Here is a 57,671-nt window from a genome sequence, read left to right on the forward strand (position 1 = left end):
CCAAAACCACTTGCGGCTCTCTTTGAGGGCCGCAGTGCGTTCCAGACCAATATCTTTCAACAATTGATCGCTCAACTGAGCCAGTTGCCGCCGCTGTTGAGCGCGGGCAAACCAGAGCTTAATAGTATCAAATAACCCTTTGACCACCGGTTGATGGCTGCTTTCAATGGCGGGTTGTTTGAGTTCTGATGAATTAACAACGGCTGGTGAATGCATGCTGAATCTCCTGAGTTTGCTTATGGCTAGCTGGTAAATTCAGTCTGAGTGATTCACTATCACCATTACAGATTCAGAAAAATAGAATTTAAACCAATACAGACAGGTAACTTCCTATTCTGTATTGGATAAAAAAACATCAATCTGTACTGATTAATATTCAGCTGTTGCTGCACAGGAAAAGTCATGGCCAAGAAACGCTACCAGATTATCGCTGAAGAACTGTTGTTACAGATTGAGCAGGGGCGCTGGCATGCCGGGCAAAAGCTACCTTCATTGCGCAGTTTGGCCGATCAGAAGCAGGTCAGCATCTCAACGGTGCAGCAAGCCTATTGGTTGATGGAAAGACGAGGTTGGGTTGAGGCTAAAAACAAATCTGGTTTTTATGTCAGTAGCGATGCGGTACTAGAAACGCAATTGCCTCGTAAGCCGGGTTGTAAAATTATTCCTTGTGGTTTGTCACAATGGCGAATTTCACTTAATTCAACCAATCATGATCCAGATGAAATCCCTCATTTGTTTGGCAGAGCGACACCAGATTTAACCCTTTCTTCGCTTAATCCACTGAAAAAATCCTTATCGCGACTGGCGCGTTCAGCCAACCCAATTAGTTTGGGATATGGTGCGCTGCAGGGTGTCGATAGTTTGCGGCAACAAATTGCCCGGCGAATGATTGATGGTGGCTGTAAGGTATTGCCACAAGAATTAATTATTACTTCTGGTTGTCAGGAAGCAATTTGCTGTGCATTGCAAGCGGTGACCCAGCCGGGCGATATTGTCGCTTTTGATTCACCCACCTATTACGCAATTATTCAGATGATTGAAGCGATGGGACTGCAAGCGCTCGAAATTCCAGCCGACCCAACCACGGGTATTAGTATTGGTGCATTACAATTGGCGATGGAAAAATGGCCAATAAAAGTCTGTGTTTTAACGCCGAATTTTGGAAATCCGCTCGGTTATTTAATGCCAGATGAAGATAAGAAAAAAATTATCGATTTATTAAATCTGCATGATGTACCGCTGATTGAAGATGATATTTATTCAGATCTAGATTTTCGTCCCGGTAGGCCAAAAGCGATTAAAGCATTTGATACAGAAGACAGAGTGATTTTATGCTCTTCTTTTTCAAAGTCAGTTGTGCCGGGTGTTCGCGTGGGTTGGGTTATTCCAGGGCGATATTTTGAACAGGTTGAACAGCAGAAATATATTGTCAGTTTAAATAGTGCAACTCTGCCGCAGCTGGCGATGGCAGAGTTTTTAGAGGGTGGCCATTACGACCGGCATATTCGCCGGGTAAAACAGCTTTATGCCCACCGGCGAGATTTAGTAAAAGACCTTATTCGTAAATATTTTCCTAAAGGCACTCGAATCAGCTGCCCAAAAGGCGGGCTAATGCTGTGGGTTGAGCTGCCTCAATCTATCGATGCACTTAAGCTTTCGACTGCGGCCCTTAAACAAGGGATTAGTATTGCACCGGGACCGATGTTTAGCGTCAGCGATAAATACAGTCATTATTTTCGATTTTGCTATGGCAGCTTTGATGAAATTAAAGATATTGCAGCAGTTGAAAAGTTAGGTGAATTGGCTTATGGATTGTCGAAATTATAAGATCTTGATCATTCTAAAGGATCTTTCTGATGATTTGTTTGTCAAAAGGTTGAAATCCTCCTTTTCGGTATTTTTCTATGAGCCTCACGTATGTTTTAAATAACTGAAAGTGAATTGAAATGTTTAGTTTTTGATTGAAGTAGCAAGAAAGATTAGCTGTTAAGGCCAGAGATGTTTAATTACTCGAAAAGAGAAGGTTGATATGTAATCTGAGCAAAATCATTGCAAGGTTGGTAGAGTTTGAAGGTATTGTTGAAGTTTTTATCGATCAAATTAACAGCAATCAAGCAAACAAATAGAAAACCTCTAGAGATATTTTTTAATCGCACGATCTTTAAATAGATTTAATTATTAATAATTTTAACATATGGTAGACTGGTAGTCTGGTAGACTATAGATGTTATGATAATAATTAATGTAAGTTTTGCATTTAATAATAAAGAAGGATAAGTAAGAATGTATAAAAAATTATCAACTGTTATTGTTGTCACTGTTATAGCGATGGGACTGACTAGTTGTAAAAAAGAAAATACAACTGAAGAATCGTCAAATACAACAATCCTGTTATCATCTGGGCAGCAAGCATCAGCAGTAATTAGCCAATATACATTGCCAGATAATTTAGATTCAGATGTTTACGAACCTTATTTCCGTCCCTACAGTCACAACGGAATCGTTTATTTTCCAAATGACAATATCAATAGTTTGCTCGCTTTTAATGCTGTACCAGACTCAAACTTACCCGAACCAATTTTTATTGTCAGCCAAATTAATGATGTAAGAATCACGGGAAGTGTTGCAGCTAACAATAGCCAGTTTTTTGTAGAAAATGCAGGCATATCTGTTTTTAACAATCCGATTACTTCAGGTGGTCAACTCACATCAGCGTTTAAATTAGGTGGTGGTGACTTTAGTGAATGTTCAAATCAACTGAGATTTTCTGATGATATTTCAGTTAGTGAAAATCATTTAGTCGTTGCTAATACTAACCGTGTATTGATTTGGAATTTACCTATAATCGCTAATAATCAACCTGCTGACATAGTGCTAGGCCAAAATAGTTTCACCAGTTGTGTTGCCAATGATGATAACCAAGACGGTGTTGCAGATGCTAAGCCAACAGCTAGAACATTAGATAACACAGAAGCTGTCTGGACTGATGGCAAACGATTAATTATTCAAGATAATAATAACAACAGAGTTTTGATATGGAATAGTTTTCCTAATCAGAATTTTCAGCCTGCCGATGTTGTATTGGGACAAGCAAGTTTTACGACCAATACCGAAAATGATACTAATCAAGATGGCCAGCCGGACCAAAATATCGATAATAGAGTGCTGAGTTTTGGCTATTCTCAGTTTAATGCAAACAGTGAGCAAATCTGTGTACCTGATAACAATAATGATAGAGTTTTGATTTGGAATAATTTTCCAAAAAATAATTTTACGCCAGCAGACGTAGTGTTAGAAGCTAGCAACCCCTCGTCTTGTGCTTTTGTTGATGATAGTTTGATTGTTGGTGATTATGGAAATGAGCGTTTTCTTATTTTTAAAGATCAAAAATAACTTTATAAAAAGTCTCTCACTACTAAAATAGTGAGGGGCTTTTAAATACTGAATATTGACTAACTGCAGCCAGTGCTTGGTCAACATGCTCGATATCAATAGATAAACGAACCATATCGGAATTGATGGTGAGCAGTGATTGCGAAGTGACAAGCTAGTGATTTCGCATCACCAACATTGCTTGCTGAATTGGCGGTAGAATCATAAGATACGGCTTTGGTATTACGATGTTGACTATCGATATCTTGAGATGAAGTAAAGCGAACTTCGTGCTATTGCTATAAGTCGAGTTGTCTCAATCTATCAATGCACTTGAGTTTTCAACCGCCGTATTAAATATACTGAGGTCAATGTCTAGTGTCAGCGATAAATACAGTCATTATTTTCGATTTTGCTATGGCAGCTTTGATGAAATTAAAGATATTACAGCAGTTGAAAAGTTAGGCGAGTTGGCCAGTGAAATGTTAACTGTCAGTTAAACGTTGATAAAGAATCATTGGATTAATATTTAACTTAACAATAACTAAAATAATTAAAGCTCTATATGTATCATAATTCATTTGATACAAAAAATTAAGCCTTAAAAAAATAAAGCAATTATAAAAAATAATAGCCATCAGCCTGCTCCATGAAACTGCTTTAGGATGAATATAAGCTACTTCTTTTAAAGAACTCTTTAAATTAAGAGTGACTCCATATCCAGTTAAGTCAATTCCAGGTATTGTAGAGGAAATTATTGGAATGTCTTCATATAAAAGCGTAGGTTTTTTTGAGAAATGTTCACAGAGTTCTTTTGCTTGCTTAAATGAAGTGCAATAGCCTACTAATTTATCGCACGGTGTATGGTTTATGAAAGAAGAAAATCTTTTTTGAATTGAAAACTTGCAATGGAGGCTTTTATTTTCTGAACTGTTCATAAAAACAGATAGATGACATAAAACTTTGCTTATTTCTGTGCGTTTAAAATTTAAATAAACTCTATAAAGAGAATGAATCAATTTTGGTTCGTTAGATATAATATGAATAAATGGTTTGCTTTTCATTTCTTTATCGAATTCTGAATAAGGTCTTAAATTTACTAAGCCACGTGATTTATGTTTTATTTTAAGGCTATGTGATGTAAACATCCCTCTGAAAGATAAATAAAAATCCATTTCTATACTTTCATTTTCTGCAAAATAAGGAGTGGTATCTATACCAAGATTTGTAATGTTTCTATGGTATATATCATCGCAAAGATCTGTTTCACTATATTCTTCTAAATTTATTGTTGTCAACATTTCCCATGACTGCTTAGCTTTTCTTTCCAAGGTTTGTTCCATCGATTTTTTCTCAGAAAAGATTTGAGAATACATTAAGCTTAATTCCATTCGATCGTTTGATGCTGATACTAAAAAATTAGGGAACTTAACTTCATGTCTTTCAATTTTTTTTGTAGCATGTTCTTGATTGGTGATTGCTGCCGTTTGAACGGAAAATGTTGAAATAAGATTTGGATGGATCGGAAGGTAAGTATGAGGTTTAAGCTCTACTTGTTCTGGTTGTGAATCATCTTCTATTTCAGAGCTTTTGAAACAACCAAAGCAACAAAGTAATCTTCTTAGAGGCATACCTAACCCATAATCTTGATAATTATGAATGAAGATTGGCACAGATGACCGACTCTATCAAAGCAGCCAGCTTGATTAGGCTGGCTGCGAGGCATGCTTCACATATTAACTCGCTGCAGCTAGTGCTTGGTCAATATCAGCAATAATATCGTCAATATGTTCGATACCAATTGAAAGCCGAACCATGTCAGCACCCACGCCAGCAGCTTTCAATTCTTCTTCATTTAATTGGCGGTGAGTTGTGGTTGCTGGATGACATGCCAGTGATTTCGCATCACCAATATTGACCAGCCGAACCACCAGTTGCAGCGCATCAATAAATTTAGCACCGGCAGCTGCGCCGCCTTTAATACCAAAACTTAAAATGCCTGATGCGTGGCCGTTCATATATTTCTTGGCCAGCGGATAGAAATAATCGGTTTCCAGACCTGCATAATTCACCCATTCAACCGCAGGGTGTTTTTTCAAATGCTCGGCGACGGCTTTAGCATTTTGGCAATGGCGTTCCATTCTCAGGCTAAGTGTTTCAATGCCTTGCATAATCTGGAATGCGTTTAATGGTGAAATCGCAGCACCCATATTGCGCAGTGGCACCACACGACAGCGGCCAATATAAGCAGCAGGGCCGAATGCTTCGGTATAAACCACACCATGGTAAGAAGGGTCTGGCTGGTTAAACGCTGGAAAACGCTTGGCATTTTCTGCCCATGGGAAAGTACCTGAATCGACAACAATTCCACCAACGCTGGTGCCGTGGCCACCCATATATTTGGTCAGGGAATGCACCACAATATCTGCGCCATGTTCAATTGGTTTACACAATGCCGGTGTGGCAACCGTGTTATCCACAATCAATGGTACGCCTTTGCTGTGGGCTGCTTGTGCTAATGCACCTATGTCGACAATGTTGCCAGCAGGGTTGCCGATAGACTCACAAAATACCGCTTTGGTGTTGTCATCAATCAGTGCTGCCAGACCATCGACATCTTCAGGTGCAGCAAAACGAACTTCGAGCCCTTGCTGTGGAAAAGTGTGGGCGAATAGATTGTAAGTGCCGCCATATAATTTGCTGACAGAAACAATATTATCGCCAGCACGGGCCAGTGTTTGAATACTGGCAGTAATCGCCGCCATACCAGAAGCAAAAGCCAATGCAGCAACACCGCCTTCCATTGCAGCAACCCGCTGTTCCAATACATCTTGGGTCGGATTCATAATCCGGGTATAGATGTTACCGGGTACTTTAAGATCAAACAGATCTGCGCCATGTTGGGTGCTATCAAAGGCGAAAGAGGTGGTTTGATAAATAGGCGTTGCGACAGCTTTAGTGGTTGGATCTGGCTGAAATCCAGCGTGGATAGCCAAAGTCTCAAGTTTCATTGTTTTTTCTCCAGAACTTCTGATCTACTATGCGAAGGCATCTTACCCGATTTTCCAGTGACTTAGCTAAACTAGCTGAGAATTGTTTTATGCAACTGATGGAGAGATCTAATGAGAAGTTGGAAATGTATTATTTGTGGTTTTATCTACAGCGAAGCGACTGGTTGGCCTGAAGACGGCATTGCTCCGGGAACTGCTTGGGAAGATGTTCCTGAAGATTGGTGTTGCCCAGAATGTGGTGTAGGTAAAAGTGACTTTGAGATGGTTGAGGTGGGGTGACTCTTGACTTGGTTGTATTCTATTAATTCGTATGCGCTATAAGGATGGAAGCTAAGTTTTAATTTGATGCTATTAATCAAAAAGAATGCAACACCCTCGATTATTTTATAATACCTAAGTAATGGCAGCTTTTATTTTTAATAAGAGAATGAACCATTACCGCAAGACTATTTTTTTTAGCAAATATTTTAAAACATTCTGGAGTGCTTTCATCAATGGCCATAGAATGGCCTATGATCATGGTTTTTTTTAGATTTGGCTTCACTAGAGAAAAGGAAAAATTATCGCTATTTACAGAAGCTCCAAATCTAATAATTGATGATATTTTTTTTATAGATAATCCATGTTTAATAGATGCTGCCTGAAAGCAAGATAGAATAAATTGAGAACAAAAAACACCCTTGTAATTACTAAGAGGAAGCCTTGCTTCAGCTCTCCAATAAGCTTGGTAAGCTTTTAATATTGCTTTCTGTTGCCATAATTTTTCGTGTTCATTAAGATCGATAAGTGTGTCTAATGGGTTATATCCAAATGGTGTTTTGAGGGGAATCCCTTTCTCTGGATCAGATTGCTTAGCTACTTTATCTTCAATATAACGTTTGTTTTTTTTGTATGAAGTAAAACCCTCCCTGCTAGATATTGCCCATCTACAAGCATACTCGACAGCTATTTCAGCTATCTCATGGTTGTCAAAGCGATAAGCAACAGCTGGATAACCAACAAATACCCGTCGAGTGCTTTGTCGTAAATACCATTCCCAGGAAAACTGAAGGTGTGGTTTATTGAATGAACTACTGGACGTTCATCATCGAGTCCATTACTAACCCATAGCATGCAATGCCATGCATTTGGGGCATATTCAGATTGGGTTGCTGGGATTATTCCTTGGAACTGGATGACAATATCACCAGGTCTCAGCTGAGATTGATTGATTTCTTTTCGGCACTTTCAGCATCCTTTGCCACTGGACATTTAACCAATTAAACTTTCCAAACCTTCTTCTAGCGCTGGATCGAGCTAGGTGATAGAGCTTCCATCATCACATTCTATGATCACTTTGAAAGGGGTCGGCGACAAACTAGCGAGTAAGCTAGCAGAATCACTCGGTTTGCATAGTTTGCAAGACTTGTTGTTTCATTTGCCGCTCCGTTATGAGGATAGAACAAGAATCACACCGATAGCTGTGCTTCGGCCAATGGATCATGTGGTGGTACAAGGCGAAATCGTTTCATCTGAGATTCAGTTTGGTAAGCGGCGTACTTTGTTATGTCGGATTCGAAATGACTAATTTTTTAGTGGTCCAGCGCATTAAAATTTAATGAAGAGATCTAATGAGAAGTTGGAAATGTATTATTTGTGGTTTTATCTACAGCGAAGCCGCTGGTTGGCCTGAAGACGGCATTGCTCCGGGAACGGCTTGGGAAGATGTGCCTGAAAACTGGTACTGCCCAGATTGTGGTGTAGGTAAGGGTGACTTTGAGATAGATTAAGGCTCAACCCTTCCCATGAATACAAAATCACCGTTAGATAAAAAAAACCTTAATACTTTTTCTAAATCAGATTTTTTAGCATAAACATGTAAATAATCAGGGATGGCTTTTGATGATCTAGCTGTACTTTCATGTATTTTCATTATGAGTTCTGATTTTGATTTTTTATTTGATAAATGATGAGGGTCTCGCATTGCTTGAGTTTCAATTGCACTATTAATATTAAATTTTCTTTTAGAAATTGCTATTTTAATAGCAGCAGCTTGATAGCAGGTTAATATGAATTGCGAACAAAAAACACCTTTGTTTTTACTTAGAGGGACTTTTGATTCAGCTCGAATATAAGCTTGATAAGCTTTAAAGAAGGCAGGCGGAGACCATGATATATCAATATCTTGATCTGATAATACGGTAACTAATCGAGCATAACCAAAAGGCGTCTCTAGCGGTATTGCTTCTTTATGCTCTCTTCTTTGTTCTTGAATTTCAATAATCCTTTTTTTGTGTTTATCTTTATAATTTTCAAATTCAAAGCCACTTTTTATTGACCACCCAATCGCATATTTTGCGGCTTGTATAGCCAATGCTCGGTCTACGCATCGAATAACATACGCAGGTTGTTTATTTAAAATACTAGATGAGTGTTGAAATATGCCATCTAAAGCATAATTTGGTGATCCATCTGTAGCATGAACAATGTTTTTTTCATGATCAACCCACAGCATACAATGATTGACTTTATCGACTAGCTCAGTCTCATCTGCAATGTGATAATAACTCGTAAGTAATATATCACCGGGGCGTAGATCTGAAATTTTAATTGTTTCCATCAAGAGCCTTCCTTTGCTACTGGACATTTAACCAGTTAAACCTTCCAAACCTTCCAAACCTTCCAAACCTTCTTCTAGCGCTGGATTGAACCAGGTGACAGAGCTTCCATCATCACATTCTTTGACCGCTTTGACAGGGGTCGGCGACAAACTAGCGAGCAAGCTGGCGGAATCACTCGGCCTGCATAGCTTGCAAGATTTGTTGTTTCATCTACCGCCTCGTTATGAGGATAGAACAAGAATCACACCGATAGCTGCGCTTCGGCCGATGGAACATGTAGCAGTGCAAGGCGAAATCGCTTCATCTGAGATTCAGCTTGGTAAACGGCGCACTTTGTTATGTCGGATTTGAGATCAAATAAGCCAGCGCTCGGTTGAGTGTTATCAAAGAAGAAAGAAGTAGTTTGATCGATAGGAGTTGCAACAACCTTAGTCGTTAGGTCTGGCCGAAATCCGGTGTGAACGGATTGAGTCTTAAGTTTCATTGTTGTTCTCCAGAACTTCAGACCTGCTATGTGGTATTCGCAGAGGCATCTTCCTAGATTTTTTATGTGATTTTAATGCATTGAATTAAATAGATGCTTGAGCTGCTTTGATGTTTTCTGAATTTCTTATTGAATTGTTTATTGAGGAAAAGTCGTGAAAAGTTGGAAATGTCTGGTATGTAGTTTTATTTATTATGAAGAGAAAGGTTTACCTTAAGACGGCATTGCACCGGGAACTGCCTGGGAAGATGTTCCTGAAGCTTGGTGCTGCCCAGAATGTGGCGTGGGTAAGAGTGATTTTGAAATGGTGGAGGTCGGTGATTAAAGATTCAATGTCCCGACAACTGTAAATTCCTCGCTTTCAAGCAAGTAATCCAACATATATCCAATACTGGTTTTTTTTGCGTGAAAAAGAAGTGATTTTGGCATGGCGTCTCTAGCACTATCTGAATAATCCATAACTGATTTTGTTAATGCGCTTGGTGTTTTCTTTGTTGAAAGGTGAAAGGTATCTCTTTTGGATCGCATTTGAATAGCACTATCGATACGTATTTTTTATCTGAAAGCATAATTTTAATAGCAGCAGCCTGATAACAACAACTAACAAACTGAGAACAAAAAACGCCTTTGTTTACACTTATAGGAAGATTTAACTCAGCTCTAATGTAAGCTTGGTAGGCTTTAAACCATGCGGTGCCATTCCAAGCACGATCTTCTTCTTTGATTAAAGGTAATTTTGCGAAAGCATCAGTGCCAAAAGGAGTTTTTAATGGGGTGCTTTGTGTGTCATCTTTCCGCATCATTTTTTTTCTAAAATTTCTTGTTTGAATTGACTTTTATAAGAATCAAGGTGAGGATCACTCTTTACTGCCCAATTAATCGCATATGCTGCTACTTGTTGCCCTAAATTGGGAAGAAGGCTTCTAATAACTACTATTTTTTTATTATTAAGATATCTAGCATGTTGTTGAAGTATTCCATTACATGCATATGTTGGAGTCTCATCGACTGAATGAACTATTGGTCTGGGATCATCTACCCACAGAGCGCAGTGCTGTGAAAAGCCAGAAATCTGATCCTCAGAAGTTATTTCTATATGAGTCAGCACTAGAATATCACCAGCTTTCAAATCCTTAATCACTAGTTTTTTCAAAGATCGCATTCCTTTGCTACTGGACATTTAACCAGTTAAACTTTCCAAACCTTCTTCTAGCGCTGGATTGAACCAGGTGACAGAGCTTCCATCATCACATTCTTTGACCGCTTTGAAAGGGGTCGGCGACAAACTAGCGAGTAAGCTAGCAGAATCACTCGGTTTGCATAGTTTGCAAGACTTGTTGTTTCATTTGCCGCTCCGTTATGAGGATAGAACAAGAATCACACCGATAGCTGCGGTAAGGCCGATGGATCACGTGGTGGTGCAAGGCGAAATCGTTTCATCTGAGATTCAGTTTGGTAAGCGGCGTACTTTGTTGTGTCGGATTCGAGATCAAAACGGGCTTTTAACGCTGCGTTTTTTCCATTTTAATCCCAACCAGAAAAAATCAATGCAGCCGGGCAAGCAATTGCGGGCTTATGGTGAAGTGCGTCCCGGACCTTATTCATTAGAGTTGGTGCACCCGGAATATCGAGTATTAAAAGAAGATGAGAATCCTGCTTTAGAACAAAGCTTAACGCCGATTTATCCCACCACTGAAGGCATTAATCAAAACCGTTTACGCAGCATGATTGACCAAGCATTAGACCGATTGCAAAAAGGCCAATTACTAGAAGAATTATTGCCAGAAAATATTCGCCGCCAGTTCCACTTACCTGATTTACGCCAAGCAATATTAGCGGTTCATCGACCTTCGCCCGATATGCCTGTGATGGATTTACTTGCAGGTACTCACCCGGCACAACAGAGGCTGGCCTTTGAAGAGCTGATGGCACATAACCTCAGCTTGCTGCGCGTGCGCCAGTCGATTCAAATCCATCAAGCACCAGCCTTAGCTAGGGGTGGTAAAGCGGCGACTCAATTTCAACAAAACCTGCCCTTTCAACTCACCGGTGCCCAGCAGCGAGTGGCTAACGAAGCTGCAGCGGATTTAAGCCAGAGCCTGCCAATGCTTCGGTTGGTTCAGGGTGATGTCGGTTCAGGCAAAACGGTGGTTGCCGCATTAGCTGCCATGCAAGCAGTTGATAGTGGTTTTCAGGCAGCGGTAATGGCACCGACCGAAATTCTGGCTGAGCAGCATTATTTAAATTTCAAAAGCTGGTGTGAGCCGTTAGGTATCGAAGTGGGTTGGATTGCCGGTAAATTAAAAGGCAAAGCCCGTCAGCAGATGGAACAAAAAGTGGCCGATGGAACAGTAAGAATTATTGTTGGCACCCATGCGCTATTTCAGCAATCGGTTAATTTTGAATCCTTGGCTTTGGTAGTAATTGATGAGCAGCACCGGTTTGGCGTACATCAGCGATTGGCGCTTCGAGAAAAAGGGGTCGATGGCAAATTAGTACCGCACCAGCTGATTATGACGGCTACACCGATTCCAAGAACCTTAGCGATGACTGCATATGCTGATTTAGACACTTCAGTTATCGATGAATTGCCACCCGGTAGAACGCCAATTAATACTGTTGTTATGGCAGATACTCGACGCGCCCAGGTAATTGATCGAGTCTATACCGCCTGCATGCAAGGCAAGCAGGCTTATTGGGTGTGTACCTTAATTGACGAATCCGAAGTCTTGCAGTGTCAGGCGGCAGAAACCACCGCCGAGCAACTACGTTTAACCTTGCCTGACCTAAAAATTGGTTTAATTCATGGCCGAATGAAATCGGCTGAAAAAGCTGAAGTGATGGCACAATTTAAAGCCAATCAATTAAATTTATTAATTGCCACCACGGTGATTGAAGTCGGTGTTGATGTACCGAATTCGACGTTAATGGTGATTGAAAACCCGGAGCGGTTAGGTTTGGCGCAATTGCACCAGTTACGCGGCCGAGTAGGTCGTGGCAGCCAGCAAAGCCATTGTGTATTGATGTATTCCAACCCGCTATCACAGCAAAGCCGTGAACGATTAGCTGTGATGCGTGAATCTACCGATGGTTTTGTTATTGCCAAAAAAGATCTTGAATTACGCGGCCCGGGTGAAGTGCTTGGTACCCGACAAACTGGATTAGCTAGTTTAAAAATTGCTGATTTATTGCGAGATCAAGAATTATTACCGGCAGTAAAATCGGCTAGCGAACAATTTATGCAACAAACGCAGAGCCAGCCGCAAATGGTTGAAACGTTAATCCGACGTTGGTTGGGTCAGAAAGAGCAATATGGTGTGGTTTAAACTGTTGGTATTTTTTAGATTTAAATAGTTATAGCTGAGAATGATTTTAAGTTACTTAAAATAAGCAAGTAATCCGTTGAAACTTGGTCTTCATACCGATCATATAAATAATCAAAATCACCTGTGAGTTCTTCGAAAACATTAAATTGTTTGTGCCACTGGCTATTATTTTCTACAAAAAATATTTTGTTGGTAGTAGGAAATTGATTGGCCGTAATATCGATATCCATACCATCAATTTTTAGCCAAACGTGTCGCTGGGTAATTTCATGTGGGTTTTCACCTCGCACCATCATGACATTTTCCAAGCCGAGTTCTTCGGTTAAAAACTTTGCCAAAAGATAAGAAGCGATTTCGCAGCAATCTGCAGGAAAGCCTTTTAGAGGGGAGAACTGGAGTTCATAGACATTGATAGATGTCAGAGCTTTTCGAAACAGTTTCACTTGCTGAGCGATATCCATATCTTGATTACCAGCCGGGAAGTTCTGATCTTTTATAAACGTAAACCAGTTCTCAGTTTCGTCAATTGAAATTCTTTTCAAATGAATTGTTTTGACGCGCACTACAGCAAATTTGTGATGTCAGTTTACTCCTGAGCCAAGTCATGGTCAGACAAATCTATCGGCATACACTCATCCAGTGAATTTTATGTAGTGTTAACAGAGCCAAGGTAATTTTAGTGAACAACCATTTAAGTCAACCGTTAGCTAACCCAGCGCCTTTAGGGCTGATGGGTTTTGGCATGACGACTTTACTATTTAATATTTCTAATGCTGGATTTTTTCCGGTTAGCGCGATGCTAATGACCATGGGTATTTTTTATGGTGGCTTGGCACAGATCATTGCCGGTATGTTGGAGTTTCGTCGTGGCAATACTTTTGGCGTAATGGCATTTATCTCTTATGGCCTATTCTGGTGGACTTTAATCGGTTTAATGATGTTCCCGCGTTTAGGCTGGGCCGACCCAACACCTGATGGGTTCATGGGCTGTTATTCGGTTGCTTGGGGATTAATGAGTTTGGGATTTTTAATCTGCGCATTGAAAATGGATAAGCTAACCCGCTTTGTCTTCACCATGGTGGTGGTGCTTTATAGCTTATTGGCGCTACAGAGTTTCACTGGATCTGAACTAATTGGTCGACTGGCTGGCTGGGATGGCATTGTGGTCGGTTTGAGCGCGATGTATCAGGCGACTGCCTTGGTGGTGAATGAAGTATGGGGCCGAGAAGTGTTGCCGATGGGGAGCGCGCCTGCAGAAAATAAGATTGCCTTAAAAGCTGCGTAATTTACTGTTGTAGCTCTCTTTTGAATCGACCTCGAATCAAGGTCGGCTCAAAGGTGAGCTACAACGAAGAAAAATTATGATGCCATCGCCGCTAACGGCAAACCTCTGGCAATTGCTTCAAGGTGCATTTGGTTGGTGCCGCAACAACCACCGAGTGCCCTTAAACCAAAATCGCTATGCAATGCGAGCATTTCTCTGGCGAATTCTTCTGGTGAAACTTCATCCAATTCGATGTCGCTAGCGCTTTCCAGTGCAGGTGGCGTGAAGCTATTACCTTGAATGCCCCATAAACGATCTTGCAGCAGCGGAATATTTTCAGACATTGAAAATGCCAATCGTAATGCTTGCGGATGGGTGCAATTAACGAAATAGCATATTGGCGATTTAGCTGAATCGGCTTCGCATTCGGCAATTGCTTGCTCTAGGCTGTTGCCATCAAGTAAGCGGCCATCATTGCGCAATACAAAGCTGAGAATATAGTCTTTACCGGTAGCGGCCATTGCCCGGCCAAGGCCGATGGCTTCGCTAGTTGCAGGCAAGGTAACGCCATGCAGAAAATCAACATCAGTTTGAGCCAACATTTCTGCTTGCTCCCGGTGATAAAATTCAGCCTGATCTGCACTCAGTGCCTGCTCTGCAGAATAGGTATCGAAGCGACAACCCATAATGCCACCTAACCAAGCTTTTCCACCATAAGGTTTTGAAAGCTGGCGAATAAAATCGACATTGTCTTGATTCACCTGCGCCGGATCTTGACCACTTTCGGCTAACCGTTCTGAGGTGGCATGCCAAGTCGCACTACCGAGTAAAATCGGTAATTGATAATCTTGGGCGATATCTAAATATTGGCGGTAATAGTTAGTTAACCGGGTTTTGCCATTGCTGTCGTAGATGGCACAGGCATGAGCAAACTGGCTGGATAATTCAACGCCAGGTGCTTGCTGCAGTCTTTGCAGGATTGCGCCTTCGACGAGCAATTTATGTGAGTTTTCCAAAAAGGAAGAAAAACTGGTTTGAGGCATTATATTTATCGGTTAACAACGGAAGTGGAGTGTATCAGCCACTTTATTAATCAGCTAGCTGGTGCTATCACAAAAAAACCAATCAATTAGAAAGTTAATGATAATTCTAGAGATTATTGTTTTTTAGTTTGAATTAAGCTTCTGTGAATCGATAAAATAGCCATCGTTCACTTGGTATTTTGAGCGTTATTCCAAGTTAGGCCGGTAATAACAGTGGCACCAAAAAAGGTATAATTAGCGCGGTGAATAAACCGGTTAAGCCCAGCGCTAACCCTGCCCATGCGCCCGCTTTCTCGCTAATTTCAAAAGCGGTTGCGGTACCAAAGCCGTGGGCAGCAACGCCTAGAGCAAAGCCTTGCGCTCGCTGATCTCGGATTTTTAAACGGCGCAAAATTGGAATGCCCACCACCCCGCCAAATACACCGGTAAGTACGACAAAGCCGGCTGCGAGTGAAGGCAAGCCACCAATTTTTTCAGCAACACCCATCGCAATAGGCGTGGTGACTGACTTGGGTGCTAGTGACATCAGTGATGCGTGGTCTGCACCGAGGTAATAACCAATTGCAACGGCGCTAGCTGCTGCCGTTGCACCGCCAGCAAAACAAGCAATTAGAATCGGCATAAAATTTCGGCGAATTTCAGCGCGGAAGGTAAATAGCGGAACCGCCAAGGCAACGGTTGCAGGGCCTAAAAAGAAGTGAATCAGCTCGGTACTTTTAAAGTAATCTTGATAGTCAGTATCAAAAATAACCAAGGTTGGAATAATCACCAACATGGCAGTGATGACCGGGTGTGCCATGGGATGCCGGTTAGCTTTTTGATAGACCTGCTCACCGAGTAAATACGCCAGTAGCGTTAGCAATAAATAGAGCAATACATCTGCGCCGGGAAAGGTCCAAAAGTCAGTCATTATCGGCTCCGGCTGATTCAGATTTGATCAACTTACTTAACACCCAACCACTAACAATCAAGCCGAGCAATGTGCTGATAATCACTGCACTGATCAGAGCAAAACCTTGGGATTGTAAGCGCGACCAATGCACCATAATGCCGATGCCAGCAGGCAAAAATAGTAAGGTTAAATAACGAATCAGAGTACGCGCTGCTTGGTTAAGCGAATCATCCAACAGCGCAGGTTTTATCAGTAGCAGAGCAAACAATAATGTCATGCCCAATACTGGGCCAGGCAGCGGCAGGCCGACCCAATACACCAGCATTTCACCTAATAGTTGAAATACCAGTAATAGAGAGAAGCCTTTAAGCATAATTAGGTTCTACTGCAGATTAATAATGGGGAGGGATATTGCTGGCAGCATCAGAGTCTGCGCCAATCGAAGCCATCGCTTCGCTTTGCTCAGCAAACTGGGTGGTTAACCGCTGTATCCGCAGATCCATTGCTTCCAGCGTCTTATGTTGCAGATAGAGCTGATCGCTTAATTCTTGAATGGTGGCTTCCTGAAAAGCAATCCGGCACTCAAGATCTTCAATATTCTTTTCCATTGGAAAACTCACTAAAAAATCAGCCGCAGTGTAACGGAAATGACCAGGATTAGGTAATTAGCCATCAGTCTTAGATTGACTCAATCAAATAACCCGCCAATCAAGTGCTTATCTAAGTGGCAATAAAAGTGATAGCGAGAAACCAACTTAAAAACGACCGCTCCAAAGCAAACCATCAGAAGTGACCAATTTTAATTGGCGCTGCTTGGTTAACACCAGATCCAGAATCAGCGGATCTTTGGGAAAAATTTCACCCTTGCTAGCCGGTGTTTGCCATTGGCGAACTTGCTGGCCGTTGTGAACGCTCCACTCTCGTAAATCCCTCGCAGGGCCGCCGGTGAGCAGTTGGTTGTTGTCGGTAAAATGAGCGGTTCTAGCGGTGAACCAGCGTTGATTGTGCTGAAGTTCAACCGTTTTACGGCCGTTATCAATACTGGCAATCCAGCTATCTCCCAAGGCTTCGCTCATTAATAATTTTTGGCTGTCAGGGGTGAATTCCAGCGTAGAAATACTGCGATTTCCGGTCCAATCTTGCAGCATTTCCCGGTCTTTGATCCGCCATAAGCGAGTTCGGGTTTTGCCTGCAATCGCCAATAATTTTCCATCTGGGCTGAAAGCCAGTTGCTCGACACCACCTTCTGGATGCGGCAAACGGACTCTTTTGCTAGAAGCAAAATGCTTATAGATGGTATTGCCATTGGCTAAGGCAATTGCCAGCTGCTGGCCTTTTGGACCGAGTGTTAAAGCATTAATTCGGCTGTCGGTTTTCATCCAACCCATATGACGGCCGTTGTCTGTTTGCCATAAACCGACTTTGTCTAGGTCAGATGTCGCAACAATGCGGCCATCGCCACTCATCGCAATTCGCCGTACTAGTCGATTATCTGGATGCTGAAATTGAAACTTGGGCTGATTGGTTTTCAGATCCCACAAAGGTGCTGACTCAGCATTCTGATCAATAAATACCAAGTAGTTACCGGCGACATCCATTTGTGCATCTAGCAGGCTAGTGCCGCTAAGTTGTACCGATGTCGAGCGAAAACTGTCTGGTTGGCAGGCAGTTAAAATAAACAAACTGGCTATTAGCAGACTGGATTTGATCAATTTAATGGTCGGTTTCATGGAATAATGTCTTCGCTTTTTGTTTTACTTCTGGTCAGAAAATAGCCCGAGTCAGACTGGGATAAATACAATTGATTATTTTGTCGGTTAATTTGGGAAGACGAGTGACCTGCATCAGGAAAGAATAAGGATCAATTCGTGAAATCTACCCGATTGCTTGCGAACTAAACGGGTTTTACCTTGCCGGATGCTTTGTTATTCCCCTAAACTGTCCAGTCTTCGCGCTTGAGCCGAAGATGAATTTTGAATGCCTGACAGATATCGGGCGAACTTGGATGCTGTCGCTTGTCGGCACTCGTAAAAAGGATTGAGAACTCTGACATGAAAAGATTATTTCTTGCTTCTGGTCTAGTGCTGGGCTTTGGATTGGTTGGTTGCCAGTCTGGTGATGATAAAACAGCTGAGGCTGAAGCAGCCAAGCCTGCAGTAGAAGCGGCAGCACCAGCTGCTGAATTGCTGAAGACTGATTTAGATAAGGTTAGCTATAGCATCGGTATGAATATCGGTGACAACCTGCGTAAAAATCTGTCTGAAGCTGACATGACCTTACTGGTAAAAGGCTTGCAAGATAGCTTTTCTGGTAAGGAGTTATTACTGAGCCAAGAAGATGCTCAAAACGCAATGTTTGCTTTCCAGCAGAAGAAAATGGAAGAAGAGCGAGCCAAGCAAGAACAGGAATTAAGCAGTCGTACTACTGACGCAACCACTTTCTTCACTGAAAATGGTAAAACTGAAGGCGTGATCACGCTGGATAGTGGTGTTCAGTACAAGATTTTGACTGAAGGTAAAGGTGCAAAGCCACAGTTGGCTGATACCGTTACGACTCATTACGAAGGTACTTTGCTGAATGGTGACGTGTTCGACAGCTCCTATGAGCGTGGCGAGCCAGTATCTTTCCCTCTGCAAGGTGTTATCAAAGGCTGGACTGAAGTACTGCAACTGATGCCAGTTGGTTCTACTTGGGAAGTTTATATTCCAGCTGAATTAGGTTACGGCAACCGTCCTGCTGGCAAGATCCCTGCGGGCAGCGCGCTGAAGTTCAAGATTGAACTGATCAGCATTGCTGAGCAAAAAGCTGAAGACAAAAAAGCAGGGTAATTCCTGATTTTTTAATCGAAAAAAGAAGGGCGACTCATTGATTGAGTCGCCCTTTTTAATGTGACCTGACTATGCTGTGGCTTACTTTTACATCGAGTGTGAAGCAGTTTCAAAGTTGTAAATCTCTTAGCAGCTGATCTTCTAATTCAAAGCGAGTGGCAATGTTCTCGCCAATCCGTGAAATCTTTTCTTGATTCAAAATATCTTGCTCTGAGTAATCCAAGGCTTCCATAGTCAGGCTGACTAGTTTGGGGTACATCTGCTGGAATTGCTGTTGTTTGTCATAACCTTGGGCAGAAGCTTGTTCAAGAATTTTGGAATAGAGATGGAAGTGAGCTGCGCTGGTGTAATCAATTAATTGCTGTTTTAGTTTGCTTGCGCTTGGTAGCGGCGGTGCTTGAAGTTGATTATCGCTGACCGGTAACCCTGCTGATGCATACCAACTTACCAACAGGTTATTTCTTTGGTAAACCCAGCTTCTAATTGATTGTTGGTCATTGTCATGGGGCAAGTTGTGTGGAACCTGACTTGTCATTTTACTGCTCCCTGTGGTGTTAGCATCCGGCCAGATTGGCGGGTTTTCCCTGGAACAAAATTTTTTTATGGACAAATTCAGCTTAGGACGCAACAACAAAAAGGTGCAAGTTTGTCGGGTAACTTTGTAGCAAACCTCACAACTTGGGCCAGACAAGCTGGCCCAAACAGAATCAATTTCAAAAATTGAAAATTTACTGACTTGGCATTCGCTTTAGTTTGCGAATCCAGAGCCGTTGTAGCCAGCAACTGGTAAGCGGCGGAAGGTTTGCCATAACGCTACGATCAAGAAGCAGGCAAATGTTAAAGCAGTCCACCAAGGCATGCCGAAACCAAACAGACTCCAAACCACTTCAGCACATTCACCGGAACCGACTAAAACCATTTGCAGTGTTTGCAGTAACGGAAAGGTGTCCATCATATAAGACAGGCCAGGACCACAACTTGGAACTTGGTCGGCAGGTAGGCTTTGAATCCAGGCATGACGTGCTGCGACACCAAAACCAGCACTCGCTGCTGCAACACCAGTTAAGCCAACTAGCTTATTAAGAATGCCTTTAGGATTAAGCACTAGTCCCAGGCCGCAAATAACGACCAAGCTGACCATTAATACCCGTTGAATAATGCATAGCGGGCAAGGCTCTAGCTCTAATCCATATTGGAAGGTAATTGAACAGCCGACCAAAAATGCCGACATTAAAAATCCGACAGCATAAACCTGACGGCTGGAAAGTTTGCTTAACATGTTTGCCTATTCCTTTTTAGCTTTGGCGAAAGCATCAGCAAATGCGTTATTGGCGAAAGCTTCTTGACGAGGCTGAGCAGCACGCTGGCTCTGGCGACGTGGGCTAGCTGAACGCGAAGTGCTGGTCTCTGTTTTGGGTTCTGGTTTATCTGTCATGCGCATGGTCAATCCAACACGTTTGCGCTGAATATCAACTTCCATCACTTTAACCTTTACCAGATCGCCTGCCTTGACCACTTCTCGGGGATCGGAAATAAATTTCTCCGACATCGCCGAAATATGAACCAAGCCATCTTGGTGAACACCGACATCGACAAAAGCACCAAAGTTGGTCACGTTGGTCACGGTGCCTTCCAACACCATGCCGACTTGCAAGTCGCTCAGCTTTTCAACCCCTTCCATAAAGGTGGCGGTTTTGAATTCTGGGCGAGGATCGCGACCGGGTTTTTCTAGTTCTTTAATAATGTCAGTGACGGTTGGTAAACCGAACTGTTCATCAATATACCGTTTAGGGTCTAATTTATTGAGGAAAGAAATGTCACCTATTAAAAGGCTAATGTCCTTTCCGGTATCCTTGAGGATTTTTTCTACCACCGGGTAAGATTCCGGATGAACCGCAGAAGCATCTAGTGGGTTATCGCCATTGGTGATCTTAATAAAACCAGCGCATTGCTCGAATGCTTTTGGCCCCAGTCGGCTGACTTTTAATAGCTGCTTACGGTTTTTAAAGCTGCCATTGCTGTCTCGATAATCGACCAGATTTTGCGCCAAGGTTTTATTCAAACCAGCGACCTTGGTCAGCAAAGCTGCAGAGGCCATGTTCATATCAACACCAACAGCGTTTACACAATCTTCAACCACGCTACTCAAGCTTTTAGCTAACTTGCTTTGGCTAACGTCGTGCTGATATTGACCGACACCGATTGATTTTGGCTCGATTTTCACTAACTCGGCTAACGGATCTTGCAGGCGGCGGGCAATAGAAACGGCGCCGCGAATGGTGACATCAAGATTTGGAAATTCTGCCGCAGCAATTTCAGAAGCCGAATAAACCGATGCGCCGGCTTCTGAAACCATTACCTTGGTTAGCTTCAGTTGTGGAGCCATTTTGATCAGATCACCGACTAATTTGTCGGTTTCCCGAGAAGCAGTGCCGTTGCCGATTGCCATTAATTCGATATTGTGTTTTTCCGCCAGTTTGGCCAGCGTAACTAACGACTCATTCCAGTTGTTGCGAGGTGCATGTGGAAAAATCGCTGTGTGATCAACCAGCTTACCGGTGTTATCTAACACGGCAATTTTGACACCGGTGCGTAATCCAGGGTCTAGACCAATCGCGGCGCGTTGTCCGGCTGGTGCCGCCATTAACAAATCTTTCATGTTATCGGCAAACACTTTGATCGCTTCTTGTTCAGCCATTTCACGAATTCGACCTAGCAGCTCCGTTTCCATGCTCAGCTGTAATTTAATTCGCCAGCACCAACGAACGCTATCTAATAACCAACGATCCGCCGGGCGTTTTTGATCAGAAATTTCAACATGCTTGGCGATCATGGCTTCGCAAGGACCGAATGCACGTGGATCTTCTGGTAATTCTTCAGTTGGCTGCAGGCTAATATTCAGCACACTTTCATTGCGACCGCGGAAAAAAGCTAATGCCCGGTGGGAAGGGATTTTGTTCAGCGCTTCTAGATAATCGAAATAATCAGAGAATTTAGCGCCTTCTAATTCTTTACCGGTTGCGACTGCAGATTTTAAATAAGCATTATCCCATAACCAGCTACGCATTTTTTCTAGTAATGCGGCGTCTTCGGCGAACTGCTCCATTAAAATCTGACGCGCACCATCTAAAGCTGCTTTGGTGTCAGCAACACCTTTTTCAGCATCGATATAGCTAGCAGCTTGCTGTTCAGGTTCAAGCATTGGGTCTGCTTTTAAAGCATCAGCCAAAGGCGCTAAACCGGCTTCACGGGCAATTTGTGCTTTAGTACGCCGCTTGATTTTATAAGGCAGATAAAGATCTTCAAGGCGGGTTTTGGTATCAGCGCTAAGAATTTGTTGCTTCAGTTCTGGGGTTAGCTTTTGCTGTTCTTCGATGCTGGACAATACCGTATTACGACGGTCTTCCAATTCACGCAGATAGCCTAGTCGCTCTTCTAGTTTTCTGAGCTGTCCATCGTCCAACCCTCCGGTGATTTCCTTTCGATAGCGGGCAATGAAGGGCACGGTCGACCCTTCATCAAGCAAGCCTACAGTAGAAATGATTTGGCGCTCTTGTACGCCCAATTCCTCGGCCAGCTGGCGATTGATGGCATTCATATTCTGGGTAAATCCTCGTTCCTGGAGATGAATCGATTATACCGGGTTACTTGAGAAGCTCTAGCAACAGTCGCTACAAGGTAAATTTTGTAGTGTGATGCAGTAGAGGCATGTCTTATCAAATGATGGGCTAGACTTTTCTTCAATAGTGATAATACTCATATTTATTACGGATGACGCTTTCAACTATCACCTTCTGTTGAGCTGAATACTGAAGGTATTTTATTTTTTTGATTTATTGAACAGCTATGCGGTCAACCAGCTTTACAAGTATTTTTTTATGCACGTTGATAACGATTGTTTCTCTGTGAAACTTATAAACAGAATAATTTAATTAAATATGCATAAATGGTAAAATGAGTTTGAGTTTAATTAACATGGAAGTTAATAAATCATTTAAAGTAAGTTTTTAATGATTTGCAAGACATTTTATTGAGATAGAACATGCCTATTTTTAAAAAGAACGCTCCACCAATAAAGTACAGAGAAATAAGAGAAGCAACTCGACCTGTTACATCAAGTCAGGAAAATCAGCAATTTGATTTAAAAAAAATTATATTTTATTCGGGAGCAATAGATCCTCGAAAAAATCATCTCCCAACCCATGATGAATGGCTGAAGAGAATGGACATCTTAGTCGCTGGTACGATAGAAACAAATTATGCTGAATCAAGTAAAAAACCAATGCTGCCACCAACAGTAACGACATCCACGATGGGCGTTAGAAGGGCTGCTGACGATGAAAAAAAAGCTATGTTACCGCCAGGGTTTGAGGCAGCACTCCGAGCAAAGAGTGCGGATTTACATAAGAAATCGATGGAGCAAGATGTTCAAATCAATATGATATCTTCTATGGTCGGAGCACTTAATTTATCATCCGCTAATGGGCGAGTTTATATTTTATGTAGTCTTTATTATGCAACATCTAATTGGTTAGAAAATATACCTCAAACAACAGCACTTGGACCAATAGGTGGAGCGATATGGTTGCAGCAAGCTCGTAGACCTGCTGTACAAAACTTATATATGGTAGTTGTACGTTATTTGAAATGGCATTTGAACTTGACCTCAGTCGAGTTGATCCCTGAAAAATTAAAATATTTTTTTGGGCGAGAAATGGGGGCCCATGGTACTGAGTCAGATAAATTTAACAATGACCAAGGAACTTTGTACTATTTAAACGAAGCTGATCGAGACAAGTTCAAAATTAGATTTAAAGATGGTATTGCGCATCAACTTCCTTGGTGGATAGAAGAAATTGACGGGCAAAGTCCTAAAAAATTATCAAATGATTTATTAAAACAATGCATTCCTATTCTGGCCGAAAGTAGCAGATCTCCAGGAACAAATGGCATGATAGTACCCGCACCACCATTACCACCTAAGAAAGGGGTGAGCCAGGTTATAACTGATGCCCCCGGTATGTTCATAGATGATTTTTCAGGGTGTGTTATGGATATGGGCTGGAACTTGTATTGTGCACCTCATTATGGAGGCTTTGATAAAGGTGGAAGCAAGAAAAATTTCTTTCACTCTAGTTATATGCAGGGTGAGCCCATAGCATTTGCCGGAAGTATTCGCATTCAAAAAGGTCGAGTAACAGGGATTTGCAATGATAGTGGCCATTATCGCCCTACTCAACATCATATGATTATTGCATTGCAGGCTCTGCAATTTCATGGTGTTGATCTTAGTTATGTCGATGTTATCGCTATGATTGTTAGCAAGCATGGCGTAGATAAAATTTGGGTAGGAAAGGGAGATACTGTTTTGCGAAATAGAGATACATTGAATGCTTTATATCAATTGGATCAAGAAGCTCAAAAGCATGCATATCATAAACAGAAAGGTCATAATTAATGTAAATGGAATACTGTTCAAGAAATTATTCATGAAGGTGTGTTTTATGATTTGTTTCACGAAGAATTTTCTTGGTTTTATATGAGATTTTATTTCAATTTCAAATAAGCTTTATTGATTTCTTTTTAATTCGTTATTTAAAATTCTCGTTAGATTTCCACTATTGATATAAAAATATTTCATCGCGATAAAATAAATAATCATAAACCGACCCAGTCGACCCCCGACCTTGTGATAGCAGTTTTCTAATTCACGCAGATGGCATGAACCGTTCCTCTAGTTTTCTGAGCTGTCTATCGTCCAACCCTCCGGTGATTTCCTTTTGATAGCGGGCAATGAAGAGCACGGTCGACCCCTCACCCAGCAAGTTTACAGTAGAAATTATTTGGTGCTCTTGTACGCTCAATTCCTCAGCTAGCTGGCGATTTATGGCATTCATATTCTAAATTCTCGTTCCTAGAGATGAAACGATTATACCGGGTTACTCGAGAAGTTCTAGCAACAATCGCTGCAAGGTAATTTTCATAGTGCGACACAGTTCCGGTACACCTAGAGGGAGGGCATGGGCTAGACTATTAGTTGATAGTAACAATGCCACTATTTATTTACTACGGATGCCCCTTCAGTTACTTTTTCTGTTGTGTCGGACATTGAGAGTCCTCTTGCTTTATTTTTAGTGAGATTTTATCTTATAATTCAATTAATTATTAAATTTCTTCATGATTAACGTTGACGCTTTTTGTTTTAACGGTCGCTGTCATGAAAATATTTTAGTTGTTAGTGTTTATTATTAATAAAAGTAAACAATTATCAGTTTTTCGATAAAACAAGAAATTTTAAACTTTATTGCATGACTAAAAAAACCAATTTTTTAGAGGGAAATTTTTGCAAGGATGCATCAATCGTTCTTGTTGAGGTGAAGTATGCCTTTGTTTGGAAAAAAGTCTCCGAAGAGACCTAAAAGCCCACCACCAGTAAAACACGATGAATTGAGAGGTGCGATGAAACCTAGCGCGTCTGGTTCTGCAATTTCAATACAACACACAACCGACTTGGAAATGCTTTTGCTAGCTGCTGGTAGTATTGATATCAGAAAAAATAAGATGCCAACTTATGATGAATGGTTGAGGCAAATTGACATTTCAGCCGCTGGAACAGAAGCAACAAACTCTCCTAAAGTTGGTGGAAAAAAACCATTGCTTCCACCAACTAAAGCAGGAGCTTCACCTCCAGTTCCACCAAAAACGGGCGTTAAAAGGCCAGGAAGCCCTAAAACCAGAGCAATTTTACCGCCAGGGGCCCGGCAAGACATGCAGAGAAAATCGGCGGCGGCGCATAAGCAAGTGATGGAGCAAGATTCTCAAATCAATATGATATCATCGATGATAGCTGCATATTATCAATCATCGATTAGTGAACAGCTTTATATTTTATGTAATCTTTATTATTCAATTTCTAATTGGTTAGAAAGTGCACCTAAGGGATCACCTGGGCCTGTAGGCGGAATTGTATGGTTACAACAAGCACGAAGGCCTGCTGTGCAGAATTTATATATGCGAGTAGTTTGCTTTTTAAGATGGCACTTTAAATTATCATCCAATAGTGAGCTTCCTAGTTCATTAACGCATTTTTTTGGGCGTGAAATGGGAGCTCATGGTGCTGGAGTTGACCAATATTGCGGACAGAAAGGGATTTTAAGATATTTAACCGAGGCTGAAAGAGATAAATTTAAAATTAGATTTAAAGACGGTCTTGGATATCAACTTCCTTGGTGGATAGAAGAAGATCCACAAAATGCTGAAAAATTTTCAGGAATTTCATTAAAACAATGTTTGCCTGTTCTGGCCGAAAGTAGCCGAACTCCAGGAGTTGATGGTTCGGCAGTGTTTGCTCCACCATTACCACCTAAGAAAGGGGTGAGCCAGGTTATAACTGATGCCCCCAGTATGTTCATAGATGATTTTTCAGGGTGTGTTATGGATATGAGCTGGAACTTGTATTGTGCGCCTCATTATGGAGGCTTTGATAAAGGTGGAAGCAAGAAAAATTTCTTTCACTCTAGTTATATGCAAGGCCAACCGATAGCATTTGCCGGAAGTATTCGTATTCAAAAAGGTCGAGTAACAGGGATCTGCAATGATAGTGGCCATTATCGCCCTACTCAGCATCATATGATAACCGTATTGCAGGCTCTGCAATTTCATGGTGTTGATCTTAGTTATGTCGATGTTATCGCTATGATTGTTAGCAAGCATGGCGTAGATAAAACTTGGGTAGGAAGGGGAGATAAGGTGTTATTTGATAGAGGTTCATTGAATCGTCTGTATGATTTAGATGTAGCAGCTCAAGAGCATGCATATCATAAACAGAAAGGTGAGAATTAATGTAAATAAAAAAACCTCTATGGTTTGTTATTCTATAGAGGTTTTTTATGATTTATTTCGCAAAAATTTCATTAATTCTTTGCCATTAATGAAAATGTTTTTAAGTGTTTCATCGCAACAAGGCGAATGATTATAAAATGGTTTAGCCGATTTTTTTGATGGCAGTTTTTTAATTTACGCGGATGGCACTAACCGTTCCTCTAGTTTTTTAAGTAGCCTGTCGCTCAACTTTCTAACAATTCCCCTTCGCTAGCAAATAATTAAAGAGCACAGAGCCTTTAATTTATCAACCCTATAGTAGAAATGATTTAGCACTGTTGCACGCTCAATTCCCCTGTCTGTGTACAATTGATGGCATTAGCATCTTGTTCAAATCATTGTTTATAAAAGTAAACCAATCATACTAGATTACTCTAAAAGCACTAGCAGAAATGGCTACAAGGCATTTTTTATAGTGCGATTCAGTTCTGGTAAGCATGAAAGAATGGGCTAGACTTCAGGTTGATAGTTTCTTAAATTCACTTCATGGAAAGAGCGAAAATTTATATGCGCTGATCGAGAACGGATATCTTTGTTTTTTTAATTTCATTTGATCTCCGGTTAAACGATCATTCCTTGAAGGGTTTTACAATGAGTTATGAAATATTTAAAAGTATTGCAGAAAATAATGGTGGTGTGGTTTCTACTAAGTTTGATCAGGGATCCAGGTTAGCTGGCATGCATTACATCAGAGCGAGATCGATATTTGGCTTTAAAAAAAAGAAGATGGTCACTAGTAATTTAAACGGCTTAGATGGAATGTGTTTCGGTTTTAGTATGGTGCTTATCCAAAAAAGTTTTAACTTTCCTAGTTTTATGAGATTGATCAATACACCCGAAGGCAAAGGTAAAGTTCGTGGTTATATGCAAATGCAGAATTTACGTGCGGCAACGAAAACCGGAAAATTGCAGAGTGAAGAAAGTATTTATGCGAATGTTGAGCGAGGAGAAATTTCCTTGGTGAATAATTTTGCAGATATCGGTACGCTAGTATTACATAAAGACTACCAAATGGTTGGTAAAGTCAGCTATAACGCTGGTAAGTTAGTAAATTCAGCTTTGTTTATTCGTAATAACCCAGACTGTTATTTCCATCTAAATGTTTACGGAGCATCCTCTGGGCATGCTCTCGCCATGGTAAACACAGACAATGATTACGCTATTTTTGATCCAAATTTTGGTATAGCAAAGTTCTCTAAATCGGGCCGAGGTAGTACTAGAAGTTTTTGTAAGTTTATAGATTTGTTTATAAAACTCGTATACCAAGGCGGATTGACAGGGCATCATGAACTATATGCATACAGATCTAGAAATGCACCTAAAGCAACTATAAGAATCTAGCTTACTCAGTAAAAAAACAGTGGGTTAGATTTATTCGAGTAATTTGTAAAGGCTGTAGTAAGACGCTACTTCAGTGTATTTATGGCTTTTAACTCATAAGGATCTCTCACTGTCAGTTTTGCTTTGGCATTTTAATTTTCAGCAATCCCACTACAATAGGTTTTTCTGACTTTATAATCTGCTTTGTAGTGGATTAGATTAGGGAAATCATCCCATACAAAAAGATATCCAATGGGTTCTTAAGCGCTTTCTTAATAAATAAAACCCAATGAAAAACAAAAAAAGCCATATTTCAAAACTACCACCGCCAGTTTTAACTGATGAGGTTTTTGAGTTATCTTGCTGATTAGATTTAAAGGTTTCTAGGTATTTATTCATGCTGATTGGTTCGAAATGGGGTAAAGGTTCTGGTTGATATTGACTGCCAATTACCGGTATTGATATAGCACTGACGCTAGGCTGGTCAAGGTGAATTTCAATGTTAAAGTCCTCATTAACTTTTTGATATAAAAGATCTTGTGTATCCAGTGCAAAGCCAATTCTGTCACCTGCAGCGATATTTGATGCGGTTGCAGTTAACTGAAATTCAATGTTAATTCTTTCACCTGGAGTTGCTTCTTGTAGTGTTATCGGACTATGGCTGATTAAATTAGCAATGCCTTTTGGATTGATTCGATATAAATAACCCACTAACTCAACCCTTGGCTGACTCGGTGTAATGGTTAGCTGAACATCGGTAATGCCGCGTATTTTTGTCGTTTGTAGTAAAGGTTCAGTTTGCCAGCCGATACCATGGCGTGTTCGCAGTGTGCTCAAATCGACGGTTACGGGTTTGATTTCAAAAACATCCAGCACCGTTCCAATAATGGCCATGTTTCCGGTTGATGCACGGGAATCTCGTCCAGAGTAGATGGTGACTGAACCTTCGCTGGATCGTTGCGGTGCCATCATGGCGACTTCATTATTTTCCCTGTGGGAAAGTGCCAATTGCATTTGATCCATAGCGACTGGCCAATCAGAAAATCCTTCTCGCACTCTAGGAACACTGTCTAGTTCCATGACGACTGCAGCTTGCTGCATAATTCCGTTGTCGATACCTTTTTGCCAATAATCGAGCCAATTAAATGCATTAACCCATAGGCTATTCACTATGCCAGCCATTGCACCACCTTCACCTACTCCGTGTAACCCCTGATTAAGTTCAAGATGCTTAGGTGTAGTTAATTGCTGATAAAAATCGAGCATTTGATTCGGCTGGAATAAGTTGTCCTGGAAGTTATTACTAATAAAAACAGGTACATTACGTTGATTTAATTGATCAATGTAGCTGGCGGGTGATCGGTAGTCTGCCCAAGCGATGGTTTCGGAGACATTTTGAATATTGAGTAGGTTTTGGTAATTACTTTTTACTTCACTGCTTAAATTTCCAGTCAATTTTCCACTATTGATTAGAAAATCTGTCCAAGCAGTTCTTGGTGTTTCATGGCGGTAGAGCGACTGATATAAACTGGCCCAGCCACTCATTGCGATAACGGTTTTAACTCTTGGCTCTAATGCTGCAGCTTTCAATGCGATGCCAGCGCCATAAGAAATACCTGCCAGAGAAACATTACCCACTTCAACGGGAGTATTTTGTTCTAACCAATCAATCGCAGCGCTTGCGTCAGCCATTTCTTGGTCAGAGTTAATATTAATTGTACCTTCAGAGGTATGAAAACCCCGTGAATTAATTGCCAAAACGATATATCCGCGTTTGGCTAAAAATGCGGCGGGGTGTTCATATTGGTGTTCAGTTAGCGCCCAACTAGAAAAGAAAATAACTGCAGGGTAGCTTGCTTGCCCCGATGTCGGTAGTCGTAAGTTGGCTGAGAGCCGAATACCATCAGCAGAAGTGACTACTACATCTTCTTGATAAGAATATAAGCTTTTAGTATTAGTTTCTGCCAAAGATATTTGACAGAAAAAAAATAAAGCAACAGAAATGAGAAGCCGTAATCCATGGATATGCTTTTTCTTGTTATTATTTATATTCATGAGTCTATTCATTATTTTTATTGAGACTCAATAACACTAGACGTCAGAAAAATATCTAGCTGAATATTTTGTGGCTAATGTTGTTTTCTACCTCGTTAAAGTGACACCTAGCAAAGGCTAGCGAGCCAATTTGTAACAGGAAGTAGCGAATAGCAAACATAAAAAAACCGCTTGAAATAATCAAGCGGTTTTTAAATTTCTATTAGCGAGTTAACGGCTATTCTACTGTCACTGACTTAGCTAGGTTTCTTGGCTGGTCAACATCAGTACCTTTCAATACTGCTACGTGATAACTCAGTAGCTGTAATGGCAAGGTGTAAGCAATCGGTGCCAGTAAATGATCCATATGTGGCACATTAAGCACTTGAATGCCCTGTTCTGGTTTAATGCCTGCAGCCTCATCAGCAAATACAAATAATTGACCGCCACGCGCTCGAACTTCTTCCATATTGGATTTCAGTTTTTCCAGCAGATCATTGTTTGGTGCCACTACCACCACTGGCATATTTTCATCAATTAAAGCTAAAGGTCCATGTTTTAACTCACCGGCTGCATAAGCTTCCGCGTGAATATAAGAAATTTCTTTTAACTTTAATGCACCTTCCATGGCGATTGCATGTTGGCTACCACGGCCGAGGAATAATGCATGATGTTTATCTGCAAATGCTTGGGATAGTTTAAGAATCTCACTATCCAGCGCTAGGCATTGTTTGAGTAATGCAGGTAACTGGTGCAAGCCATCGGCAAAGCGCTTTTGCAGGGCATCTTCTGCTTGTGGATTATTTCTAGCCAAGACTGCGGTTAACATCAGCAAGCCGGTTAACTGAGTAGTAAATGCCTTGGTTGAAGCGACGCCAATTTCAGCGCCAGCGCGGGTCATAAAGGTTAAATCTGATTCACGAACCAGCGATGAGCCAGCGACATTACAAATGGCCAAGCTAGCGGCATAACCCTGTTCTTTAGCTTTGCGAAGTGCTGCGAGTGTGTCGGCCGTTTCACCTGACTGGGAAATGGTAATAAACAAACAATCTTCAGGCACTAATGTGTGGCGATAGCGGAATTCACTGGCAATTTCGACTCGGCAAGGAATGCCGGCGTAACGCTCAATCCAATTGCGCGCCACCATGCCTGAGTTATAAGAAGTGCCACAAGCAACAATTTGAACTGACTTAATGCCGGGTAATAATTTTGCGGCTTCAGGGCCGAAAGCTTCTGCTGCCACACCATCTTGGGTAACTCGCCCTTCCATTGTGTCGGTAACCGCTCGCGGCTGCTCATGAATTTCTTTGAGCATGTAGTGGCGATATTCACCCTTGTCTGAAGCGTCATAGCTAAGGTCAGACTCGTGAATTTTCCGTTCGACTGGATGAGCGTTTTGATCAAAAATCTTCACTTCATGGCGGCTTATTTCAGCAACGTCGCCTTCTTCTAAATAGGCGAATTTTCGAGTGACCGGTAATAATGCCAAAGGGTCAGAACCGACGAAATTCTCGCCAATCCCGTAACCAATAACCAATGGGCTACCGGAGCGGGCAACCACTAATGAATCTGGCTGAGTACGGTCGATAAATGCTGCACCATATGCACCATGCAGCTGTTTAACCGCCTGTTGAACTGCTTCTAGCAAGCTTGAAGTTTGCTTGCGTAACTCAGCTACCAAATGCGCCATAACTTCAGTATCGGTATCTGAACTGAAGTTATAACCTTGATCGCGCAGCTGATTGCGTAGCAATTCATGGTTTTCGATAATGCCGTTATGTACCACCACAATGTCAGCCGACTGGTGCGGATGCGCATTGCGCTCACTCGGTTCGCCATGGGTCGCCCAGCGAGTATGAGAAATGCCGGTGCCGCCAGTTAAAGGCGTTTCTTTCAGGGCGTTGCCCAATTCCTGCACCTTACCCAGACGACGCAGCCGATTAATTTGCTGCTCTGGATTAATAATGGCAATACCTGCTGAATCATAGCCGCGGTATTCCAGACGACGCAGGCCTTCCAGCAGAATTTCGGCTACATCTCTTTGAGCAACTGCACCAACAATTCCACACATAACATCTTATCCTTGAGCGATTTACGCTCGAACAATGACTATTTCTTAACCGGTCTTTGCCAGTTATCGAGATTCTTTTGTTTGCCCCTGGCAATTGCCAGCTGGCCAGCTTCAACTTTTTTGGTAATCACCGAACCTGCAGCAACCGTGGCATTTTCTGCAACAGAAACCGGAGCGACTAAAGAGGTGTTAGAACCAATAAATGCATTCGCTGCAATTTGGGTTTTAAACTTATTCACACCATCATAATTACAAGTGATGGTACCCGCGCCAATGTTGACACCCTCAGCCAATTCGGCATCACCAACATAGCTTAAATGATTAATTTTTGAGCCTTGGCCGACCCGGGTTTTTTTGGTTTCTACAAAGTTGCCAATTTTAGCTTTTGCGTCCATTTGCGTGCCGGGACGTAAACGAGCAAATGGGCCAATTTCACAAGCTTGTGCAATCTGTGAATCTTCAATCATGCTATTGGCTTTAATAATGGTGTCATCTGCAATACTGCAATCTTTCAAAATACAGTTAGCGGCAATTTCAACTCGATCTCCCAAGGTAACTTTGCCTTCAAAAATCACATTGATATCGATTTTGCAGTCTTGGCCAGTAGTTACTTCACCACGAATATCAATTCGTGCTGGGTCGGCGAGGCTAGCGCCATTGCGCATCAGTTTTTCTGCTTGCCAGCTTTGGTAAACCCGTTCTAAAGCAGCCAATTGTACTCGGTCATTAGCACCACTAACTTCTGCAGCATTACTCGCGATCACTGCATGCACCGGACGATTTTCAGCAACTGCCATCGCCACTAAATCAGTCAGATAATACTCTTGCTGCGCGTTGCTATTACTTAGCTGTGGCAATGCAGACTTGGCGAATTCGGCATCGATACACATGATGCCACTATTACCTTCGCAAATTGCCAACTGTTCTGCAGAAGCGTCTTTTTGCTCGACAATTCCCAGCACTGCGCCTTGTGGGTTACGAATGATCCGGCCATAGCCTGTTGGATTGTTCAGTTGAACTGTCAGTAGCGCCAAACCATTTTCCGGGGTTGCTGCCAGCAGCTGTTGCAAGGTTTCAGGCTGAATTAATGGCACATCACCATAGAGCACCAGCAATTGGCTGGCATCGGCAAGGCTTGGCAAAACCTGCATGACTGCATGGCCAGTGCCTAGCTGCTCGGCTTGTTGTACCCAATTAACAGGCTGACTCTGTAGTTGCTGTTGCAGCATTTCAGCGCCGTGGCCGTACACCAGATGTATGTCTTTAGCGCCAATTTTTTTAGCGGCATCAATTACATGTTGCACCATTGGCTTGTTGGCCAACGGGTGTAAAACCTTGGGAAGGGACGATCTCATCCGGGTGCCCTGGCCGGCGGCCAGAATAGCGGCTGCAAGTGTCATCAGCAGACATTCCTGTCAAAAAGGCGCAATTATACGGAGTATAGAGTCGCTTTATAAGAAAGTTCTGTCACAAAACGAGTCGATTCGATCGCGGAGCTGCTTGGTTGGAGTACCGAGCCGCTCGGTTAGCGTGCCGCTGTTTAGTTGGAGCGCTGGGCCACTGAGCTAATTAACAGAACAGCTCAATTGAAAAATGATCGCCAAGCTTTTCTTTTAAAACATTTCAAACAGGAATACCCTGTGTGAAAAATATCATCTGCTGCAAAATCAATGAAAAAAACCAATAAAATACTCGCCTCCTCGCTGGCAGTAACCGGCTTATTATTGTGGGGACTGCCAGAAGCAATCCGCTTTGCTGGTCAGCACTGGTTAACTGAACAAGGCTTCAGTCCAGCCAAAATCAGCGATATCGACCTAAACCTGTTTGCGGGCACCTTGTCTGTAACAGGCCTTGAGATAGGTCGACAAGGCAAACCTGAAATATCAATTGGTTATGTTGCGGCAGACTTAAATGTTGCTGCTTTGTTTCGCCGACAAATTCATATTGCTCAATTATCGTTAAAATCAACTGATCTTCAGCCTACTCGACTGGCTGATGGCCGTTTTCAATTGGCTTTTGTGCAGCCTGAAGCATCGGCTGACGCACAGGTTGATACAACGATTAAAACAACTGCGCCAGTTGCAGAAACTACTGATTCTGAACCATGGCAGTTCGGTATCGACCAGTTAATGATTGATCAGTTGTTGGTGAGTTTTACTGATCAGCAACCACCCAAGCCAGCAAAGGTTGATTTCAAACTGCAGCAGTTGGCGCTTTCACAGCTTTACAGCTGGCAACCGGCGCAGCCTGCGCAGTTGAAAATAACTGCCCAATTGAATCAAACACCGCTTGAGCTTTCTGGTCAGCTACAACCATTTGCTTCGCCAATTAAAGCCAAGCTGAACTTACAACATCAAGATCTGCAGTTAGCGGCTTTCCAGCCTTGGCTGCCGGCTGATTTAACTGTTTCTGGTTGGTTAGCAAATGCATTGTCGGTGGATTTAGCATTTGACCCTGAACAATCGGATCAAATCGAGTTGGACTTTTCTAGTCAACCGGTGTTGAAAAAACTTCAATTAACTTTTAATCAGTCAGAACAACAAAGCTCATTATCGTTTGACCACTTACAATTAAATGTTGATGGCGATTTAAAACAACAACAATTAACGGTTAATCCAGAATTAACAATAAAAAATATTCACCTTGAACAAGCGCCGCATACTGTTCAATTAGCAGAACTGTCGTTGAAGCGATCAAAAATCACCAGTGATTTAAAAACTGAAGCATTTAATGTGCTGCTAGAACCGTTGCAGTTGCAACAACTAGCGATTGCTACAGAAAAACAATTACAGCTTGCTGTGGATAAAATAAAGCTACAACAGCTGTCAGCAAATAAAACGCAGACTATTGATGTAAAGCTGAATGATTTCTCAATCAACCAGCTCATGGTCAATCACCAACAAAAACCATTAACTGGCTTTGCTGATTTTTCTATTCAGCAGGTTGAAGTGACCGCATTTAATCCACAGAACGCTCAATTCAGCGCTTCGCTTGAGCAACTAGCATTAAACCAGCTGGTATTACAGCAAGCGCAGCAAAATTGGTTGCAGCTGAATGCCCTCTCACTAGACCGGGCGACTTTTGCTCCAGTCACTTCAGGCGCTCTAACTGATACAGCGAACCCTCAATTAAACACCGCCCAGCCAGTCATTACATTAGGCAGTTTGCAGTTGAAGCAACTCACTGGTGAGTTGCAGCGTCAGGCGGATGGTGCAATTCCATTGTTAGATCAGTGGTTGGCACGAATAAATCTGATTGCTGATAATGCACAAACGCCTGAATCAGTCGCGGTGGAAACTGTTTCAGCCGAGACTGCACAGGAAACAGTTTTACAAACTACTGAGCAATCGCAGCCGCAGTCGAAAGTAGCGCTAGAAGAAAAATCAGGCTTGCCGATTGTTTTGCAGCAGTTTCATCTAGACGGCGCTTTTAAATTTACCGATTTACAAGCTGAGCCAAATTTAAAAACAATGCTGCAATTAACCAAGCTAGACATTTCTGATTTAAATACCGCAGATAGCGAGCATTTTTCACCAATAGCGCTTGCAGCCAATATTGGTGAATACGGTGAGATAATTGTTGATGGTGAAATTGCACCGATTAGTCAAAAAATAAAATTAAAGGGTGAAATAAAGAATATTGAATTACCTATTTTCACTGGCTATATCGAACCAATGCTGGGCTATCAAATATCATTAGGCCAGTTGAATAACAGGTTCGAGCTGACACTGGCTGATCAAAATCTGCAGTTAGAAAATAATATTCTACTGAAACAGCTAGAAATGGAACCTGTCGATCAAGCAGTAATTGACCGAGTTAGCAAACAGTTGACCATGCCGATAGATAAAGCGTTATCTTTCTTGCGAAATAGCGATAACAATATTGAACTCAGCCTACCAGTTGCTGGCCCATTAGATGATTTGTCGGTTGATACCGGCGATATTATTGCAACGGCAACCACCAATGCGATTAAAGAAGCTTCGATTTCTTATTTAAAGCATCTGTTACAGCCATGGGGAACCGCAATTACCTTGGCCCAATATGCTGGAGAACTGCTATCTGAAGTATCGCTCGACCCGGTTGCTTTTGATGCAGGGAGTAGTGAGTTAAATCTTCAGGGAACTGATTATCTCGGTAAGTTAGCTCTACTGACACAGCAGCGGCCTGACTTGCAGTTAAAGCTGTGTGGCGTGGCATCGAATAATGATCGCCAATGGTTTGAACAACAGCGGTTTGAAAAAGAGAAACTTGAACAGCAGCTATTAGCACAGCAGGAATCTGAAAAAACAGATTTAGTTGAAAGTAAGCCGACTGAGGTTGCCAGTAATTCTGCTAAAAATACTGCCGAAGAAATTAAATTAGCCGAACAGCAGTTAGCTGCACAAGTGGCGCAAATAACCGAACAACTTAACCAAGTGGCTAAATTACGAGGGGATGGGGTGAAACGTTATCTAGTGGAACAGCAAGGAATTGATCCGGGGCGTTTGTTGTTGTGTAAGCCTAAATTAGAAAATGAAGCGCTGCCGTCGGTGGCGGTGGGGATTTAAAATCTAGAGAAAATCAGTTCAGCAAAAGCGCAGGCAAGTTGTCTGCGCTTTTGCTTGTATACAACGTTGAATCTCCTTCTTGAGAAACTTTATCCAGTAAGGCTCATTACATCGTCAATTCAAAATTGTGCATGTATTGCTGTAATAGGTTCTTTATATAACAATAAGTTCATATATAAACTTAGCTAGTTAGTCATGTTGTTTTTGAACTAATTCGTTTTATCTTTTTTCATAATAATGGTCAACCACATCTGATCAATTGATGAGTGAAAACACGACGGTGGATTTTAGCTATTTTTTTAACGAATTCTATCAAGTTTTTAAGAGAATAGAGCTTTGAAGTGAAGTGTATAATGTTATGATTTAAATTCAGAAAAATATTGAAACTTATTGGTTTTTTAAATTTTAATTGATTTAACGTATGCATACTTTTATTATCTCGATTATGCAGCAAGCAATTTCAATGCAGAAATAAATTCTGTCAATGACACTTGTTCAAATAACATTATTCCAGAGCTTTAAGAACTGTATTGTATGAAAAACCTTTCTAGGTGATCAAGCGATCGTTTAATAACTAACTGCCGCCCATTTATCTAATGATATAAAGCAAAACAATATCTTTGTGGCGTCTGTTTATTCAGATTAGAACCTCTTACAAAGCTAGATAGAACTTAGAATGCAAGCTGATAAAGATAATAAAAGGTAAGGTAATGAAAGGTCAGCAGTCAAAACTTACCAAACTTAGTATAAGAAAATCGATTTTCATCCTGTCATTAATCTATAATTAGATAATTAATGCAGAAGAGCTTTGAAAAAAAATATAGCAGCATAGAATAGTAAAGGAAGTTTAAATGAAGTTCATTAAAATATTAACAGCCATTACAGTCACTATAGCCTCTTCAATTGCAGTAGCTCAACAACCGAGTTATACACCATTTGAAAGAGCGTTTTTAGATCTAAAAATATACAATGCAGATAGTGCGCAAACTTGCCAAGATGCTCTAATGGGTAAAGAAACATTTAATGATGCTTGGCAAGCATACATAGACGCAGGTAGTGTAGGTCGTGACGCATCAGCATTAGCTAATAAGTTACATGCGAATTGTATTTCTTTAGCTCAAGCTCCTAATGGCGGAGACGAGCAACCCCAATACACTCGATTTGAAAGGTCGTACTTAGATTTAAAATCATATAATAATGAAAATGCAGCTACATGTTTGTCTACTCTAAATACAGATTCATCTGCTGTTGTTCACGTTTGGAAGATCTTCATAAAAAATGGAAGCGTGAAAGATTATGGTAATTCTTTTGTCAATAAAATACATCGAAACTGCCTCATAGATGCTGTTCCTATAGTTATCGGATTAATCGGTATTCCATGGGAAGAACTTACATCATTCGAAAGATCATTCTTAGATTTGAAAGCATACAGTAGTAACAGTGCTGATGTTTGCAGAGATGTTTTATTGGGCAATGAAACTATTAATAGCTCATGGGATAAATTAACTAATGCTGGTTTTATAAGTTCTGACAAGCCACTAGCTAACAAGTTAAATATAAATTGTATTGATAATGCCTATGCAGAATATGTAGCGTCTGGCGCTAGAATATGGACAGATTTAGGCCCTGGTTGGACTTTTCAAAAAATTGATATGCCTGAATACCTGCGATACCTAGATGAGGTTGGCTATAAAGCCGAGACATACTTGATGAAAATAGCTTTGCCCTGGGAAATTGGTCATTATTGGAGAGAGCTCAGTATTATAATTGTAGTTAAGTACGAAAGTGATCATGCAGTATTTGGAAGCGAAGTTACAATTAATGGATTTTCTCATATCTATGGCGCAAGCGTTAGTCAACCTTGGGCTCATGTATATGAAACATCAGAAACTTATATTTATCAGTACACGACAACACTGGGGCATAGCCCAAATGTTGAGCTGCCTCGTGAAGTATCTGAAATAGCAAATGGTTTCTCTGCTTACTATAAATCAATACTGCCTATATTAAATGAATTTAAATTTAAAGTATTTCCTCATGAAAATGTCGGATCAAAAATAATTGTATCGAGTCAAGTAGATGCGTCGAAATAATAAAAAACTAAAACAATCACGAAACGAGAGAGGTGATTCTTTAAAGCCAAAAAGCGCTCTCTTTTACATCTGCTACTTTGGTTGTCGCAATGTAAGAGTACGTTCTATAGCTGATAGTTTCTGAAAAAAATCATGCTTAGGCTATGTTTTGAATTGTTCCAATATTAAAAAAGCGAAGTACCTTCTGACAGTTCAGTATGTCGGATGGCGCTTCGCTTATCCAACTTGCGAGCGAGCATCAAACAGGGCTCGGCTTCGCCGCTAGTTCCATCAAATAATCAACCACTTTGCGTCTGACCACCAAGCCAACCAATCGGCCTTCGTCGACTACCGGATAAAAGCGACGATGGGTTTCAGCCATTTCGCTGGCAAGCGCCATTAAGTCTCTTTCTGGGGAAATGCTATCTGGGAAGGCTTTCATTACATCTCCAATGCAGACGTTTACATTGCTGTAATAGGCTTCCTCTAACGTTTGTTTGATTAGATCCTGCTCAGAAATAAACCCCACCAAGTGTTTTTGCTTATCGACTACTGGTAAGCCGCTGAGGTGGTGTTGACGGAACTTGTGCCATGCATCGGACAAGCTTTGTTGTGGCTGCAGTGTTGGAGCAGGGTGCATCATGACATCTTTTGCTTGTGCCATTGTCGGGCCTCCTGACTGGTTTCGACTGGTTTCGACAGGTTTATTGTACGCCTTTGCTCTTAGAAATGTGACTAAGCACCATGTTTTTGTTCTCAGTAATGATCTAAATGCAAAGGTCGCAGTACATGAAGTACGATGGGTTAAAATAGAACAACGCTCAAAATAATTGAAGAATACTTTCCCTTGTTTGCAGTAGCTGCTTTAGTTGTTGTAAACAAGGGAGGGTTTATGGCAGATTTCGTAGATAATGGCTTTGAAGATTTAGGAGATTGTGCGTCATCAGCTCTCCATGATGTAGAAACCATTTATGCAGATATAGGGCAAGTTGCGGCTTCTCTGTTAACTATATATGGAGGTGTTGCCTGTAATTTTATTGCTGCTAGGGCAATACAAGAAAATCTATCGATGCCTCAAAAAATAACCACGCATTATTTAAATAACTGTATTATACAAGCTAGTGCGTCTTTAACAAAAGTTAAACTTAAAAGTGTCTTTAATGAAAAAAGCCTTTCGCATCTTTTACCTAAATACACGGACATCATACAGGCTTTTGAATCTCATAGATTAAAAAGATTGTTTTTTTCCCAAGGTCAATATGGAAAAGATCCAATATATGAATCAAATTGGGATATGAGCTGCCATGAAATGCATTCAATTATTTTAAAAATAATGGTAGGGGGGGCGGTTTGTTTCAGCTAATGGATCATGAAACTTTTATTCCTTTTCCTACAGAGAATAGGTGTGGCTTTTCTGTATCTTTTAAAGGTGCGAATGGAAAGTCACACACTTGTAGCCTTTTTCCTACATTGAGAGGCTGGTGTTTTTTCAACTCTAAAAATGCTGAAAAAGGTAAATTTAAAGGCTCTGCGCTATATGCTGGGGATCTTTCAGCCTATAGTGTATTGATTGATCGGATCTTCGCTTTAACTACTAATTATCAATGCAATACGGTTCAGATTATTCCTTGGCATTGCCCGAGTATTGAAAAAAAAATTGCTGAAGATCCAGTCATTTCTAGCGATTGAGTTAAGGCTTAGTAACAGCTAGCTGACCGAATACCTGCCATAACCATCTCTTTCTGTTAGAATCGCGCCAGTTAATTTTTCTGGTGTTAGATCGTGCATAGCGAAATCTCCCTTAACAAGCGGCTAGTCATGGCCCTTGAAGATCTGAAGTTCACCGACCCAACTGAAGTTCAGGAAAAAGCCATTCCATTGGCAATGGACGAAGTGGATCTGTTGATCAGTGCTGAAACCGGCAGTGGCAAGACCTTGGCCTTTATGTTGCCAATGCTGCAGCGGATGTTGGACAGTACATCTAAAAATACCGGCACACGTGGCTTGGTAATGGCGCCGACTCGTGAGCTGGCGCGTCAGCTGTACAAATACAGCCAAAGCCTGGCCAAGCACACCAAAGTTCAAATTGGTCTAATTACCGGGGGCGATGATTTCAAATATCAAGCATCTACCTTCCGAAAAAATCCAGAAATCATCATTGGTACGCCGGGTCGACTGCTAGAGCATGTTGAACGCGCCAGCTGTGATTATTCTGAATTGGAAATGCTGGTACTCGACGAAGCCGACCGCATGCTAGACATGGGTTTAGGTGAAGATGTTCGAAAGCTGGTGGCGGTCTGTAACCCAGAGCGGCAAACCATGCTGTTATCTGCAACCTTAGGGCCCAAAATTGACGCGATTGCCGCTGATATTCTGACTAACCCTGAACGGTTGCAGTTGAATAAAATTACCGATGAACACCAAGACATTACCCAGCAAGTAGTGTTGGCAGACGACCCAGCGCATAAGCAGCGGCTAACTGACTGGCTGCTGGCGAATGAAAAATTCGAGCGGGCGATTATCTTCACCAACAAGCGTGACCAGGTAAGTAACTTACGTGATCAGCTTTCTCGCTACCGTACTCGTATCGGCATGCTGCACGGTGAAATGACTCAGGATAACCGTAACCTGGTGATGCAAGCATTCCGTACCGGCCAAATTACCGTGCTGGTCGCAACAGATGTTGCCGCGCGTGGTCTGGATGTTGGCGGTGTTGATTTGGTTATCAACTTCGACATGGCGCGTAAGGCTGATGAATACGTTCATCGAATTGGCCGTACCGGCCGTGCAGGTCGTAAAGGTTTAGCGGTTTCTTTGATTGGCCCATATGAGTGGAACTTGTGTGCGGCGATTCAAAAGTACCTCAAGCAGCGCTTCGACAAGCGAAGTATTGAAGGTATGGAAGGCACTTACACAGGGCCTAAGAAGGTTAAATCTAACGGCAAAGCCAGCAAAAAGGTTCATAAAAAGAAGTTGGCTAAAGCTGAAGCTAAAAAGCCAGTTAATAAACGCAAGAAGCCGGGTCGCGGTCCTAAAGCGCCGAAAATCGATACCGGTGGTGGTTCAAAACCATTAATGCGTAAAAAGAAAACAGAAGATTAAATTTGATTTTTAGATTTAATCAACAAAAAAGGCAGCGATACAAGCTGCCTTTTTTGTGTGCGGTAATTAAGCAATAGATGTTAATTAACTTTGGTTTGATGAATTCTAAAAAACCAAAAAAATTCTAGCGATATTGTGATTTCTTATTTGCAGTGAAAGCTATTAGATAGCGCCAATATTCTACAGCGGACTATTAGTATTCGAAGCCAAGATTGCTTATCTATACCTGACTGCTGTGACTAGCTTGTCAGCTTTACAATCAGCAATTGTTGGTTGCTTCATCAAAAAAAAACGACTAGCGGTATTGGAGCTAGTTATCCTTACCTTGCTAGAAAATTGCCTGTTTTTTGATCAATTTTTAATAAGTGCTTCAAGCTGAGCTGCGACAACAACTTGGACTCAGTATACCCGGTTGCCGACAGGCTATTCACAGAGTTATCCACAGAAGTGTTTGATATGTTTTCAGGTAACTGTTTGATTTTCATTGCATGTGAATAAATTTTGAAAATTTTTGTCTAGTAGCTGGTGAAAAGATTCACTACTAGATCTGGTAAAGTAATCATGGCAAAATTCTTGATACTGAGTATTTATACAGTGCCAACAATACAATAGAAGTTGTTATTGATTGGCTAGTAGGAACGGTTTGACTGGTCACTTCAGAACTTATTTACCAACTGCAGAAATGGCGCAAGTAATAACCGTATTTTTGGCGCGGCTGGTGCCGCTAACCATAAAGCGGTTGCACTCAATAACATTAATAAAGTCCAGCCTTGGGCGCGGCAATAATAGAGTTTTAATGCGGTACCAAATGAGCGCTTTATTTTGGCATTACTAATATCAATTGAATAAATTTCATCTAATAATAAATGCACAATAAAACCAGCAGATAAAAACAAGCCATATAGCCAAGATAAAAAAGCAGGCAATCCGATAAAGTGAAAGCAAATATTGACCAGCGCTAGCGAACAACAGACGCAGCATATCAGAGAATGCCAGCTACCCCGGTGTATCGTAGTGCGCTTGAACAGCGGTAATATTGGCCAACGCATAAGTAATGTTACGGCTAATATTACCAGCCAAATTTGCCACAACGGGTAGTCTGGGCCGAGTAAGACCAGTAATACCACGCTAAACAGCAAGCTCAAGCTATTGAATATGACTTTTAGTGAACTGGAATTATCGGCATCAATATCTGGCAGCAGGCTTCCCATAGTGCCGGCAACCCAAAGCCCAATGCCATTTACCGGGCTAATGAGTTCGTTTGCAATGATCAAACTGGAGATTAACGCAGAAGCCACGCTACCCACCGTTAGATGAGTATTAAAATTGGCCATTTGATGACAACTTCTCAAAAATTAATATGATTTGCCCACAGGCAACAAGCGCCAATTTACCTTATTTGATCTGTATAAAATACTGTATGCAATAAATCTAATTTGCGTTTGTGCAATATTGGCTGGCTGGCTTTGCCGATAAGGCTTTGATAGCTTAACTTCAAACTAGAAAAGCAGGCGGTTTTACCGGTGTCAGATATTTCTAAAAACAATAGCCTTCAGCCAAAAAAGCAACCAAACCAATTTACCCCTAACGACTGGCATACCTATTACCAGCAAGTTTTGGAGTACCCCCAGCGGCCATCAACAGAAAGAGCGGTAGCGTTGCTTAAACAGCAACAACTAATGGAGCCAGCAGCAACCGTTGCGGTTGATTGCGGCTGCGGAATTGGTCGCGACAGTGCTTGGTTGCTTGAACAAGGCTTTAGCGTGTTTGGTTTTGACAATGCCGAACAAGCAATAGAAGTGTGCCTACAACGCTTTGTCGACCAGCCTCATGCTCATTTTATGGTAAGTAATTTTGCTGACTACCAATACCCCGAAGCTAACTTGCTTATCGCCAATGCCAGTTTGTTTTTTTGCCCCGAAGCAGATTTTCCCACTAGCTGGAAAAACATAGTCACTGCATTAAAATCTAGCGGAATTATTCATGTAGATTTACTTGGAGTAGATGACAGCTGGGTAAATGATCCTGAATTTAATGTATCTGCATTTACTAGAAAAGAAGTGGACGCATTATTTAAAAATTTTGAGATTGTTAAGATTAAAGAGCGAAATGAAGATGGAACTACTGCGATAGGCACTGCTAAGCATTGGCATAGCTTTCATATTTTAGCGATCAAGAGATAAAACATGCGCCTGATACGCTTATTAAAAAATGACTTGGCGAAAGAATCAGCCCAGTGGGTTGAGTCCGGCATCATTGAGCAACAACAAGCAGAGCAAATTTGTCAGCAATATGGTGTTGATTATCATCAGGCACAAGTACATTCATTTGGCTATCGAATGCTGGTGGGGCTGGGTTTCCTGTTTATTGGCCTGTCGCTAATTACATTGATTGGTGCCAACTGGGATGACATTCCCCGTGCAGTTCGAATGGGCTCACTGATTGGTTTAACCCTATTGACCCAGCTGTTTGGTTGGCACAAGTGGCGACAAGGCCTGCAGTCTTCTGCAACGGGTGTGTTTTTTCTTGGTAATATGTTTTACGGCGCATCAATTATATTAATTGCTCAGATTTATCATTTGGGTGAGCATATGCCCGATGGTATCTATTGGTGGGCTTTCGGTTGTTTGCCATTGGCGATGCTAACGCAAAGCCGTATTTTGATGCTGCAAACACTGCTGCTATCGACTGTTTATTTACTACTTGAATCTAGCCTTGGTTTTTATCCTTTAGCATTCTTTCCTTTTGCCATCAGTTTGCTTTGGTTTCTCTATCGTTCACCCAGCAGTTTAATCATATTGTTTGGTAGTGTGTTCGCCATTGGTTATTGGGTTGAATCTAGTTTTGGCTGGCTGTGGTCGCTGAGCCAGAATGGAATTGGAAGTTTCTATCTTGGCTGGCATGTAGAGCATGTTTTGGTCACTGCTGGGCTGTTTGTGTTTATTTATGGTTTGAGCCAAAAGTTGGCGACTTGCCAATCGGTCAAAGCTAAAGATTATGCCGCGGCCCTTGCTTTGTGGAGCTTACGTTTCGCAATTTTTAGCTTGCTGATTCTCAGTTTCGAAGATCCCTGGCAAGATATGATAGAAGCCGATTGGGATAACCTGGCTTCTGCAGCAATATTCTATTTACTAGCAATTGTAATTACCCTTGGCTTGAGCTGGCAGAATAGAAAAAATAGGCAAACCATTACTTTTTTGATTCTGGGGTTATTAGTAGGAATATTATTGTTAGCACCAGCTATTATTGATGTCGATTACTACGCGCAGCATTTACAAATCATCGATAACTTATTGCTAGTTGTAGTGGGCTGTGGCTTGATTATTCGAGGTATTCAAAGCGGCACTTCTCACTACTTTTACTTCGGTGTCACTACTATTTTAATCACTGCTTTACTCAGATATTTCGATTTAATTGGTGATTATATCGGTGGCGCAGTGCTATTTATGGTGTTTGCAATAATCTTGTTGGCTGCTGCCAAATTTTGGAAATATCATGCCGATAAGCAGCTAGGCAATAAAACAAACCATGGTGGGCAAGCTGGAGGGCTGAATCATGAGTGATTCCAATAAGTCTTCTGTCGGCAAGTGGTTGCTGGTGTTTATATTGTTACAGGGCTGTATTCTTGCTGGAATTTTGATCAAGTCTGCTATTCCGCTTTGGACCGGCCAACAAATTCGGGTAAAAATGAATCCGGTCGACCCTCGTTCACTATTTCGTGGCAATTATGCACAAATTACTTATCCATTTTCACAAGTTTCTGCGGATAAATTTGAACAGCCGGAATTACTCCGCGAAGGTGAAATTGTTTATGCTAGCCTAAAGCCATCTGCTGATAATCTTTGGGTTTTGGACAGCGTGAGCCTTGAAACACCGGCAGGTGGTGTTTTCTTGCGAGGTCGTATGGCGCAGATGATTTCTTGGCGCGAGCCCAAAGTTTTTCGCATCAAATATGGTGTAGAAGCTTGGTTTGCACCGAAAGACAAAGCCTTGGCATTGGAAGCGCAGCTTCGTGACAAGAGTGGCGTTGCGGTACTTAAAGTCGCCGACAATGGCCAAGCTCGAATTGAATCGATAGAAGCGAATCATTAACTCCAACTAAATAAAAAACAATAAATAATAGATTATTTATGAACAATAAAAATATCAAGGATCGAAGCTTTAACAATCGAAGTGCGTGGATATTTAGTGGCTCAGAAGGTATCGGTTTAGCGATAGCTGAAGCTCTAATACTGCGTGGCACCGATGTGGTGATTGTTTCGCGTAGCGAGCAAAAACTGCAAGCTTCAGTGAATCTTTTTTAAGAAAAGCTGGCAAGGGGCATATTATTAATACCGCTTCAATTGCTGGTTTTATTCCTCTGTTTGGTTATACCGGCTACAGCGCCAGTAAATTTGCAGTTAAAGGTTTTAGCCGTGCCCTGAGAATTGAATTAAAGCCATTTAATATAAAAGTTTCTTTGCTCTGCCCACTCAACACCAAAACGCCCGGCCTAGAAACAGAAAATATACACAAGCCAGATGCAGTATTAAAAACCGAAGAAAAGCTAGTGCCAATGGAGCCTGAAGCGGTGGCTAAAATCGTGCTGAAAAAACTGCATTCCAACCCTTGGTTAATTATTCCCGGTGCCGATGGTTGGCTCGCCTATTGGGTTAATCGACTTTCAACTCGACTAATGAATTGGATTGTTAGAAGGCCAGTGGAAAGTGTGAAGGATTCGGTGGGTTAACTTGACCGATCAACAACCATCTTGCTTGCATTAGATCAATCAACATAAGCCGCAAAATTTGCATTTCCGCATCAAATAACCCCCAATAATGAGCCGCAAACCTATCATTTGCGGCTCACATGACGAATTAAGTAAGAAATTCATATGTCTAGCAACACAAGTAATGGCTTGATTTTGTCTGTCAGAATAAAGTCTTCAAAGCAGGTAAAGAAGGCTTCCCAAACAATATTAGCGCTCAAAAATATGCCGCTTTAGCCAAATGTGCTAAAGCAACTACTACTCGCGACTTGGGCGACTTACTTTTGAAAGGCTGTCTTCGGGTTGAAGGTGTAGGACGTGGGATACGGTACTTTATTAATCATTATTAACTTCGCTGTTCAACTGGATGATTAGGGGGCCATGATAGCCAACTGATTTCTACTATTTGAAAATTTGATGGCTATTGCCAATCAAATTGGAGTAGGTTTATTTCTTCGGTAAAAAGTACAAACTTGGTATAGCAATAGGGGTGTAGTCATGAAAATAGTCTCTTTCTCCGAGGCAAGTAATAACCTCGAAGCTGTGCTGGATGGTGTGATTAATGATGCCAATACCACGCTGATTCGCCGAAAGAATGCAAAAAATGCGGTAGTGATGTCTCTAGATTGCTACAACGGTCTAATGGAAAGCGTATATTTGCTGCGATCTCCCGCCAATGCTGAGCATCTCAACCGATCAATTTCTCAATACCAAGCTGGTAAGCTAGTTGAGCAAGACTTGTTACCGTAAACTGCCCCTGCGCCTGAAACCACCTGGACTGACCCAATGCTTCATCTATACCAATCCAATCGGCTGGAGCATATGTTCCAGCAGCTATGCCAAATCCTTGAAACACCGCTAAAAGATCCAATGGCTGCCGAGCAGTTTGTGGTGCAGTCGCAAGGTATGGCGCGCTGGTTATCTCAGTCGTTGGCAGAGCGGTTTGGTATTCAGGCCAATGCGAAATATCCCTTTCCTTCGGCGCTAATATGGCAGTTGTTTAACGCCATGAAGCCCTTGCCAGAAACTTCACCATTTGCCTTGGATGCTTTGGTGTGGAGCGTGATGGGTCAGTTGCAGCCTTTGTTGGCAGATGCTGAACAGGCAGACAATCAACCGACAATTGCGGCTGATTCGGTGTTAGCGCCTTTGGCACAATATCTGGACGGTGATGAACCGCAGCTGCGGTTATTTCAGTTATCAGACAAAATTGCCGACACCTATGACCAATATCTGGTCTATCGCCCGGACTGGATTAGCTTATGGGAAGCCGGTGAAAATCCATTAGAGCAAATGGAAGACCAAGCTGCGCATTGGCAACCACAGCTATGGCGGCAAATTACTGAGCAATTAGGCACCGATCACCGAACCGGTTTATTGCTGGAATGGCTAGAAACCGCGACCCCGGAAATGGTCAAAGAAGCAGGCGTACCTGAGCGAATTATTTTATTTGGTATTCCAGCAATGCCGGTGTCGCATTTTATGGCATTCGTAAAGCTTGCCGATTTAATTGATGTGCATTGTTTTTTGCTCAACCCATGTGAAAAATTCTGGGATGATTTGGTAAGTGACCGACGTGCCGCCAGCATTAACTTAAAAAATGCTGCCAAGTTATTATTGCGTGATGATGATTTATTGCATCTTGACCAAAGCCACCCGCTGTTAGCCAGCTGGGGCCGGATGGGCCAAGATTTCCAGCGATTGCTAAATCACCAACAAATGGATCCACAAGGTGAATTTTTTGATAACCATGATGTGGCCGATAGCAACCAGCCAGTCAGTTTATTAAGCGCAATTCAGCAATCGATTCTTGACCTGCAATGCCCCGGCCGAGATAAAAACCCAGTGAACACTTGGCAACAAAATGACCGGTCGATTGTATTTCACTCGGCGCACAGCCCGTTGCGTGAAGTGGAAGTATTGCATGATCAGCTATTAAAACTGTTTGATAGCGAGCCAGATTTACAGCCAGCCGATGTGCTGGTGATGATGCCCGATATTGAATCTTATGCGCCATTAATCGAAGCGGTATTTAATAGCCCAGAAAGCTGGCAGCAGCGTATTCCTAGCTCGGTGGCCGACCGTCGTCAGGCGGCAATGTCGCCGTTAATTCAGGCTTTTAATGGTTTGCTAGGTTTGGCCGGTGGTCGCTTTGGCGCAGTTGAAGTGCTCGATTTACTGGAATATCGACCTTTGGCTGAAAAATTCGGCATCGAAGAAGACCAATTACCGAAATTGCGTCACTGGGTCGATAAAGCAGGCATTCGCTGGGGGCGCGACGCAGCACATTTACAAAGCTTGAATATGGACGGCGAGGCTCGCCATACCTGGCGCAATGGTTTAGATAGATTAATTCTCGGTTATGCCATGCCACCTAATAGTTCTCAAGATGCATTCTCGGCGGGCTGTGAATTATTTAATAGCGAACAGCCTGGTGAATTACCGATTGCACCCATCGATGCGGCAGAAGGTGAATCAGCACAATTGCTAGCCAGATTATGTTTATTTATCGACCAATTGTTCGAGCGGTTGCAACAACTAGAAGGCAGCTTTAATTCCAGCCAATGGCGAGAAAAATTATCGGCATTGGTGGCTAATTTTATTAGCCCCGACCAAGACCAAGCCGCTAGTTACCAGTTTTTGTTAAATGGTATTCAGCGGCTAGAACACACTACAACGGCCGCTGGGTATGACAAGCCATTATCATTGGAAGTGGTGCGAATTTGGCTTGATCGTGCGTTATCGCAAGCGATTCAACCAGGCAACTTTTTAACTGGCCAAGTCACTTTTTGTCAATTAGTGCCGATGCGGGCGATTCCATTTAAAGTGATTTGTTTGCTGGGAATGGATGAAACGGCATTTCCTCGACAAGACCGCCGTGCTGGTTTTGATTTAATTCGCCACCAGGGCCGACAAGGCGACCGAAGCCAGCGAGATGAAGACCGATATTTATTCCTCGAAGCTTTGCTTTCAGCGCGTCAGCAGCTTTATGTCAGCTATGTTGGCCAAGGCATTCGCGACAACCAATATCGGCCACCTTCAATTCTGGTCAGTGAACTGCAAGATTTAATTGAACAGGGTTGGCAAGATCAAAACGGTCAGCCGCTATTGCAGCAATTAATCGATAATCATCCGCTGCAACCATTTAGCCCGCGCTATTTTTCTGAAACTGATAGCAATACTGCTGAAACTGCCACAATGAGCAGCGCCCAAAGCTATTCAGCACAAGCCAGAGAACTGGCCGGAATATTAGGCCAGCAGCAGCTATGGCCCGGTTTAGGTAAGGCGAGTTCGTTGCTACCGGAAAAATCACTTGAAGAATCAGCTGACAAATCTGCAGCAGAAACCAGCCAATTGATTGCGATTAATGTTACGCAATTGGTCGAGTTTTTCTGTAATCCGGTACGTGGATTATTAAAAAATCGTTACGGTTTATATCTCGATGAACGATTTAATTTACCAGAAGATCGAGAAAGTTTTGATTTAGCTGGTAAAGAGCGTTATCAACTATTAGATGATGCAATAAAGCGCCGCTTAACCGGTGATAGCCAAGATAGCTTTAGTTTGTATCAGGCCCAAGGTGAATTACCCGGCGATAGCTTTGCCCAGTTACATCATCAAAAGTTAACGGTCGATGTCGATGCGCTGTTGGAGCACTTGCCAGCAGATATCAACAAGCCAGTAGATGATCAAGCGATTGATTTAATATTGGATATCGATACTTCAGCGCTATCGCAGTTATTACCCTCGGCAAATTCACAATTAAATTCAATTGACCGTTTTCAAATTAGCGGTCGAATTGACCATCTTTATTCTTGTGGCCGAGTATTGTGGCGGCCGACTCGAAAAACCGGCATTAATTTACGCGACCGAATTTGCCTTTGGTTACCGCATTTACTGTTATGTGCTGCTGATAGTAATTCTGAAGTTGAAGCGCCGGTTGTTGCAAAAAATAGTCAATTTGTTTGTATTGATCATCAAATTGAATTGCCAAAAATTGAAGCCGATACAGCGAAGCAGATATTGCAGCAATGGCTTAATTTCTGGTTAATTGGCCAACAGCAGCCATTGCCGTTCGCACGGCGAACTGTCGAAGTGTATCTGGATAAACGCTTGGCTAAACGCAAACCACTAGAGCATCAACCGGCAGTTAATGCCGCGATTGGTGATTGGCTGGATGGCCGCAGAACCCTGTGGGGAAAAGATCCAGCTGAAAAAGATGACCCGTGGATGCTGGCGGCTTTTGGTCAAACGGATCAAACAAACCATCCGTTCCAGAGCGACTTATTTGAACAACTGGCCGAGCAGTTATTACTGCCGATGATGGAAGCGACTGATCCGCAATAATTGGAAGCTTAGGCGAATCGCCTGCGCTCCTAGCATTACAAACCCTTCAGATATTGATTATTAGCCGTCGGTTTTATGTGCTGATGCAGCAGCTCTGCTGCATCTTCTTGCTGATTTAATAGCGACTGGAATTGTTTTAACAGTGTGGTGTGAACAAATACTTCAATCAGCATGTTGTGCTGGTGAGCGATTGGAGATAACTCGGCAATTTCAACCAGGTTGAGCTCTCGAGATAAATTCACTCGGCTGGCGTTAAGCTGGCTAACAAAGCCAATTTGCCCGGCATTATGAGTGGTCACCTGAGTTGATGCATGTACATCAAGACTGGGGAAATAATGTTTTAGTAAATAAAACAGCCCGATATCTTGAACGATAGCACCATCAATAGCCGTATTGACCAGTTGATTAAGCAACTTGAACAATGCCGGTAGCTCTTGCTCAACCACAACCACATTTAAGGTGAGAAAAATTTGGCATTGGTGCTGGTGAGCCAGATTCAGTAAGCCATTGAGGTTATCAAAGCTGATGTTGGCGGCACGGGTTCGGGCATTAAAATGATCGAGCCCACAGTAAACTGCATTGGCACCGGCAATAATCGCCGCTTTGCGCCGCCGGGTGCTAATAATTCTCACGAGTCTACTGCCATGGATAACTGCCTAATATAAAATCGATTGTCACATGCAAGGCTTACCATTCTAATCGACTGTTAATTAAGTGTCATTGAGGCAGGTTAGATACCGATTGAAATAGTGGATTGAAGCGATGAATCGGGAAAGCTTGCCATCGCGACAGCAGTTTCAATCTGGTAAACTTCTCCTATGAATGAATTATTAAATCTTTTGAGCCAAGCTTGGCTAAGCCGCTCAGAACTCCAAGCGCAATGGCAAAAAGAAAACACTGATTGCTATCGAATTTTCCACGGCACCAATGAGGGTTTGGCAGGCACTACGCTAGATCGCTACGGCCCTTTGCTGATTCTTCAGACTTTTCATGAAGCATTGAGCGATGATCAATATGCTCAAGTGAAGCAGTTTTCAGCGCAACAATTTCCAGACTTGCACCTAGTTTATAATGATCGAAGCCCAAGTAATTCTCGTATTAAAGAGACGGTTAGCGAGCAGAATCAGCTTGATCGCACACCACTGATTGGCCATGAATTGGGGATTAACTATCGGGTACAAGGTCGTCACCAAGGCCAAGATCCCTGGTTATTTTTAGATTTACGGGCAGGTCGCCGTTACGTTAAAGAAAATTGTGCCGGTAAAACGGTGTTGAATTTATTTTCTTATACCTGTGGTATTGGTATTGCCGCTGCTGTTGGTGGTGCAAAACGTGTAGTGAATGTCGATTTTGCTGAATCATCTTTGGCAGTCGGTATCGAAAACGCCCAGCTAAATGATTTAACGCAAGTTGAGTTTATTCAGTCAGATGTATTCCCGGCGATTAAACAATTTGCCAAGCTGCCAATTACCACTCGCCGTAATAAGAAATTACCTAGTTATCCTAGGCACGCCGCCGAACAATTTGATCTGGTATTTTTAGATCCGCCTCGCTGGGCGAAAAGTGCTTTTGGTAATGTTGATTTAATTCGTGATTATCAATCATTATTTAAACCCAGTTTATTGGCTACCAAAGAGGGTGGGCAGTTAATTTGTTGTAATAATGTGGCTCAAGTTGATCGAGATGAATGGCTTGAATTACTACAGCGCTGTGCAATAAAAGCGGGCCGTCCGTTAAAGAGCATTGAGGTTTTATTACCCGATAGTGACTTCCCCAGCCCAGATGGCAACCCGCCATTGAAGATTGCGATTTGTCAGCTGTAACGGTGCAGAATTAAATCATCTTACCGTTTTAGAGAATAATATATTGGGCAGTGCCGTACTTGGCATTGCCTATTTCAAGCTAAGTGAGGCCCAGTGTAGGTAAAGAAACATAAGATAAAGGATCAATTGTTTGCAGCTATTTTTTATATAGATAAATCATTTCTTTCTTCAAATTATTCGCTCTTGAAGTTCTTTATCGATATACCTTACTTCATCAATGAAAAAAGGGAATGAAATGTTCTTTACTAAGCTTTCTAATTTTATTAAGTATTTAATTATTTCCTCAACACCTTCTCTGTTTGCCTCATAGATAGAAAGCCCTAGGCTTGGTTCAAATAATAGAATAATATTTTTTCTACTTAAAATAAAAAAAGAATGAGTTTCATTGCGTGGCGACACAAGGAAAGTAAAATCTTCGTCTTCAATTAAATTCATCATTAAAAATGAAGAAAGGCGAGAAGCATACATACTTTCAATCAATATAAATATGTATCCAAGGAATACTGAGTACCTATATTCCCCCATAATTTTTTCTTTTATTGAAGCACCCTCATAGATTCTTTGATTTATCATTGATTGTAGCGGCTTAGGCTTGGATTTTATTAACTCAAGGCGGAAGCTTTCTTTCGAAAAGTCAATGTTTTCTATGTTTATCAAAAAAGCCATGCAAGAACCAAAGCAGTAGCCGCTTGCTGCTGTTTTTTTTCTATTCCGAATGTAATTAAATGATTTATTTTCTGTTTCATATAATAAATTAAGAGATTTTTTAAGAGCATCCATTTTATATTATCTATCCATATGAAATAATTGTATCGAAATATAAGGAGTAATTAAAAAAACAGCAAAAATTACTAACCAATAAGATTTTTTTTAAAAATAAAAAGCGTCCCTGCCTTTAAATTGACTAGACATCTCTGTAATAAATAGAACTGGCCAGACCAGCCAGTACAGAGATATGCCTACTCGGAGCAGTTATATTCTGCAACATGATCTAATCTTGTGTTGTGCGGTAGCGCTCAGATACCCAAGCCACTTTAATCAATTCCTCGCTTACATGGATGTAAGTGCTTAGGTTCAGTCTAGAACTAACAGTCTGTGCCTAAAGATGTTTTTAACTCCAGCTTGGTTTGGGTATATTTACAGCGATAGGCGTTATCAAGACCAATGGCTAAAGAAAATGGGGATGTACGGATGAACCCTTCTCAAACTAAATTAAGCAAGCCAGTTTTTCTTTTAGGTGATTGTGATCTGCTGCGTTCTACCCAAGGGCTAGATGGAGACAAGCTCTGGTTGACCCGATTATTGGATTACTGTGAAACCCCCGATCCTAGAGTTGCCTGCGTCAGCATTGACCAAAGGGTCGAGCAGCTGGGGCTGGAATTTTCTTCGGTGATTGTGGCGATGAAGCAACTAGGAGTTACCGATTGCCGTTTGGTAAGTGCCCACCCAGACCAAACGGAAAAAGAGTGGTTATTTGATGCTGATTTGTTGGTCATTATTGGCAGCAATAGTTTATCTGAGCGACAAACCTTCTTTAAAAGCCAGCTATTCGACATGATCCATGAAGTAGTTGAGCAAGGCGTGACTGTGATGGCGGTGGCTGACGGTGCAGAGAGCTTGGGTTATTGGCAGGAGGATGCCAGTGGTGACTCGTTAATGCCCGGTTTGGAACTGATTCCGGCAATGATTCGCCTACAAGAAGAAGCCGAGCCACAACCGCAATTAAAAGAATGGATTAATACCCTGACCAAAAAAGATCAACCGATGGTGGGTTTAGGGGTTTGCTATGGCGGTGCAGTGATTATTCACCCAGGTTTCAAATTAGAACCGATTGGCATGCCAATGAGCTGTTTAACACCGATTGATGATGAAATAGAGCAAGAATTAGTGATTCCTGAGCCTTGCTTACAAAGACATCGCCTGCATTAACTGTATTTTTGCTAGCGATGTTTCCTCTGAAATCAGCTTCGCTGACATAGCCTGAGTGACAGTTTATGCCGGTTTGGCTTGCGTAGTTTTGACTGATTACCGTATAACACAGGTATATTTGAATGCCGTTGGTTTAGCCGACGGCCTTCAACTCTGGAATTAAATACCGCGCTAGAGGTTTATTTCATGTTCAATAAGTTCAAGAGCCTGTTTGGAAGCAAACCACCTGCAGCAAGAACATTAGAGCACGCCCGAGATTTACAAACTGGCGATATGATTCAGCTGGATGATAGTTTTTCTCTGCCAAAAGATTTGCGCGGCGTGATGTTCACGGTAGATGGCATTAGTACCTGTGAATATGAGCATTCTCGCCAGGCGGTTTTTACCTTACAGGGTGAAAACGGTGAAACGCGTTATCTATCTATCGAAAAAGATAGTGGTACTGAACAACTGGCTTTCTCCCGCCCTATTACTCGTGAGCAAGTCGGTCAACTATTCGACCTAGAACAGTTCGCAGAAGTATTTGGTGAGGGAAATGGTACTCGCTTACAGCGCCAGCAGGCACCGGCTGATTTAGCTGAGTGGAGTGATGATGCTTATGTCGAAGAAGAAGACGCAGAACCTGCTTATTTGCACGAAAATAGCGATTACCGCCAAAGCGCGCCACCGGCTAATTCTGGTGAATCTTATCAGGCTTATTGGCTGGAAAATGACCAAGGCAGCCATGCGATAGAAATTGAAGTCTATGAAAGTGGTGAAACCGATGTTTCCCTAGTTCGCTTAGAACCGCTTCATCGTATTCGTGAACTTTGGCCAGCAGGCAGTAAATAAATGACCGATAAAACATCCAACATTAATGGTTCAGATGCTTTGCCATCTCGCTGGCAAGGGTCGCTAGATGCATTAAAAGCGATTCAGGTGGCTTTTGATCTGACTGCAGATATTCAACGGAATATTCGAAAAAAAGCAGTCGATCAGGATATCTCTCCTTCTGATATGCTTCGAAAAATTCTTGATCTACCGGTGAAAAGCAGACGGGTTCGCCCTCGCTTAACCATGTCTTTAACGCCGGAAGATCAAAAAATGATGGCAGAACGCTATAATCTCGATCCAGCCGATACCCATGCAATTCGCCAGCAGGCAGCTGCAGAGTTGAAAGCTTGGGCAGAAAAGAAAAAATAACTAATCTCCAGAATGGCTTGGCAACATATGCTCTTTTTTTCGCTTCGACGATCAAAAATTCAACACTTGCGTGAGCAGCTGAATACTCGGCTAACTGCGCGTATTCGGCGAATGTTGGTTTTGTTGTTTATGCTAGCAGGCGCTCATACCCTTACAATTAGTTGGCTGGAAGGTATGTCGTTGGGTGATGCCTTGTGGCTTACCGCCACCACGCTCACCACGGTGGGTTATGGTGATATCTCAGCTAGCACTGCAGGTGGCCGGTTGGCCACGGTAGCCTTTTTGTATCTGGCTGGTATTTTTGTACTGGCGCAGCTAGCGGGCGATTTTATCGACTTAAGAATTCAACACCGTGAGCGCAAAATGCGCGGGCAATGGGACTGGAAAATGAAAGAGCATATTGTACTGGTTAATGCACCAGCCAATGACACGATTAGCTATTTGCACCGTCTATTAATTGAGCTAAGAAAAGTGCCTACTTTTGCCGATATGCCGGTGGTACTTATTTCAGACCAGTTCGAGAATGGCCTGCCAGATAAACTACTTAAGCTCGGTATGGTGCACGTTCACGGTAATGCGCAAGATAACCATGCCTTAGCCGATGCCTCGGCGCAACATGCTGCTTATATATTGTTATTGGCGCAAAATGCATTTATGGATAGCTCAGATTTACTGACCTTCGATTTACTCGATCGGTTTGCTAGCAATCAATATCCAGCAACGATTGCTTGTGAATTTGTTCGAGATGAAAACCGGGAGCGCTTTAAGCGACTAGGTGCCAGTTCAGTTATGCGGGCACTACGAGCGCACCCGGAAATGCTGGTACGAAGCTTGGTAACACCAGGCTCAGAGCAGTTACTAGAAAACTTATTTACTCAAGATGGTGTACATATCGTTCGTGTCGATATCTCAATTAGTGACCATAGTTGGAAGTCAATTTGCGGTAAGTTACTTGAGGTAGGTATTGGAACGCCATTGGCTTATGTTTCGAATGACGACCAAGTAATTAGCCAGCCACCATTTGAAGAAATAGTGAATGCTAAAGGTTTACTGCTTTTACAAGATTCTGCTTGCGATGTAGATAAAAATTGTCTGGAAGGTATTTTCTAGCATTGGTTAAACTACTAACAACAGACATAAAAAAGGCGCTAAAAATTATTTTAGCGCCTTTTTCATTCAAATATAGCGAAGACTATTTGCTCATCGCTGCTACGGCAGCTTTAGCGCAGGCTTCGTCATGCTGGATATAACCACCGGCAATACCGATGGCTGCAATCAGTTTTTTATCCTTAGAGAATACTGGCTCACCGCCACCGATTGGTAGTAGGCCTGGGAATTGGTTAAAAACTGGTTGTTTTTGAGTGATTTCATAAACCTTTCCGGTAGGCATTCCCCAAGAAAGTGAAGTTTCAGCTTTTAAAGTTGCGCCGGTATATGAAGCGGGTAATGCCTCATCCATCCGCATCGAAGCTCGAACATCCATGCCGCGATCGACAATAACCATCGACATGTTCCAGCCTTTTTCTTTTGCTAGAGTCATACAAGCCTGAATACCAGCTTGTGCTTTCTCGGCAGTTAAGTATGGACGAGATGCTTCAGCTTGAGCCGAAGTAGTTACTAATAATGCGCTGGCTAACAAAGCAGAGACTACTACTAATTTCATTGTCGAATCCTTTTTCTAATGACAGCACAATGTACCATTTTTTTTAAAATGAAACATTCATTCATCTTAAATATTTACCCTAATATCACTTACCAGTAAGTTTTATAATTAAAATGTCAGCTATATTAAATTC

General features: G+C 41.9%; 54 protein-coding genes and 2 pseudogenes (1 of these 56 running past the window's edge). 30 read left to right on the forward strand and 26 right to left on the reverse strand.

The genetic code is table 11. From position 1 onward, the window contains the following. A protein-coding gene (locus DC094_RS13550) for a DUF1127 domain-containing protein (protein ID WP_116687640.1) crosses the window boundary here: on the reverse strand, positions 1 to 216 show its 5' portion. It extends 9 nt beyond the left edge of the window; 216 of the gene's 225 nt are visible here — the first part of the coding sequence; the start codon lies at positions 214 to 216; its stop codon lies off the left edge, out of view. Positions 217 to 402: 186 nt separating this feature from the next. On the opposite strand from DC094_RS13550, the gene DC094_RS13555 reads away from it, so the two are divergent. Both DC094_RS13555 and DC094_RS13560 read left to right on the forward strand, forming a co-directional pair. After that, the gene (locus tag DC094_RS13555; protein WP_116687641.1) at positions 403 to 1,827 is read left to right on the forward strand and encodes an aminotransferase-like domain-containing protein; all 1,425 of its coding nucleotides are present in this window, start codon (positions 403 to 405) and stop codon (positions 1,825 to 1,827) included. A gap of 456 nt (positions 1,828 to 2,283) precedes the next feature. After that, positions 2,284 to 3,393 (forward strand): hypothetical protein, encoded by a 1,110-nt coding sequence (locus DC094_RS13560; RefSeq protein ID WP_116687642.1) that lies wholly within the window; start codon positions 2,284 to 2,286, stop codon positions 3,391 to 3,393. A 464-nt stretch (positions 3,394 to 3,857) separates the two neighbouring features. On the opposite strand, the gene DC094_RS13565 is transcribed toward DC094_RS13560, so the two are convergent. Then, positions 3,858 to 5,045, reverse strand: a complete 1,188-nt coding sequence (locus DC094_RS13565; RefSeq protein ID WP_116687643.1) for a hypothetical protein — start codon at positions 5,043 to 5,045, stop codon at positions 3,858 to 3,860. Positions 5,046 to 5,108: 63 nt separating this feature from the next. Then, positions 5,109 to 6,383 carry a bifunctional O-acetylhomoserine aminocarboxypropyltransferase/cysteine synthase gene (locus tag DC094_RS13570; RefSeq protein WP_116687644.1) on the reverse strand — a complete coding sequence of 425 codons (1,275 nt, stop codon included), beginning with the start codon at positions 6,381 to 6,383 and terminating at the stop codon, positions 5,109 to 5,111. A gap of 111 nt (positions 6,384 to 6,494) precedes the next feature. Here DC094_RS13570 and DC094_RS13575 point away from each other — a divergent pair, with 111 nt between their 5' ends. From DC094_RS13575 to DC094_RS13585, 3 genes are all read left to right on the forward strand, one after another. After that, the gene (locus tag DC094_RS13575) at positions 6,495 to 6,662 is read left to right on the forward strand and encodes a rubredoxin (protein WP_116687645.1); all 168 of its coding nucleotides are present in this window, start codon (positions 6,495 to 6,497) and stop codon (positions 6,660 to 6,662) included. Between the two features lie 1,021 nt (positions 6,663 to 7,683). Beyond that, entirely contained in the window at positions 7,684 to 7,950 is a 267-nt protein-coding gene (locus DC094_RS13580) for a hypothetical protein (RefSeq protein WP_241504049.1), read from the forward strand. A gap of 43 nt (positions 7,951 to 7,993) precedes the next feature. Further along, positions 7,994 to 8,152, forward strand: a complete 159-nt coding sequence (locus tag DC094_RS13585) for a rubredoxin (RefSeq protein WP_116687647.1) — start codon at positions 7,994 to 7,996, stop codon at positions 8,150 to 8,152. On the opposite strand, the gene DC094_RS13590 is transcribed toward DC094_RS13585, so the two are convergent. Further along, positions 8,149 to 8,982 carry a hypothetical protein gene (locus DC094_RS13590; protein ID WP_116687648.1) on the reverse strand — a complete coding sequence of 278 codons (834 nt, stop codon included), beginning with the start codon at positions 8,980 to 8,982 and terminating at the stop codon, positions 8,149 to 8,151. The two genes, DC094_RS13585 and DC094_RS13590, sit on opposite strands and share 4 nt — an antisense overlap. A 27-nt stretch (positions 8,983 to 9,009) precedes the next feature. Next, entirely contained in the window at positions 9,010 to 9,132 is a 123-nt protein-coding gene (locus tag DC094_RS22720) for a hypothetical protein (RefSeq protein ID WP_255420909.1), read from the reverse strand. Between DC094_RS22720 and DC094_RS22880 the strand changes: the two genes are divergently transcribed. After that, on the forward strand, positions 9,077 to 9,334 hold the full coding sequence (locus DC094_RS22880) for a hypothetical protein (protein WP_116687773.1): 258 nt from the start codon (positions 9,077 to 9,079) through the stop codon (positions 9,332 to 9,334). The genes DC094_RS22720 and DC094_RS22880 overlap by 56 nt on opposite strands. On the opposite strand, the gene DC094_RS22275 is transcribed toward DC094_RS22880, so the two are convergent. Then, a complete protein-coding gene (locus tag DC094_RS22275; protein ID WP_170114598.1) occupies positions 9,225 to 9,467 on the reverse strand; it encodes a hypothetical protein in 243 nt (80 codons plus the stop codon). The genes DC094_RS22880 and DC094_RS22275 overlap by 110 nt on opposite strands. 154 nt (positions 9,468 to 9,621) lie before the next feature. On the opposite strand from DC094_RS22275, the pseudogene DC094_RS13600 reads away from it, so the two are divergent. Further along, positions 9,622 to 9,792: pseudogene (locus DC094_RS13600) on the forward strand (rubredoxin). Positions 9,793 to 9,937: 145 nt separating this feature from the next. Here the strand turns inward: DC094_RS13600 and DC094_RS13605 are convergent. Both DC094_RS13605 and DC094_RS13610 read right to left on the reverse strand, forming a co-directional pair. Then, positions 9,938 to 10,270 (reverse strand): hypothetical protein, encoded by a 333-nt coding sequence (locus DC094_RS13605; RefSeq protein WP_116687649.1) that lies wholly within the window; start codon positions 10,268 to 10,270, stop codon positions 9,938 to 9,940. After that, on the reverse strand, positions 10,267 to 10,620 hold the full coding sequence (locus DC094_RS13610) for a hypothetical protein (protein WP_133245554.1): 354 nt from the start codon (positions 10,618 to 10,620) through the stop codon (positions 10,267 to 10,269). The genes DC094_RS13605 and DC094_RS13610 overlap by 4 nt, the downstream gene beginning before the upstream one ends. 76 nt (positions 10,621 to 10,696) lie before the next feature. On the opposite strand from DC094_RS13610, the gene recG reads away from it, so the two are divergent. After that, positions 10,697 to 12,793 carry an ATP-dependent DNA helicase RecG gene (recG, locus tag DC094_RS13615; RefSeq protein ID WP_116687774.1) on the forward strand — a complete coding sequence of 699 codons (2,097 nt, stop codon included), beginning with the start codon at positions 10,697 to 10,699 and terminating at the stop codon, positions 12,791 to 12,793. Between the two features lie 20 nt (positions 12,794 to 12,813). Here the strand turns inward: recG and DC094_RS13620 are convergent, their stop codons facing one another. Beyond that, complete coding sequence (locus tag DC094_RS13620) at positions 12,814 to 13,335, reverse strand: hypothetical protein (RefSeq protein WP_133245555.1); 522 nt, start codon at positions 13,333 to 13,335, stop codon at positions 12,814 to 12,816. 137 nt (positions 13,336 to 13,472) lie between these two features. On the opposite strand from DC094_RS13620, the gene DC094_RS13625 reads away from it, so the two are divergent. Then, positions 13,473 to 14,078: an acetate uptake transporter gene (locus DC094_RS13625; protein ID WP_241504051.1), complete on the forward strand. Its 606-nt coding sequence runs from the start codon at positions 13,473 to 13,475 to the stop codon at positions 14,076 to 14,078. 74 nt (positions 14,079 to 14,152) lie between these two features. Here the strand turns inward: DC094_RS13625 and DC094_RS13630 are convergent, their stop codons facing one another. The 5 genes from DC094_RS13630 to DC094_RS13650 all read right to left on the reverse strand — a co-directional run bounded on the left by DC094_RS13630 (position 14,153) and on the right by DC094_RS13650 (position 17,722). Beyond that, positions 14,153 to 15,100, reverse strand: coding sequence for a homocysteine S-methyltransferase family protein (locus DC094_RS13630; RefSeq protein WP_116687652.1), 948 nt, complete (start codon positions 15,098 to 15,100; stop codon positions 14,153 to 14,155). A 196-nt stretch (positions 15,101 to 15,296) separates the two neighbouring features. After that, positions 15,297 to 16,010, reverse strand: a complete 714-nt coding sequence (locus DC094_RS13635) for an LrgB family protein (protein ID WP_116687653.1) — start codon at positions 16,008 to 16,010, stop codon at positions 15,297 to 15,299. Further along, positions 16,003 to 16,365 carry a CidA/LrgA family protein gene (locus DC094_RS13640; protein WP_116687654.1) on the reverse strand — a complete coding sequence of 121 codons (363 nt, stop codon included), beginning with the start codon at positions 16,363 to 16,365 and terminating at the stop codon, positions 16,003 to 16,005. Before DC094_RS13640 ends, DC094_RS13635 begins: the two co-directional genes overlap by 8 nt. Before the next feature lie 19 nt (positions 16,366 to 16,384). Then, positions 16,385 to 16,600, reverse strand: a complete 216-nt coding sequence (locus DC094_RS13645) for a SlyX family protein (protein ID WP_116687655.1) — start codon at positions 16,598 to 16,600, stop codon at positions 16,385 to 16,387. Positions 16,601 to 16,747: 147 nt separating this feature from the next. After that, the gene (locus DC094_RS13650) at positions 16,748 to 17,722 is read right to left on the reverse strand and encodes a WD40 repeat domain-containing protein (RefSeq protein WP_116687656.1); all 975 of its coding nucleotides are present in this window, start codon (positions 17,720 to 17,722) and stop codon (positions 16,748 to 16,750) included. A gap of 321 nt (positions 17,723 to 18,043) precedes the next feature. On the opposite strand from DC094_RS13650, the gene bamJ reads away from it, so the two are divergent. Further along, positions 18,044 to 18,820, forward strand: coding sequence for a BamJ family beta-barrel-assembly machinery protein (gene bamJ, locus DC094_RS13655; RefSeq protein WP_116687657.1), 777 nt, complete (start codon positions 18,044 to 18,046; stop codon positions 18,818 to 18,820). Between the two features lie 109 nt (positions 18,821 to 18,929). Here the strand turns inward: bamJ and DC094_RS13660 are convergent, their stop codons facing one another. The 3 genes from DC094_RS13660 to DC094_RS13670 form a co-directional block, all read right to left on the reverse strand. Next, complete coding sequence (locus DC094_RS13660) at positions 18,930 to 19,355, reverse strand: Rsd/AlgQ family anti-sigma factor (RefSeq protein WP_116687658.1); 426 nt, start codon at positions 19,353 to 19,355, stop codon at positions 18,930 to 18,932. A gap of 213 nt (positions 19,356 to 19,568) precedes the next feature. Beyond that, a complete protein-coding gene (locus tag DC094_RS13665; RefSeq protein ID WP_116687659.1) occupies positions 19,569 to 20,099 on the reverse strand; it encodes a disulfide bond formation protein B in 531 nt (176 codons plus the stop codon). A 6-nt stretch (positions 20,100 to 20,105) separates the two neighbouring features. Then, on the reverse strand, positions 20,106 to 22,418 hold the full coding sequence (locus tag DC094_RS13670) for a Tex family protein (RefSeq protein ID WP_116687660.1): 2,313 nt from the start codon (positions 22,416 to 22,418) through the stop codon (positions 20,106 to 20,108). Positions 22,419 to 22,862: 444 nt separating this feature from the next. On the opposite strand from DC094_RS13670, the gene DC094_RS13675 reads away from it, so the two are divergent. Continuing rightward, complete coding sequence (locus DC094_RS13675; protein ID WP_116687661.1) at positions 22,863 to 24,278, forward strand: IQM protein middle domain-containing protein; 1,416 nt, start codon at positions 22,863 to 22,865, stop codon at positions 24,276 to 24,278. Positions 24,279 to 24,528: 250 nt separating this feature from the next. Here DC094_RS13675 and DC094_RS13680 read toward each other — a convergent pair whose 3' ends face one another. Then, the gene (locus DC094_RS13680) at positions 24,529 to 24,717 is read right to left on the reverse strand and encodes a Tex-like N-terminal domain-containing protein (RefSeq protein WP_116687662.1); all 189 of its coding nucleotides are present in this window, start codon (positions 24,715 to 24,717) and stop codon (positions 24,529 to 24,531) included. Positions 24,718 to 25,201: 484 nt separating this feature from the next. Here DC094_RS13680 and DC094_RS13685 point away from each other — a divergent pair, with 484 nt between their 5' ends. Beyond that, entirely contained in the window at positions 25,202 to 26,662 is a 1,461-nt protein-coding gene (locus DC094_RS13685; RefSeq protein WP_116687663.1) for an IQM protein middle domain-containing protein, read from the forward strand. 630 nt (positions 26,663 to 27,292) lie between these two features. Continuing rightward, entirely contained in the window at positions 27,293 to 28,042 is a 750-nt protein-coding gene (locus DC094_RS13690; RefSeq protein WP_116687664.1) for a YopT-type cysteine protease domain-containing protein, read from the forward strand. Between the two features lie 207 nt (positions 28,043 to 28,249). Here DC094_RS13690 and DC094_RS13695 read toward each other — a convergent pair whose 3' ends face one another. From DC094_RS13695 to glmU, 3 genes are all read right to left on the reverse strand, one after another. Next, positions 28,250 to 30,076, reverse strand: coding sequence for a CocE/NonD family hydrolase (locus DC094_RS13695; protein WP_158527325.1), 1,827 nt, complete (start codon positions 30,074 to 30,076; stop codon positions 28,250 to 28,252). 217 nt (positions 30,077 to 30,293) lie between these two features. Continuing rightward, positions 30,294 to 32,126, reverse strand: coding sequence for a glutamine--fructose-6-phosphate transaminase (isomerizing) (gene glmS, locus DC094_RS13700; RefSeq protein ID WP_116687666.1), 1,833 nt, complete (start codon positions 32,124 to 32,126; stop codon positions 30,294 to 30,296). A 38-nt stretch (positions 32,127 to 32,164) separates the two neighbouring features. Continuing rightward, entirely contained in the window at positions 32,165 to 33,526 is a 1,362-nt protein-coding gene (gene glmU, locus DC094_RS13705) for a bifunctional UDP-N-acetylglucosamine diphosphorylase/glucosamine-1-phosphate N-acetyltransferase GlmU (RefSeq protein ID WP_116687667.1), read from the reverse strand. A 270-nt stretch (positions 33,527 to 33,796) separates the two neighbouring features. Here glmU and DC094_RS13710 point away from each other — a divergent pair, with 270 nt between their 5' ends. Together DC094_RS13710 and DC094_RS13715 are read left to right on the forward strand one after the other, a co-directional pair. Beyond that, entirely contained in the window at positions 33,797 to 36,673 is a 2,877-nt protein-coding gene (locus DC094_RS13710; protein WP_116687668.1) for a DUF748 domain-containing protein, read from the forward strand. A gap of 851 nt (positions 36,674 to 37,524) precedes the next feature. Then, positions 37,525 to 38,766 (forward strand): hypothetical protein, encoded by a 1,242-nt coding sequence (locus tag DC094_RS13715; protein WP_116687669.1) that lies wholly within the window; start codon positions 37,525 to 37,527, stop codon positions 38,764 to 38,766. 238 nt (positions 38,767 to 39,004) lie between these two features. On the opposite strand, the gene DC094_RS13720 is transcribed toward DC094_RS13715, so the two are convergent. Beyond that, positions 39,005 to 39,409: a CBS domain-containing protein gene (locus tag DC094_RS13720; protein WP_116687670.1), complete on the reverse strand. Its 405-nt coding sequence runs from the start codon at positions 39,407 to 39,409 to the stop codon at positions 39,005 to 39,007. Positions 39,410 to 39,637: 228 nt separating this feature from the next. Between DC094_RS13720 and DC094_RS13725 the strand changes: the two genes are divergently transcribed. From DC094_RS13725 to DC094_RS13735, 3 genes are all read left to right on the forward strand, one after another. Further along, a complete protein-coding gene (locus DC094_RS13725; RefSeq protein WP_116687671.1) occupies positions 39,638 to 40,108 on the forward strand; it encodes a hypothetical protein in 471 nt (156 codons plus the stop codon). After that, positions 40,108 to 40,434, forward strand: a complete 327-nt coding sequence (locus tag DC094_RS13730) for a hypothetical protein (RefSeq protein ID WP_116687672.1) — start codon at positions 40,108 to 40,110, stop codon at positions 40,432 to 40,434. The genes DC094_RS13725 and DC094_RS13730 overlap by 1 nt, the downstream gene beginning before the upstream one ends. A 93-nt stretch (positions 40,435 to 40,527) precedes the next feature. Beyond that, positions 40,528 to 41,847 (forward strand): DEAD/DEAH box helicase, encoded by a 1,320-nt coding sequence (locus tag DC094_RS13735; RefSeq protein WP_241504052.1) that lies wholly within the window; start codon positions 40,528 to 40,530, stop codon positions 41,845 to 41,847. Between the two features lie 656 nt (positions 41,848 to 42,503). Here DC094_RS13735 and DC094_RS13740 read toward each other — a convergent pair. Then, positions 42,504 to 43,181 (reverse strand): metal-dependent hydrolase, encoded by a 678-nt coding sequence (locus tag DC094_RS13740; protein ID WP_116687674.1) that lies wholly within the window; start codon positions 43,179 to 43,181, stop codon positions 42,504 to 42,506. 189 nt (positions 43,182 to 43,370) lie between these two features. Here DC094_RS13740 and DC094_RS13745 point away from each other — a divergent pair, with 189 nt between their 5' ends. The 7 genes and pseudogenes from DC094_RS13745 (at position 43,371) to recC (ending at position 50,941) form a co-directional block, all read left to right on the forward strand. Then, positions 43,371 to 44,030, forward strand: coding sequence for a class I SAM-dependent methyltransferase (locus DC094_RS13745; protein WP_206605660.1), 660 nt, complete (start codon positions 43,371 to 43,373; stop codon positions 44,028 to 44,030). A 3-nt stretch (positions 44,031 to 44,033) separates the two neighbouring features. After that, positions 44,034 to 45,410 carry a DUF2157 domain-containing protein gene (locus DC094_RS13750; protein WP_116687675.1) on the forward strand — a complete coding sequence of 459 codons (1,377 nt, stop codon included), beginning with the start codon at positions 44,034 to 44,036 and terminating at the stop codon, positions 45,408 to 45,410. Further along, on the forward strand, positions 45,403 to 45,939 hold the full coding sequence (locus tag DC094_RS13755; protein WP_116687676.1) for a GDYXXLXY domain-containing protein: 537 nt from the start codon (positions 45,403 to 45,405) through the stop codon (positions 45,937 to 45,939). Before DC094_RS13750 ends, DC094_RS13755 begins: the two co-directional genes overlap by 8 nt. A 38-nt stretch (positions 45,940 to 45,977) precedes the next feature. Further along, the gene (locus DC094_RS22140) at positions 45,978 to 46,151 is read left to right on the forward strand and encodes a hypothetical protein (protein WP_158527326.1); all 174 of its coding nucleotides are present in this window, start codon (positions 45,978 to 45,980) and stop codon (positions 46,149 to 46,151) included. 14 nt (positions 46,152 to 46,165) lie between these two features. After that, a pseudogene (locus DC094_RS13760) lies at positions 46,166 to 46,576 on the forward strand (SDR family NAD(P)-dependent oxidoreductase); the annotation flags it as partial. Positions 46,577 to 47,092: 516 nt separating this feature from the next. Then, the gene (locus DC094_RS13765; RefSeq protein ID WP_116687678.1) at positions 47,093 to 47,344 is read left to right on the forward strand and encodes a type II toxin-antitoxin system Phd/YefM family antitoxin; all 252 of its coding nucleotides are present in this window, start codon (positions 47,093 to 47,095) and stop codon (positions 47,342 to 47,344) included. A gap of 36 nt (positions 47,345 to 47,380) precedes the next feature. Then, entirely contained in the window at positions 47,381 to 50,941 is a 3,561-nt protein-coding gene (recC, locus tag DC094_RS13770) for an exodeoxyribonuclease V subunit gamma (protein ID WP_116687679.1), read from the forward strand. 35 nt (positions 50,942 to 50,976) lie between these two features. Here recC and DC094_RS13775 read toward each other — a convergent pair whose 3' ends face one another. Continuing rightward, complete coding sequence (locus DC094_RS13775; RefSeq protein WP_206605661.1) at positions 50,977 to 51,573, reverse strand: peptidase U32 family protein; 597 nt, start codon at positions 51,571 to 51,573, stop codon at positions 50,977 to 50,979. A gap of 186 nt (positions 51,574 to 51,759) precedes the next feature. Between DC094_RS13775 and DC094_RS13780 the strand changes: the two genes are divergently transcribed. After that, complete coding sequence (locus tag DC094_RS13780; protein WP_116687680.1) at positions 51,760 to 52,764, forward strand: class I SAM-dependent rRNA methyltransferase; 1,005 nt, start codon at positions 51,760 to 51,762, stop codon at positions 52,762 to 52,764. Positions 52,765 to 52,932: 168 nt separating this feature from the next. Here the strand turns inward: DC094_RS13780 and DC094_RS13785 are convergent, their stop codons facing one another. Then, entirely contained in the window at positions 52,933 to 53,544 is a 612-nt protein-coding gene (locus tag DC094_RS13785) for a hypothetical protein (protein WP_133245556.1), read from the reverse strand. Between the two features lie 384 nt (positions 53,545 to 53,928). Here DC094_RS13785 and DC094_RS13790 point away from each other — a divergent pair, with 384 nt between their 5' ends. From DC094_RS13790 to DC094_RS13805, 4 genes are all read left to right on the forward strand, one after another. Next, positions 53,929 to 54,693: a type 1 glutamine amidotransferase family protein gene (locus DC094_RS13790; protein WP_116687682.1), complete on the forward strand. Its 765-nt coding sequence runs from the start codon at positions 53,929 to 53,931 to the stop codon at positions 54,691 to 54,693. Between the two features lie 186 nt (positions 54,694 to 54,879). Then, entirely contained in the window at positions 54,880 to 55,524 is a 645-nt protein-coding gene (locus DC094_RS13795) for a hypothetical protein (RefSeq protein ID WP_116687683.1), read from the forward strand. Beyond that, positions 55,525 to 55,875 (forward strand): hypothetical protein, encoded by a 351-nt coding sequence (locus DC094_RS13800; protein WP_241504053.1) that lies wholly within the window; start codon positions 55,525 to 55,527, stop codon positions 55,873 to 55,875. Between the two features lie 27 nt (positions 55,876 to 55,902). Continuing rightward, on the forward strand, positions 55,903 to 56,985 hold the full coding sequence (locus tag DC094_RS13805; RefSeq protein ID WP_158527327.1) for an ion channel: 1,083 nt from the start codon (positions 55,903 to 55,905) through the stop codon (positions 56,983 to 56,985). Between the two features lie 82 nt (positions 56,986 to 57,067). Here DC094_RS13805 and DC094_RS13810 read toward each other — a convergent pair whose 3' ends face one another. Continuing rightward, positions 57,068 to 57,538 (reverse strand): GlcG/HbpS family heme-binding protein, encoded by a 471-nt coding sequence (locus tag DC094_RS13810; RefSeq protein WP_116687685.1) that lies wholly within the window; start codon positions 57,536 to 57,538, stop codon positions 57,068 to 57,070. Positions 57,539 to 57,671: the final 133 nt, after the last annotated feature.

The organism is Pelagibaculum spongiae, from assembly GCF_003097315.1.
Taxonomy (GTDB): Bacteria; Pseudomonadota; Gammaproteobacteria; order Enterobacterales; family Pelagibaculaceae; genus Pelagibaculum; species Pelagibaculum spongiae.

What these genes read in the sequence shown, in the direction of transcription:
- DC094_RS13670 (WP_116687660.1), bottom strand. Translation starts at nt 22,418, where the DNA reads ATGAATGCCATCAATCGCCAGCTGGCCGAGGAATTGGGCGTACAAGAG.
- DC094_RS13720 (WP_116687670.1), bottom strand. Translation starts at nt 39,409, where the DNA reads ATGGCACAAGCAAAAGATGTCATGATGCACCCTGCTCCAACACTGCAG.
- DC094_RS13560 (WP_116687642.1), top strand. Translation starts at nt 2,284, where the DNA reads ATGTATAAAAAATTATCAACTGTTATTGTTGTCACTGTTATAGCGATG.
- DC094_RS13805 (WP_158527327.1), top strand. Translation starts at nt 55,903, where the DNA reads ATGCTCTTTTTTTCGCTTCGACGATCAAAAATTCAACACTTGCGTGAG.
- DC094_RS13650 (WP_116687656.1), bottom strand. Translation starts at nt 17,722, where the DNA reads ATGAAACCGACCATTAAATTGATCAAATCCAGTCTGCTAATAGCCAGT.
- DC094_RS13630 (WP_116687652.1), bottom strand. Translation starts at nt 15,100, where the DNA reads ATGCCTCAAACCAGTTTTTCTTCCTTTTTGGAAAACTCACATAAATTG.
- DC094_RS13590 (WP_116687648.1), bottom strand. Translation starts at nt 8,982, where the DNA reads ATGGAAACAATTAAAATTTCAGATCTACGCCCCGGTGATATATTACTT.
- DC094_RS13605 (WP_116687649.1), bottom strand. Translation starts at nt 10,270, where the DNA reads ATGATGCGGAAAGATGACACACAAAGCACCCCATTAAAAACTCCTTTT.
- DC094_RS13755 (WP_116687676.1), top strand. Translation starts at nt 45,403, where the DNA reads ATGAGTGATTCCAATAAGTCTTCTGTCGGCAAGTGGTTGCTGGTGTTT.
- DC094_RS13690 (WP_116687664.1), top strand. Translation starts at nt 27,293, where the DNA reads ATGAGTTATGAAATATTTAAAAGTATTGCAGAAAATAATGGTGGTGTG.
- DC094_RS13740 (WP_116687674.1), bottom strand. Translation starts at nt 43,181, where the DNA reads ATGGCCAATTTTAATACTCATCTAACGGTGGGTAGCGTGGCTTCTGCG.
- DC094_RS13785 (WP_133245556.1), bottom strand. Translation starts at nt 53,544, where the DNA reads ATGGATGCTCTTAAAAAATCTCTTAATTTATTATATGAAACAGAAAAT.
- DC094_RS13800 (WP_241504053.1), top strand. Translation starts at nt 55,525, where the DNA reads ATGACCGATAAAACATCCAACATTAATGGTTCAGATGCTTTGCCATCT.
- DC094_RS13570 (WP_116687644.1), bottom strand. Translation starts at nt 6,383, where the DNA reads ATGAAACTTGAGACTTTGGCTATCCACGCTGGATTTCAGCCAGATCCA.
- DC094_RS13810 (WP_116687685.1), bottom strand. Translation starts at nt 57,538, where the DNA reads ATGAAATTAGTAGTAGTCTCTGCTTTGTTAGCCAGCGCATTATTAGTA.
- DC094_RS13555 (WP_116687641.1), top strand. Translation starts at nt 403, where the DNA reads ATGGCCAAGAAACGCTACCAGATTATCGCTGAAGAACTGTTGTTACAG.
- DC094_RS13640 (WP_116687654.1), bottom strand. Translation starts at nt 16,365, where the DNA reads ATGCTTAAAGGCTTCTCTCTATTACTGGTATTTCAACTATTAGGTGAA.
- DC094_RS13695 (WP_158527325.1), bottom strand. Translation starts at nt 30,076, where the DNA reads ATGAATATAAATAATAACAAGAAAAAGCATATCCATGGATTACGGCTT.
- DC094_RS13675 (WP_116687661.1), top strand. Translation starts at nt 22,863, where the DNA reads ATGCCTATTTTTAAAAAGAACGCTCCACCAATAAAGTACAGAGAAATA.
- DC094_RS13645 (WP_116687655.1), bottom strand. Translation starts at nt 16,600, where the DNA reads ATGGAAAAGAATATTGAAGATCTTGAGTGCCGGATTGCTTTTCAGGAA.
- DC094_RS13660 (WP_116687658.1), bottom strand. Translation starts at nt 19,355, where the DNA reads ATGACAAGTCAGGTTCCACACAACTTGCCCCATGACAATGACCAACAA.
- DC094_RS13665 (WP_116687659.1), bottom strand. Translation starts at nt 20,099, where the DNA reads ATGTTAAGCAAACTTTCCAGCCGTCAGGTTTATGCTGTCGGATTTTTA.
- DC094_RS13575 (WP_116687645.1), top strand. Translation starts at nt 6,495, where the DNA reads ATGAGAAGTTGGAAATGTATTATTTGTGGTTTTATCTACAGCGAAGCG.
- recC (WP_116687679.1), top strand. Translation starts at nt 47,381, where the DNA reads ATGCTTCATCTATACCAATCCAATCGGCTGGAGCATATGTTCCAGCAG.
- DC094_RS13730 (WP_116687672.1), top strand. Translation starts at nt 40,108, where the DNA reads ATGGATCATGAAACTTTTATTCCTTTTCCTACAGAGAATAGGTGTGGC.
- glmS (WP_116687666.1), bottom strand. Translation starts at nt 32,126, where the DNA reads ATGTGTGGAATTGTTGGTGCAGTTGCTCAAAGAGATGTAGCCGAAATT.
- DC094_RS13765 (WP_116687678.1), top strand. Translation starts at nt 47,093, where the DNA reads ATGAAAATAGTCTCTTTCTCCGAGGCAAGTAATAACCTCGAAGCTGTG.
- DC094_RS13780 (WP_116687680.1), top strand. Translation starts at nt 51,760, where the DNA reads ATGAATGAATTATTAAATCTTTTGAGCCAAGCTTGGCTAAGCCGCTCA.
- DC094_RS13725 (WP_116687671.1), top strand. Translation starts at nt 39,638, where the DNA reads ATGGCAGATTTCGTAGATAATGGCTTTGAAGATTTAGGAGATTGTGCG.
- DC094_RS22275 (WP_170114598.1), bottom strand. Translation starts at nt 9,467, where the DNA reads ATGAAACTTAAGACTCAATCCGTTCACACCGGATTTCGGCCAGACCTA.
- DC094_RS13710 (WP_116687668.1), top strand. Translation starts at nt 33,797, where the DNA reads ATGAAAAAAACCAATAAAATACTCGCCTCCTCGCTGGCAGTAACCGGC.
- bamJ (WP_116687657.1), top strand. Translation starts at nt 18,044, where the DNA reads ATGAAAAGATTATTTCTTGCTTCTGGTCTAGTGCTGGGCTTTGGATTG.
- DC094_RS13685 (WP_116687663.1), top strand. Translation starts at nt 25,202, where the DNA reads ATGCCTTTGTTTGGAAAAAAGTCTCCGAAGAGACCTAAAAGCCCACCA.
- DC094_RS13680 (WP_116687662.1), bottom strand. Translation starts at nt 24,717, where the DNA reads ATGAATGCCATAAATCGCCAGCTAGCTGAGGAATTGAGCGTACAAGAG.
- DC094_RS13585 (WP_116687647.1), top strand. Translation starts at nt 7,994, where the DNA reads ATGAGAAGTTGGAAATGTATTATTTGTGGTTTTATCTACAGCGAAGCC.
- DC094_RS13715 (WP_116687669.1), top strand. Translation starts at nt 37,525, where the DNA reads ATGAAGTTCATTAAAATATTAACAGCCATTACAGTCACTATAGCCTCT.
- DC094_RS13750 (WP_116687675.1), top strand. Translation starts at nt 44,034, where the DNA reads ATGCGCCTGATACGCTTATTAAAAAATGACTTGGCGAAAGAATCAGCC.
- glmU (WP_116687667.1), bottom strand. Translation starts at nt 33,526, where the DNA reads ATGACACTTGCAGCCGCTATTCTGGCCGCCGGCCAGGGCACCCGGATG.
- DC094_RS22140 (WP_158527326.1), top strand. Translation starts at nt 45,978, where the DNA reads ATGAACAATAAAAATATCAAGGATCGAAGCTTTAACAATCGAAGTGCG.
- DC094_RS13790 (WP_116687682.1), top strand. Translation starts at nt 53,929, where the DNA reads ATGGCTAAAGAAAATGGGGATGTACGGATGAACCCTTCTCAAACTAAA.
- DC094_RS13635 (WP_116687653.1), bottom strand. Translation starts at nt 16,010, where the DNA reads ATGACTGACTTTTGGACCTTTCCCGGCGCAGATGTATTGCTCTATTTA.
- DC094_RS13795 (WP_116687683.1), top strand. Translation starts at nt 54,880, where the DNA reads ATGTTCAATAAGTTCAAGAGCCTGTTTGGAAGCAAACCACCTGCAGCA.